56 protein-coding genes and 2 pseudogenes (2 of these 58 running past the window's edge) are annotated in these 55,676 nt (G+C 62.5%); 29 read left to right on the forward strand and 29 right to left on the reverse strand.

All coding sequences use genetic code 11. The features are described 5' to 3' along the window. The 4 genes from AAFG16_RS15210 to AAFG16_RS15225 all read left to right on the forward strand — a co-directional run. Window positions 1-788, forward strand: the 3' portion of a protein-coding gene (locus AAFG16_RS15210) for a 3-hydroxybutyryl-CoA dehydrogenase (protein ID WP_342739646.1). Its footprint begins 64 nt before the window's first position; only the last 788 of its 852 coding nucleotides appear in the window; the start codon falls outside the window, past its left edge; it ends in the stop codon at window positions 786-788. 269 nt (window positions 789-1,057) lie between these two features. Next, entirely contained in the window at window positions 1,058-1,522 is a 465-nt protein-coding gene (locus AAFG16_RS15215) for a group III truncated hemoglobin (protein ID WP_342739647.1), read from the forward strand. Window positions 1,523-1,767: 245 nt separating this feature from the next. Next, entirely contained in the window at window positions 1,768-2,421 is a 654-nt protein-coding gene (locus AAFG16_RS15220; RefSeq protein WP_283085288.1) for a Rieske (2Fe-2S) protein, read from the forward strand. A gap of 129 nt (window positions 2,422-2,550) precedes the next feature. Beyond that, a complete protein-coding gene (locus AAFG16_RS15225) occupies window positions 2,551-4,278 on the forward strand; it encodes a methanol/ethanol family PQQ-dependent dehydrogenase (RefSeq protein WP_283086891.1) in 1,728 nt (575 codons plus the stop codon). A 254-nt stretch (window positions 4,279-4,532) separates the two neighbouring features. Here the strand turns inward: AAFG16_RS15225 and AAFG16_RS15230 are convergent, their stop codons facing one another. From AAFG16_RS15230 to xoxF5, 7 genes are all read right to left on the reverse strand, one after another. Then, window positions 4,533-4,793, reverse strand: a complete 261-nt coding sequence (locus tag AAFG16_RS15230; protein WP_342739648.1) for a hypothetical protein — start codon at window positions 4,791-4,793, stop codon at window positions 4,533-4,535. A 180-nt stretch (window positions 4,794-4,973) separates the two neighbouring features. Further along, window positions 4,974-7,286 carry a molybdopterin cofactor-binding domain-containing protein gene (locus AAFG16_RS15235; protein WP_342739649.1) on the reverse strand — a complete coding sequence of 771 codons (2,313 nt, stop codon included), beginning with the start codon at window positions 7,284-7,286 and terminating at the stop codon, window positions 4,974-4,976. Between the two features lies 1 nt (window position 7,287). Further along, window positions 7,288-7,740, reverse strand: a complete 453-nt coding sequence (locus AAFG16_RS15240; RefSeq protein ID WP_129274700.1) for a (2Fe-2S)-binding protein — start codon at window positions 7,738-7,740, stop codon at window positions 7,288-7,290. Window positions 7,741-8,357: 617 nt separating this feature from the next. Then, the gene (gfa, locus tag AAFG16_RS15245; RefSeq protein WP_283085291.1) at window positions 8,358-8,921 is read right to left on the reverse strand and encodes an S-(hydroxymethyl)glutathione synthase; all 564 of its coding nucleotides are present in this window, start codon (window positions 8,919-8,921) and stop codon (window positions 8,358-8,360) included. Between the two features lie 33 nt (window positions 8,922-8,954). After that, window positions 8,955-10,064, reverse strand: coding sequence for an S-(hydroxymethyl)glutathione dehydrogenase/class III alcohol dehydrogenase (locus AAFG16_RS15250; protein WP_342739651.1), 1,110 nt, complete (start codon window positions 10,062-10,064; stop codon window positions 8,955-8,957). 60 nt (window positions 10,065-10,124) lie between these two features. Continuing rightward, on the reverse strand, window positions 10,125-10,616 hold the full coding sequence (locus tag AAFG16_RS15255; RefSeq protein WP_342740907.1) for a c-type cytochrome, methanol metabolism-related: 492 nt from the start codon (window positions 10,614-10,616) through the stop codon (window positions 10,125-10,127). Between the two features lie 110 nt (window positions 10,617-10,726). Further along, window positions 10,727-12,532 carry a lanthanide-dependent methanol dehydrogenase XoxF5 gene (gene xoxF5 / locus AAFG16_RS15260; protein ID WP_283085293.1) on the reverse strand — a complete coding sequence of 602 codons (1,806 nt, stop codon included), beginning with the start codon at window positions 12,530-12,532 and terminating at the stop codon, window positions 10,727-10,729. A gap of 514 nt (window positions 12,533-13,046) precedes the next feature. Between xoxF5 and AAFG16_RS15265 the strand changes: the two genes are divergently transcribed. Continuing rightward, the gene (locus tag AAFG16_RS15265; protein WP_283085294.1) at window positions 13,047-14,015 is read left to right on the forward strand and encodes a helix-turn-helix domain-containing protein; all 969 of its coding nucleotides are present in this window, start codon (window positions 13,047-13,049) and stop codon (window positions 14,013-14,015) included. A gap of 40 nt (window positions 14,016-14,055) precedes the next feature. On the opposite strand, the gene AAFG16_RS15270 is transcribed toward AAFG16_RS15265, so the two are convergent. From AAFG16_RS15270 to AAFG16_RS15295, 6 genes are all read right to left on the reverse strand, one after another. Then, window positions 14,056-14,481 carry a hypothetical protein gene (locus tag AAFG16_RS15270; protein WP_283085295.1) on the reverse strand — a complete coding sequence of 142 codons (426 nt, stop codon included), beginning with the start codon at window positions 14,479-14,481 and terminating at the stop codon, window positions 14,056-14,058. A gap of 135 nt (window positions 14,482-14,616) precedes the next feature. After that, window positions 14,617-15,618: a tripartite tricarboxylate transporter substrate binding protein gene (locus tag AAFG16_RS15275; RefSeq protein ID WP_342739652.1), complete on the reverse strand. Its 1,002-nt coding sequence runs from the start codon at window positions 15,616-15,618 to the stop codon at window positions 14,617-14,619. A gap of 121 nt (window positions 15,619-15,739) precedes the next feature. Next, complete coding sequence (locus AAFG16_RS15280) at window positions 15,740-16,735, reverse strand: FUSC family protein (RefSeq protein ID WP_342739653.1); 996 nt, start codon at window positions 16,733-16,735, stop codon at window positions 15,740-15,742. A 290-nt stretch (window positions 16,736-17,025) separates the two neighbouring features. Continuing rightward, window positions 17,026-17,949 (reverse strand): transporter substrate-binding domain-containing protein, encoded by a 924-nt coding sequence (locus AAFG16_RS15285; protein WP_342739654.1) that lies wholly within the window; start codon window positions 17,947-17,949, stop codon window positions 17,026-17,028. Beyond that, window positions 17,946-18,302 carry a cytochrome c gene (locus AAFG16_RS15290; RefSeq protein WP_342739655.1) on the reverse strand — a complete coding sequence of 119 codons (357 nt, stop codon included), beginning with the start codon at window positions 18,300-18,302 and terminating at the stop codon, window positions 17,946-17,948. The genes AAFG16_RS15285 and AAFG16_RS15290 overlap by 4 nt, the downstream gene beginning before the upstream one ends. A 10-nt stretch (window positions 18,303-18,312) precedes the next feature. Beyond that, window positions 18,313-19,977 carry a methanol/ethanol family PQQ-dependent dehydrogenase gene (locus tag AAFG16_RS15295; RefSeq protein WP_342739656.1) on the reverse strand — a complete coding sequence of 555 codons (1,665 nt, stop codon included), beginning with the start codon at window positions 19,975-19,977 and terminating at the stop codon, window positions 18,313-18,315. A 313-nt stretch (window positions 19,978-20,290) separates the two neighbouring features. Here AAFG16_RS15295 and AAFG16_RS15300 point away from each other — a divergent pair, with 313 nt between their 5' ends. The 5 genes from AAFG16_RS15300 to AAFG16_RS15320 all read left to right on the forward strand — a co-directional run bounded on the left by AAFG16_RS15300 (window position 20,291) and on the right by AAFG16_RS15320 (window position 23,073). Continuing rightward, window positions 20,291-20,683, forward strand: coding sequence for a calcium-binding protein (locus tag AAFG16_RS15300; RefSeq protein ID WP_027562366.1), 393 nt, complete (start codon window positions 20,291-20,293; stop codon window positions 20,681-20,683). Window positions 20,684-20,827: 144 nt separating this feature from the next. Further along, the gene (locus tag AAFG16_RS15305; protein ID WP_342739657.1) at window positions 20,828-21,157 is read left to right on the forward strand and encodes a hypothetical protein; all 330 of its coding nucleotides are present in this window, start codon (window positions 20,828-20,830) and stop codon (window positions 21,155-21,157) included. A gap of 228 nt (window positions 21,158-21,385) precedes the next feature. After that, window positions 21,386-21,466, forward strand: coding sequence for a pyrroloquinoline quinone precursor peptide PqqA (gene pqqA / locus AAFG16_RS15310; RefSeq protein WP_012029362.1), 81 nt, complete (start codon window positions 21,386-21,388; stop codon window positions 21,464-21,466). Between the two features lie 243 nt (window positions 21,467-21,709). Next, window positions 21,710-22,579 (forward strand): hypothetical protein, encoded by an 870-nt coding sequence (locus AAFG16_RS15315; RefSeq protein ID WP_342739658.1) that lies wholly within the window; start codon window positions 21,710-21,712, stop codon window positions 22,577-22,579. 284 nt (window positions 22,580-22,863) lie between these two features. Next, a complete protein-coding gene (locus AAFG16_RS15320; protein WP_342739659.1) occupies window positions 22,864-23,073 on the forward strand; it encodes a hypothetical protein in 210 nt (69 codons plus the stop codon). 120 nt (window positions 23,074-23,193) lie between these two features. Here the strand turns inward: AAFG16_RS15320 and AAFG16_RS15325 are convergent, their stop codons facing one another. From AAFG16_RS15325 to AAFG16_RS15345, 5 genes are read right to left on the reverse strand one after another with little or no spacing between them, the layout of a single operon-like run. Beyond that, complete coding sequence (locus AAFG16_RS15325) at window positions 23,194-23,541, reverse strand: hypothetical protein (RefSeq protein WP_342740908.1); 348 nt, start codon at window positions 23,539-23,541, stop codon at window positions 23,194-23,196. 27 nt (window positions 23,542-23,568) lie between these two features. Further along, window positions 23,569-24,363 carry a pentapeptide repeat-containing protein gene (locus tag AAFG16_RS15330; RefSeq protein ID WP_342739660.1) on the reverse strand — a complete coding sequence of 265 codons (795 nt, stop codon included), beginning with the start codon at window positions 24,361-24,363 and terminating at the stop codon, window positions 23,569-23,571. 48 nt (window positions 24,364-24,411) lie between these two features. Next, on the reverse strand, window positions 24,412-25,140 hold the full coding sequence (locus AAFG16_RS15335; protein WP_342739661.1) for an ABC transporter ATP-binding protein: 729 nt from the start codon (window positions 25,138-25,140) through the stop codon (window positions 24,412-24,414). Further along, on the reverse strand, window positions 25,130-25,867 hold the full coding sequence (locus tag AAFG16_RS15340; protein WP_342739662.1) for an ABC transporter permease subunit: 738 nt from the start codon (window positions 25,865-25,867) through the stop codon (window positions 25,130-25,132). The genes AAFG16_RS15335 and AAFG16_RS15340 overlap by 11 nt, the downstream gene beginning before the upstream one ends. A gap of 1 nt (window position 25,868) precedes the next feature. After that, a complete protein-coding gene (locus AAFG16_RS15345; RefSeq protein ID WP_342739663.1) occupies window positions 25,869-26,849 on the reverse strand; it encodes an ABC transporter substrate-binding protein in 981 nt (326 codons plus the stop codon). A gap of 87 nt (window positions 26,850-26,936) precedes the next feature. Between AAFG16_RS15345 and AAFG16_RS15350 the strand changes: the two genes are divergently transcribed. Next, window positions 26,937-27,296 (forward strand): hypothetical protein, encoded by a 360-nt coding sequence (locus AAFG16_RS15350; protein ID WP_283085330.1) that lies wholly within the window; start codon window positions 26,937-26,939, stop codon window positions 27,294-27,296. Window positions 27,297-27,483: 187 nt separating this feature from the next. Here AAFG16_RS15350 and AAFG16_RS15355 read toward each other — a convergent pair whose 3' ends face one another. Further along, entirely contained in the window at window positions 27,484-28,302 is an 819-nt protein-coding gene (locus tag AAFG16_RS15355) for a quinoprotein dehydrogenase-associated SoxYZ-like carrier (protein ID WP_342739664.1), read from the reverse strand. A 74-nt stretch (window positions 28,303-28,376) separates the two neighbouring features. Continuing rightward, window positions 28,377-29,303 carry a quinoprotein relay system zinc metallohydrolase 2 gene (locus AAFG16_RS15360; RefSeq protein WP_342739665.1) on the reverse strand — a complete coding sequence of 309 codons (927 nt, stop codon included), beginning with the start codon at window positions 29,301-29,303 and terminating at the stop codon, window positions 28,377-28,379. Window positions 29,304-29,430: 127 nt separating this feature from the next. On the opposite strand from AAFG16_RS15360, the gene AAFG16_RS15365 reads away from it, so the two are divergent. Further along, window positions 29,431-30,315, forward strand: a complete 885-nt coding sequence (locus AAFG16_RS15365; RefSeq protein WP_342739666.1) for a substrate-binding domain-containing protein — start codon at window positions 29,431-29,433, stop codon at window positions 30,313-30,315. Next, entirely contained in the window at window positions 30,312-30,869 is a 558-nt protein-coding gene (locus tag AAFG16_RS15370) for a PQQ-dependent catabolism-associated CXXCW motif protein (protein WP_342739667.1), read from the forward strand. The genes AAFG16_RS15365 and AAFG16_RS15370 overlap by 4 nt, the downstream gene beginning before the upstream one ends. Window positions 30,870-30,997: 128 nt before the next feature. Here the strand turns inward: AAFG16_RS15370 and AAFG16_RS15375 are convergent, their stop codons facing one another. The 6 genes from AAFG16_RS15375 to AAFG16_RS15400 form a co-directional block, all read right to left on the reverse strand. Beyond that, the gene (locus tag AAFG16_RS15375; RefSeq protein WP_283085367.1) at window positions 30,998-31,297 is read right to left on the reverse strand and encodes a copper-binding protein; all 300 of its coding nucleotides are present in this window, start codon (window positions 31,295-31,297) and stop codon (window positions 30,998-31,000) included. A 137-nt stretch (window positions 31,298-31,434) separates the two neighbouring features. After that, a complete protein-coding gene (locus AAFG16_RS15380) occupies window positions 31,435-32,049 on the reverse strand; it encodes a hypothetical protein (RefSeq protein ID WP_283085368.1) in 615 nt (204 codons plus the stop codon). After that, a complete protein-coding gene (locus AAFG16_RS15385; protein WP_342739668.1) occupies window positions 32,046-32,894 on the reverse strand; it encodes an ABC transporter permease in 849 nt (282 codons plus the stop codon). The genes AAFG16_RS15380 and AAFG16_RS15385 overlap by 4 nt, the downstream gene beginning before the upstream one ends. Continuing rightward, window positions 32,891-33,697, reverse strand: coding sequence for an ABC transporter ATP-binding protein (locus AAFG16_RS15390; protein WP_342739669.1), 807 nt, complete (start codon window positions 33,695-33,697; stop codon window positions 32,891-32,893). The genes AAFG16_RS15385 and AAFG16_RS15390 overlap by 4 nt, the downstream gene beginning before the upstream one ends. Continuing rightward, window positions 33,694-34,641, reverse strand: coding sequence for a YVTN family beta-propeller repeat protein (locus tag AAFG16_RS15395; RefSeq protein WP_283085371.1), 948 nt, complete (start codon window positions 34,639-34,641; stop codon window positions 33,694-33,696). Before AAFG16_RS15395 ends, AAFG16_RS15390 begins: the two co-directional genes overlap by 4 nt. Window positions 34,642-34,849: 208 nt before the next feature. Beyond that, window positions 34,850-36,031: an ABC transporter substrate-binding protein gene (locus tag AAFG16_RS15400; RefSeq protein WP_342739670.1), complete on the reverse strand. Its 1,182-nt coding sequence runs from the start codon at window positions 36,029-36,031 to the stop codon at window positions 34,850-34,852. 59 nt (window positions 36,032-36,090) lie between these two features. On the opposite strand from AAFG16_RS15400, the gene AAFG16_RS15405 reads away from it, so the two are divergent. The 9 genes from AAFG16_RS15405 (at window position 36,091) to AAFG16_RS15445 (ending at window position 42,160) form a co-directional block, all read left to right on the forward strand. Next, on the forward strand, window positions 36,091-36,663 hold the full coding sequence (locus AAFG16_RS15405) for a DUF3280 domain-containing protein (RefSeq protein ID WP_342739671.1): 573 nt from the start codon (window positions 36,091-36,093) through the stop codon (window positions 36,661-36,663). Window positions 36,664-36,985: 322 nt separating this feature from the next. Further along, entirely contained in the window at window positions 36,986-37,762 is a 777-nt protein-coding gene (locus AAFG16_RS15410) for an Arm DNA-binding domain-containing protein (protein WP_342739672.1), read from the forward strand. A gap of 11 nt (window positions 37,763-37,773) precedes the next feature. Continuing rightward, entirely contained in the window at window positions 37,774-38,343 is a 570-nt protein-coding gene (locus AAFG16_RS15415) for a site-specific integrase (protein WP_342740909.1), read from the forward strand. A 314-nt stretch (window positions 38,344-38,657) separates the two neighbouring features. Next, on the forward strand, window positions 38,658-39,131 hold the full coding sequence (locus tag AAFG16_RS15420; protein ID WP_342739673.1) for a MarR family transcriptional regulator: 474 nt from the start codon (window positions 38,658-38,660) through the stop codon (window positions 39,129-39,131). 506 nt (window positions 39,132-39,637) lie between these two features. Beyond that, entirely contained in the window at window positions 39,638-39,931 is a 294-nt protein-coding gene (locus AAFG16_RS15425; protein WP_342739674.1) for a hypothetical protein, read from the forward strand. A gap of 103 nt (window positions 39,932-40,034) precedes the next feature. Next, window positions 40,035-40,538 (forward strand): hypothetical protein, encoded by a 504-nt coding sequence (locus tag AAFG16_RS15430; protein ID WP_342739675.1) that lies wholly within the window; start codon window positions 40,035-40,037, stop codon window positions 40,536-40,538. A 119-nt stretch (window positions 40,539-40,657) separates the two neighbouring features. Beyond that, entirely contained in the window at window positions 40,658-40,876 is a 219-nt protein-coding gene (locus tag AAFG16_RS15435) for a hypothetical protein (protein WP_283085360.1), read from the forward strand. A gap of 73 nt (window positions 40,877-40,949) precedes the next feature. Beyond that, entirely contained in the window at window positions 40,950-41,156 is a 207-nt protein-coding gene (locus AAFG16_RS15440) for an ABC transporter substrate binding protein (protein WP_342739676.1), read from the forward strand. A gap of 278 nt (window positions 41,157-41,434) precedes the next feature. Next, window positions 41,435-42,160 carry a Crp/Fnr family transcriptional regulator gene (locus AAFG16_RS15445; protein WP_342739677.1) on the forward strand — a complete coding sequence of 242 codons (726 nt, stop codon included), beginning with the start codon at window positions 41,435-41,437 and terminating at the stop codon, window positions 42,158-42,160. A 428-nt stretch (window positions 42,161-42,588) separates the two neighbouring features. Here AAFG16_RS15445 and AAFG16_RS15450 read toward each other — a convergent pair whose 3' ends face one another. Continuing rightward, window positions 42,589-43,848 carry a serine hydrolase domain-containing protein gene (locus tag AAFG16_RS15450; RefSeq protein WP_283085357.1) on the reverse strand — a complete coding sequence of 420 codons (1,260 nt, stop codon included), beginning with the start codon at window positions 43,846-43,848 and terminating at the stop codon, window positions 42,589-42,591. 483 nt (window positions 43,849-44,331) lie between these two features. Between AAFG16_RS15450 and AAFG16_RS15455 the strand changes: the two genes are divergently transcribed. The 4 genes from AAFG16_RS15455 to AAFG16_RS15470 all read left to right on the forward strand — a co-directional run bounded on the left by AAFG16_RS15455 (window position 44,332) and on the right by AAFG16_RS15470 (window position 49,504). After that, entirely contained in the window at window positions 44,332-45,837 is a 1,506-nt protein-coding gene (locus AAFG16_RS15455) for a tetratricopeptide repeat protein (RefSeq protein ID WP_342739678.1), read from the forward strand. 217 nt (window positions 45,838-46,054) lie between these two features. Then, window positions 46,055-47,500, forward strand: a complete 1,446-nt coding sequence (locus AAFG16_RS15460; RefSeq protein WP_342739679.1) for an IS1182 family transposase — start codon at window positions 46,055-46,057, stop codon at window positions 47,498-47,500. 415 nt (window positions 47,501-47,915) lie between these two features. Next, window positions 47,916-48,905, forward strand: a complete 990-nt coding sequence (locus AAFG16_RS15465) for an MASE4 domain-containing protein (RefSeq protein ID WP_342739680.1) — start codon at window positions 47,916-47,918, stop codon at window positions 48,903-48,905. Then, window positions 48,878-49,504: an ATP-binding protein gene (locus AAFG16_RS15470; RefSeq protein WP_342740910.1), complete on the forward strand. Its 627-nt coding sequence runs from the start codon at window positions 48,878-48,880 to the stop codon at window positions 49,502-49,504. Before AAFG16_RS15465 ends, AAFG16_RS15470 begins: the two co-directional genes overlap by 28 nt. Window positions 49,505-49,802: 298 nt before the next feature. On the opposite strand, the gene AAFG16_RS15475 is transcribed toward AAFG16_RS15470, so the two are convergent. Next, complete coding sequence (locus AAFG16_RS15475; protein ID WP_342739682.1) at window positions 49,803-50,885, reverse strand: beta-propeller fold lactonase family protein; 1,083 nt, start codon at window positions 50,883-50,885, stop codon at window positions 49,803-49,805. A 629-nt stretch (window positions 50,886-51,514) separates the two neighbouring features. Here AAFG16_RS15475 and AAFG16_RS15480 point away from each other — a divergent pair. Continuing rightward, window positions 51,515-53,225 (forward strand): annotated as a pseudogene (locus tag AAFG16_RS15480) (arylsulfatase). Window positions 53,226-53,408: 183 nt separating this feature from the next. On the opposite strand, the gene AAFG16_RS15485 reads toward AAFG16_RS15480, so the two are convergent. Then, on the reverse strand, window positions 53,409-54,767 hold the full coding sequence (locus tag AAFG16_RS15485; RefSeq protein ID WP_342740911.1) for an IS1182 family transposase: 1,359 nt from the start codon (window positions 54,765-54,767) through the stop codon (window positions 53,409-53,411). 205 nt (window positions 54,768-54,972) lie between these two features. Between AAFG16_RS15485 and AAFG16_RS15490 the strand changes: the two are divergent. Then, window positions 54,973-55,140 (forward strand): annotated as a pseudogene (locus tag AAFG16_RS15490) (integrase); the annotation flags it as partial. A gap of 200 nt (window positions 55,141-55,340) precedes the next feature. Further along, window positions 55,341-55,676 carry the 5' portion of a hypothetical protein gene (locus AAFG16_RS15495; protein ID WP_283085325.1) on the forward strand. Its footprint extends 147 nt past the window's final position, so only the first 336 of its 483 coding nucleotides appear in the window; the start codon lies at window positions 55,341-55,343; the stop codon falls past the right edge of the window.

The following is a 55,676-nucleotide window of genomic DNA, read 5'->3' on the forward strand; positions in this document are numbered from 1 at the left end:
CCGCGGCCGGGCTTTCGGTCGTGATGGTCGACATTTCCGATGCGGCGGTGAACCGCGGAATTTCGACCGTCGGCGGCAGCCTCGAGCGCCTGGTCAAGAAGGAGAAGATGTCGGCGGCCGATCGCGAGGCGACGCTCAAGCGCATCACCGGCACCACCGACCGCGCCAAACTCTCCGATTGCGACCTCGTCATCGAAGCCGCGACCGAGAACGAGGAGCTCAAGGTCAAGATCCTGAAGGATCTCTGCGCCACGCTGTCGCCGCGCACACTGGTTGCGACCAACACCTCCTCGATCTCGATCACCAAGCTCGCCGCCGCGACCGACCGTCCCGATCGTTTCATCGGCATGCACTTCTTCAACCCGGTGCCGGTGATGGCATTGCTGGAACTCATCCGCGGCTTGCAGACCTCCGACGACACCCACGCCAAGGCGCTCGATTTCGCCCAGCGCGTCGGCAAGGTGGCGATCACGGCCAAGAACAGCCCGGGCTTTGCCGTCAACCGCATCCTGTGCCCGATGATCAACGAGGCGATCTTCGCGCTGCAGGAAGGGATCGCGACGGCGGAAGAGATCGACGCCGGCATGAAGCTCGGCTGCAACCATCCGATCGGACCGCTGGCGCTGGCCGATCTCGTCGGCCTCGACACCATGCTCTCGGTGATGGAGGTCTTTTATAAGGGCTTCAACGATCCTAAATACCGTCCGGCTCCCTTGCTCAAGGAAATGGTCGATGCCGGCCATCTCGGCCGCAAGACGGGGCAGGGTTTTTACACTTACGGCACCTGATCATGGTGCAAGCGGCGGGCCTTTCGCGTCCGCCGTCCGATCCCCGCAATTTGCGCCGCGACAAAGACGCCGCGCGCAATTTCATCGAGCTTCCTTCCTTCTCCCCTTGTGGGAGAAGGTGGCGCGAAGCGCCGGATGAGGGGTTAGTTCCGCAGACTCAAACGCTTGAGAGCATGCAGAGAGATACCCCTCACCCGTCTCGCCGCTCCGCGGCGAGCCACCCTCTCCCACAAGGGGAGAGGGAAAGACGAAAACGGACGAAGAGAAACATGTCGGATCGACTGAAGGCCGAGCGCGAGGCGGCGGCCGCGCGGCGGAGCCTGTTGACCCAGGATGCGATCGAGCGGACCGGGATCACCGAGGAGATGATCGGGGAACTCGTCGCTCGCTTCTACGGACGCGTGCGCGAGGACGCGCTGCTCGGGCCGGTGTTCGCGATCGTGCAGAATTGGGACGAGCACCTCGCCAAGCTTAGGGATTTCTGGTCGTCGGTCGTGCTGATGAGCGGCCGCTATCATGGCTCGCCGATGCGGGCGCATGTGCCGCTGAGTCTGGTTGGCGATCATTTCGACCGTTGGCTCGATCTGTTCGAGCAGACGGCGCACGAAGTCTGTCCGCCGCCGGCGGCTGCGCTGTTCATCGACAAGGCGCGGCGCATCGCCGACAGCTTTGAAATGGCTTCGGCCACCATCGCAGGTCGCATCGCTTCGCCGCGTCACCTCCTGAGGTCCTGAAATACAGAATGCCTGCACGAGACACGCGCAGGCTCGTATCGCGATGGCGCGTCGCACCAATTCCAGCATCATCGGTCTGATCTGCAAAATCATCATGCCGTTCGCGCGATGCGACGTAGAAGTCGCAAAAACGCGCGCGAACGCATGTGTTCTCGCTCAATCAAAACGAGCAAAGACATATTGATGCACTGCGGCGCCAATCCTTCGCCTTGTTTTCGGCAGAGTTCCAGCGCCTGCTAGCGGGCATGGCCAGCGCACCGTTCAACACCCCTTTCTCATACTCCGAGACGATTGCGGAACCCGAAGCTGACGCGGGTACGGAGCAGACGCGACGAGCGATCCTGCTCGGCGCACTCGCCAGCACCGCGTGTCTCGGCTGTTCCACACGGGCGCGCGCGGGTGAGGATCCGCCCGGCTCCGACGAGCGTCCGCAAAACGGCGACGTGCTCGTCTTCTCCGAAGGAGACCAGGAGGGAAAGCTCATCACCGCCGCCGATCTGCCGGCGGGCGGACCGCCGGTGCATGCCTGGCCGAAGGACCCCAAGACATCGGTCGTGCGCAGCGCCTCGCGCCTCAACGAGCTCCTGATCATTCGGCTCGATCCCGCCGAGCTCGACGAGAAGACCCGCGCGCGTGCGGTCGACGGCATCCTCGCCTATTCGGCGATCTGCTCGCATGCCGGCTGTCCCGTCACCGCCTGGGTCAAGAGCGATGTCGGCGACAAGGATGTGTTCAAGTGCATGTGCCACAATTCCGAATACGATCCTCGCGAGGGCGCGCAGGTCGTGTTCGGGCCGGCGCCGCGACGGCTCGCCGCGCTGCCGCTGGCGCTCGCTGACGGCTCGCTCAGCGTCGCCGGCAATTTCATCGGAAAGGTAGGTGGCGCGCAGCCAGGATGATGGACGGTGCGGGTTGTGCCCGCGTCACGAGAGGCCGCATCCGCCGAGGGGCGGACGACGGGACGAACGACAAGAATAGAGAACAAGAATTCAAGCGGATGAAAAAGGGGAACGTCCATGAAAACGTCCATGACCAGGAAGCAATGGTACCTGTCCGGCTTCGTCGCCTTCACGTGTCTTGTCTCGACCGCTGCAATTGCCGGCCCGATCGAGAGCTACGCGCCAGTCACCCAGCAGCGCCTGGAAAATCCGGAAGCCGGCAACTGGATGCTCTACCGCCGTACCTATGACGGCCAGGGCTACAGCCCGCTCGACCAGATCAACACCTCGAACGTCAAGAATCTCACGCCGGTCTGGACCTTTGCCACCGGTGTCGTCGAAGGCCACGAGGCGCCGCCGATCGTCAACAACGGCGTGATGTTCGTGGCAACCCCGATGGGACAGGTGATCGCGCTCAACGCGAAGACCGGCGACGAATATTGGCGCTACAAGCGGCAGCTTCCCGACGATCTGTTCCAGCTGCACCCAACCAGCCGCGGCGTCGGCCTCTGGGAGGACAAGCTTTATCTTGCCACCACCGACGACCATGTCGTCGCGCTCGACGCCAAGACCGGCAAGGTGGTGTGGGACACCAAGGTGCAGGACTACAAGAAGGGCCAGTACATGACCCTGATGCCGCTGATCGTCGACGGCAAGGTCATCGTCGGCGGCTCCGGCGGCGAGTTCGGCGTGCGCGGCTATGTCGCCGCCTATGACGCCAAGGACGGCAAGGAGCTGTGGCGCACCTTCACCATTCCAGGCGAGGGCGAACCCGGCCACGACACCTGGAAGGGCGACGACTGGAAGAACGGCGGCGGCTCGGCCTGGATGACCGGCAATTACGACAAGGACACCAAGACGATCTATTGGGGCGTCGGCAATGCCGCGCCGTGGCCCGGCGAGATGCATCCCGGCGACAATCTCTACACTTCGTCGGTGCTCGCGCTCGATCCGAGCAACGGCAAGATCAAGACCTATCATCAGTACCACCAGAACGATTCCTGGGACTGGGACGAGGTCGAGGCGCCGATGCTGATCGACCTGCAACGTGACGGCCGCAGCATCAAGAGCCTGGTCCATCCGGGACGCGATGCGATCTTCTGGGTGCTCGAGCGCGCGCCGACCAAGATCAACTACGTCGCTGGCTGGCCGTTCGTGGCAACCGACGTCTGGAAGGGCATCGATGCGGAGACCGGCAAGCCGATCGTCGATCCCGACCACAAGCCGGTCATCGGCAAGCGCGTCGAGTTCTGTCCGTCGCTGTGGGGTGGCAAGGACTGGCCGTCGGCGGCTTACAGCCAGAAGACGGGTCTCGTCTATGTCCCCGCTAACGAGAATTTCTGCGGCGGCTTCACCGGCGAGAAGCTTCCGCTCAAGCCGGGTGAGCTCTGGCTCGGCACCAAGCCGGAGGACATCGGCCTAAAGGCGAAGCCCGGCGCCGATCATTTTGGCGAGCTCCAGGCCTGGGATCCCACCACGGGCAAGAAAGTCTGGCAGCATAACTTCCCGAAATCGCAGCTGTTCGGCTCGGTGACGGCAACCGCGGGTGATCTCGTCTTCGCCGGGGGCACCAACGACCGCAACTTCCGCGCCTTCAACGCCAAGACCGGCGAGCTCTTGTGGGAGCAGAAGACCAACTCCGGCATCATGGGCATGCCGGTATCCTATGAGGTCGACGGCACCCAATACGTCGCGATCCAGTCCGGCTGGGGCGTCGACGCGCAGCGCATCCAGGATGCGCTCGCGACCAACAATATCGGCATCGAGTCCAACGTGCCGCAAGGCGGCGTGATCTGGGTGTTCGCGCTGAAGAAATAGCTCCGCGGCGGATCGACGAAAGCGGAGCAGCAGGGGGGTGGAGAATGCGGCGGACGGCAACGTCCGCCGCATTTTGCTTCTTTCTTCTCCCCTTGCGGGAGAAGGTGGCGCGAAGCGCCGGATGAGGGGTTCTCTCCACGCGCAAGACCATTCGTGAGGATGGAGACCCCTCACCCAAGCAAGGTTGTATCTCCCAGCGTCGCGGCCCTCTCCCGCAAGGGGAGAGGGCACATCCATGCGCAGCCGTCAGATAACTACTTCCCCTGCCTGTCCACCTTGTCCTTCTCCTTCTGGTTCATCTCCCGAACCTTCGGATCCGGGTTGTGCTGCCCGGTGGTCTGGGTGGTTGAAGGAGGCGGGGCGTTGGCGTTGGGAAGCGAGTTCTGGTCGGGCGCGGTGGGGCGGGTCGCCGTGGTCGGCGGCGTCGTGTTGCTCTGGGCGAACGCGCCCATCGTGGTCATGAAAAAGGCGCCCGACAGAAACGAGACTGCGAGCGCCTTTGGAATGTTGGTCATCGATCTGCTCCTGTCAGATCGATGGAAACGGCGCGAGGCCGCCTTGTGTTCCCCGCCTAAAGCGCGATGAGATCAGAATCATCATCGCGCTTTAGCTTGTTGTTTGCGCATCATCTCCGCGCAAACGCGTTCCGCGTTTGTCGCGAGGGAAAACCGCTGCGCACTTTTCCGGATCATGCTTCAGGTTTCGAGTTGCTTGCCGAGCGGAAGGTTGCGGATGCGCTTTCCGGTCGCGGCGAAGATCGCGTTCATCATCGCCGGTGCGAACGGAGGAACGCCGGGCTCGCCGACGCCGCTCGGCGGCGTGTCGGGTCCGGGCGGAACGATGTAGACGTTGGTGACGATAGGAGATTCATCCATCCGGATGACCTGGAAGTCATCAAAGTTCTTCTGCTCCACCTTGCCGTCCTTGAAGGTGACCTCGCCGTATTTGGCAAGACTCAACCCCATGATCGCAGCGCCCTCGATCTGCGAGGCGATGCGCTCGGGATTGACATAGGTGCCGCAATCGATCGCGGTGTCGACCCGCGGCACCGTCAGCTTGCCCTTGTCGTCGACGGCCACCTCGACGATGCTCGCGATGTAGCTGACAAAGCTGCGGTGGACCGCGATGCCGAGGCCATGGCCCTTGGGCACCTTGCGGCCCCATTCACCCTTCTCTGCAACCAGCTCGACCACCTTGCGCAGGCGCGCGGTGTCGATCGGATAGCTGTCGAAGGGCTCGCCATAGTTCCACAGGTCCTTCACCGCCGGCTTGACGATGCGCGGGCTGCCGATCAGCGCGAGCAGCGTCTCCTTCTGGTCGCGGCCGGTCGCAGCTGCGATCTCGCCGACCATCGACTGCACCGCGAAGGCACGCGGAATGTTCGAGACCGAGCGGAACCAGCCAATACGGGTGAACGCCGCAGCTTCCGGGTTCTCGCAGGTGATGTTGGCGATCTCGAACGGCATGTCGACGAGGCCCATGCCGAGTTCGAAGGGAGCCGCGTGGTTGGCGCCGGCGGCGAAGGTCGAGGCGATCGTCGGTGCCACGCTGCGATGGCGCCATGCGATCACCTTGCCGCTCTTGTCGAGCCCCGCCTCGATGCGTTCCACCGAGACCGTGTGCAGGAAGTCGTGGTGAAGATCGTCCTCACGCGTCCATTGCACCTTCACGGGTGCGCCCAGTTCTTTCGAGAGGAGGGCAGCCTCGAGCGCAAAATCGCATTTCGACTTGCGGCCGAAACCGCCGCCGAGCAGCGTCACGTTGACGGTGACGTTGCCCTCGGGGATGCCGAGCGTCTTGGCGACATCTTCGCGGGTGCCGCCGGGGCTCTGCACCGGCGCCCAGATCTCCGCCTTGTCGCCCTTGACGTCGGCGACCGCGACTGGCGGCTCCATGCTGACGTGCGCGAGGTGCGGCAGATAATATTCGCCGACGATGACCTTGTCCGCGCTCTTCAGCGCGGTGTCGGCATCACCCTCCTGGCGCACGACAAGGCCCGGCTTGCGGGCGGCCTCCTCGAGCTCCTTGCGATAGGCGACCGAGTCGTACTTGCCGTTGGCGCCGTCGTCCCAGGTCAGCTTCAGTGCGTCACGGCCCTTGATCGCCGCACCGGTGTTGCGCGCGATCACCGCGACGCCGCCAAGCGGCTGGAATTTCGACGGCCATGGCCAGCCCTGCACCTGCATCACCTTCTCGACGCCGGGGATCTTCAGCGCGCCGTCCGGCTCGAACTTGACCAGCTTGCCGCCCGTCACCGGCGGACGCGCGATCACGGCATATTTCATGCCGGGCAGGCGTACATCGGCGCCATATTGCGCTTTGCCGGTGGTGATGTCGTGGAGGTCGACGATGCCGATCTGGCCCTTGCCGAGATAGCGAAAGTCCTTGGGGTCCTTCAGCTTGAGGCCTTCGATGCTCGGCACCGATTCCTTGGCGCCGTCGGCCGCGAGCTCGCCGAAGCCGAGCTTGCGACCACTGGCGCTATGGACGACCTCGTGGTTGACGGCCTTGACCTCGGTCGCCGGCACGTTCCAGCGCTTGGCCGCGGCCTGCTCCAGCATGGTGCGAGCGGAGGCGCCGATCTGGCGCATCGGAATCAGGTAGTGCCGCGTGCTGCGCGAGCCGTCGGTGTCCTGGTTGCCGAACTTGACCTCGTCGCCATGGGCCTGCTGCACCTTCACCTTGGACCAGTCGGCTTCCATCTCCTCCGCCACGATCAGCGGCAGGCTGGTGCGAACACCGGTGCCCATCTCGGAGCGGTGAGCGAGGATAGTGACGATGCCGTCGGGTGCGACCGCGACGAAGACGCGCGGATCGACCACGACGCCATGCGGCATCTTGCCGGCGCCGGTCTCGTAGGCGAAGGCCTGGCGCGACATCACGGGTGCGGCGAGCACGAACCCGCCGGTGATGCCGAGCCCCTTCAGGATGCTGCGGCGCGAGACCTTCTCGACTTTGATGTGCTTTTCGAAGCCACGGAGCTTGCCGGGATTGTCGATGAAATTCATGTCACACTCCCGTCGATGCGAGGTGGACGGCGTTCTCGATGCGCTGGTAACAGCCGCAGCGGCAGATGTTGCCGGCCATCGCCTCGCGGATCTGGTCGTGCGACGGCTTGGGGTTGTCCATCAACAGCGCCGCGGCCTGCATGATCTGGCCGGCCTGGCAGAAGCCGCATTGGGGCACGTTGACCTGGCGCCAGGCCTTCTGCACCGGGTGGTCGCCGTTCGGATGCAGTCCCTCGATCGTGGTGACTTCGCGTCCGGCGACGTCGTTGATCGACGTGATGCAGGAGCGCACGGCTTCCTTGTCGACGATGACAGTGCAGGCGCCGCAAAGGGCTTGGCCGCAGCCGTACTTGGTGCCGGTGAGCCCGGCCTCGTCGCGCAGGAACCAGAGTAGCGGGAGATCCGGGTCGCCGTCCCAGCTCTGTTCCTGGCCGTTGATCTTCACCTTGATCATGATCGTCCCTCGCTCTTCATAAGCATGTCGAATTCAAATGCGCCGATTTGGATCGGCAGTGGCTCGTGCGTCGTATCGCCAAATATCTGCCGTCGTCCCGCGCGGGCAAATCCCGGAGGGAGGCAGGAACGCCAATGGCGATGTCTGGATGTGCTCGATACCTCCCGTCTTGTTCTTAATTGATTGAACTTCGCGCGGCATCGTGACGGCTCGACCGTAGCAGAGATCGCGCCGACCCGGCGTTCACAGCCGAGTGTTCTCACCGGGAAAAGATTGCATCGATGGTTTGTCAAAAGCAGGGCGCGACATCGCGCCGCGCGCCTTCCAAGCGGACGCACAAAAAAGGCTTCGTCCGCGAGAAAAGACTGCACGGACGAAGCAGGATGCCTCAGTCGAGGGAGGGAGAAACGCAGGCACCGCGGACTTCAATCAGGAAGCAGGCGGCACTGCGCAGTCATTCAGAGACCAGGACTGAGGAGCCAATGGCCCTCACGCATACGCGCCGTACGGAGGCGGCGGGGCACGCCGCGATCGTTCCGAGGCCGGACCCGTCCGGCTCACCGGCGTTGGTCGACGCCGGTGAGCGGACGGGCAGGGCTGTGTTCAGGCGGCCTCGCTCAGGCCGCTTTGGCCTTGGCCACGTGGGTCGCGATCGCGTCCATCAGTGCCGGCGACAGGCAGTCATAGGGCTCGAGCCCGATTTCCTTCAGCCGCGCGCGGATGCCCGCCATCTGCTCCGGCTTCACGCCCGATTCGATCACGGAGGAGACGAAGGCGGCGAATTGCGGCGCCTGCGAGCCCTGCTCCTGGAACAGCTCGGGATGGATGAAGTCGAGGCCGTAGAACGGGTGGTTCTTGTTCTCGATGCGGCCGTACATGTGCGTGCCGCAGGCCTTGCAGGCATGGCGCTGGATCACCGCGGACTCATCGACGATCTGGAGCTTGTCGCCGTTTTCGAGCACGCTGACGTTCTGGCGCGGCACCACGGCGACGACCGAGAAGGTTGCGCCCTGGGGCTTCCAGCACTTGGTGCAGCCGCAGGCGTGGTTGTGGGCGACGTCGCCCTTCACCGCGACCTTGACCGGGTGGTCCTTGCATTTGCAGACCAGCGTGCCGCCGGCAAAGCTGCCGCTGCCCTGTTTGACGCCGTTATCGATCGAGGGATGGAGTGCAACAGTCATGGGTCGATCCTCCTTGGGTGCGATGCCTGTGGGCTAGTACACGACGACGGAACGGATGGATTTGCCCTCGTGCATGAGGTCAAAGCCCTTGTTGATCTCTTCGAGCTTGAGTACGTGGGTGATCATCGGATCGATCTGGATCTTTCCGTTCATGTACCAGTCGACGATCTTCGGCACGTCGGTGCGGCCGCGCGCGCCGCCGAAGGCGGTGCCGCGCCAGTTGCGCCCGGTGACGAGCTGGAACGGGCGGGTGGCGATCTCCTTGCCGGCTTCGGCGACGCCGATGATGATCGAGGTGCCCCAGCCGCGATGGCAGGCTTCCAGCGCCTGGCGCATCACGGTGGTGTTGCCGGTGCAGTCGAAGGTGTAGTCGGCGCCGCCGTCGGTGAGGCCGACGAGATGTTGGACGATGTCGCCCGTGACCTTCTTCGGGTTGACGAAGTGGGTCATGCCGAACCGCTTGCCCCAATCTTCCTTGGAATCGTTGACGTCGACGCCGATGATCTTGTCGGCGCCGGCCATCTTGGCGCCCTGGATCACGTTGAGGCCGATGCCGCCGAGACCGAACACGACGACGTTGGAGCCCGGCTCGACCTTGGCGGTGTTGACGACGGCGCCGACGCCGGTGGTGACGCCGCAGCCGATGTAGCAGCTCTTGTCGAAGGGCGCGTCCTCGCGGATTTTGGCGACCGCGATCTCCGGCAGCACGGTGAAGTTCGAGAAGGTCGAGCAGCCCATGTAGTGATAGATCGGCTTGCCCTTGTAGGAGAAGCGGCTGGTGCCGTCGGGCATCACGCCCTTGCCTTGCGTCGCGCGGATCGCGGTGCAGAGATTGGTCTTCTGGCTCAGGCAGCTTTTGCACTGCCGGCATTCCGGCGTGTAGAGCGGAATGACATGGTCGCCCGGCTTCACCGAGCTCACGCCGGGGCCGATCTCGCGGATGATGCCGGCGCCTTCATGCCCCAGGATCGATGGGAAGATTCCCTCGCTGTCGAAGCCGTCGAGCGTGTAGGCGTCGGTGTGGCAGATGCCCGTCGCCTTGATCTCGACCAGGACCTCGCCGGCCTTGGGTCCTTCCAGATCGACTTCGACGATCTCGAGCGGCTTCTTGGCTTCGAAAGCGACGGCGGCACGTGTCTTCATCGGTAGCTCCTCAAATTCTCAGCAGACGCCAGGACGTAGTCTTGGCAGTCTCCGTAACGTTCATTTCTTGCCCATGCAGGCGTCTTCAGCCTTGGTGTAGGCCTCGTTCTTCTCTTCCTTCTTGGAAGGACGCTGCCGGCCCCAGGCTTCGGCCGAGCGGGCGCGGAGATAGACGTAGAGATCGTCCATGTAGCAGGCGACATTCGGGTTGTCCCCGAACGCCGGCATGACGTTCTCCTGCGCGGTCGAGATGTTCTTGCGGCCGGAGGCGACCACGCCGAGGAAGTCGCCGTAGCTCATGGTCTTGACGGAATCCTTCAGCGCCGGTGCGTAAGTGGATCCCATGCCGTCGGGGCCATGGCAGACGTGGCAATCGGAGTGATAACGGCGGTAGCCGGAATAGGTGAACCAGTCCACGGTGCCGTCGGCCGAAATCTTGTAGGTCGGATTGCCTTCCTTATCGAGCCACTTGCCGTCGTCTTCCTTCTTCACGGCGGTCGGGTCGCCCGGACCGTCCGCGATCGCAATTCCTCCCGACCCAACGAAGATCATCGCAGCAATGACAAAGCAGATTTTACGCAAGAGATTGTTCCTCGGAAGGCGTTCGGTGGAGACGAACCGGCGCGTGGAGCGATCCACGCGCCGGAGCGATGCTGAGGGGCCTAGTTGGGCAGCGAGAACACGGTCAGCGTGCCGCCGAGAGCCGTGTAGTTGCTGAGCGCCGCGTAGCCGCCGACTGCGCCGAGACCTGCGGTCGGATCGGTCAGACCGGCTGCCAGACCGATGCCGGCCCAGCCGCCGACGCCCGAGAGCACTGCGACATACTGCTTGCCGCCGTTCTCATAGGTGGTGACGTTGCCGATGATGCCCGACGGAGTCTTGAACTTGTAGAGCTCCTTGCCGGACTTGGCGTCGACCGCCTTCAGGTAGCCTTCGAGCGTGCCGTAGAACACCACGCCGCCGGCGGTTGCGAGCGCACCCGACCAGACCGAGAACTGCTCCTTGTTCGACCAGACGATCTTGCCGGTCTTGCCGTCCCAGGCGATGAAGTTGCCCATGTGGCTTTCACCCTGCGGCGGATACATCGAGAGCGTCGCACCCACATAGGGCTGGCCCGCGGTGTAGCTCACCTTGAACGGCTCGTAGTCCATGCAGACGTGGTTGGTCGGGACGTAGAACAGCTGCGTGTCCGGCGAGTAGGCTGCCGGCTGCTCGTCCTTGGTGCCGAGCGCGGCCGGGCAGATGCCCTTCACGTTGTGGTCCTCGCCCGCCTTGTCGGTCGAAGCTGCGTCGAGCACCTTCGGACGGCCATAGGTCGCCGAGTTCTTGTCCATGTCGACGCCGGAGGTCCAGTTCACCTTCGGATCGTACTTTTCGGCGACCAACAGTTCGCCGCTCTCACGATCCATGGTGTAGGCGAGACCGTTGCGGTCGAAATGGGTCAAGAGCTTGCGCGCCTGGCCGTTGATCTGCTGATCCGAGAGGATCATCTCGTTGACGCCGTCATAGTCCCACTCGTCGTGGGGCGTCATCTGATAGACCCACTTGGCCATGCCGGTGTCGGCGTCGCGCGCGAAGATGGTCATCGACCACTTGTTGTCGCCCGGACGCTGCTTCGGATTCCAGGTCGAGGGATTGCCCGACCCGTAATAGACGAGGTTCAAAGCGGGATCGTAGGACATCCAGCCCCAGGTGCAGCCGCCGCCGATCTTCCACTGATCGCCTTGCCAGGTCTTCAGCGAGGAGTCGGCTCCGACCGGCTTGCCGAGCGACGTCGTCTTGGCCGGATCGACCTTGATCTGGTCATCCGGGCCTTCGGAGAAGGCACGCCAGACCTGCTTGCCGCTCTTGAGATCGTAAGCGGTGACGTGGCACTGCACGCCGAATTCGCCGCCGGAGATGCCGACCAGGACCTTGTCCTTGACGACTAGCGCCGCCGACGTGCCGGTCTCGCCCTTCGCCGGATTGCCGTTCGTCGCCGACCAGGCCACCTGGCCGGTCTTGGCGTCGAGCGCGACGAGGTTGGTGTCGGCCTGATGCAGGATGATCTTGCCGTCGCCGTAGGACAGGCCGCGGTTAACCGTGTCGCAGCACATCACCGGGATGACGTTCGGATCCTGCTTCGGCTCGTACTTCCAGATGATCTTGTTCTCGTTGGAAAGGTCAATGGCGTAGACCTTGTTCGGGAACGGTGTGTGGACGTACATGACGTTGCCGACGATCAGCGGGCCACCTTCATGGCCGCGCAGCACGCCGGTGGAGAAGGTCCAGGCGACCTGGAGCTTGCCCACGTTTTGTGCGTTGATCTGGTTCAGCTTAGAATAGCGGGTATTGGCGTAGTCGCCCGCCGGCATCACCCAGTCTTTCGGGTTCTGCGACATCTTGATCAGCTCATCATTGGCTGAGGCGCTGCCGACGGCGAGAGCCGCCGCGGAGCCAAGATAGGTCGCCAGTAGCACCTTGCGCATAGTTATTCCTCCGTTGGTCTCGTTTATTGTTTCCGAAGCATTGATCAATCACCGGGCTTCTCGTCCGGCGTCTGCTCGTGCAGGGCGGTCACGATTGGGACCAGAAACGATGCTGTGCTGTTTCCTCCTCCTGGATGAGAGCCACGGGTCCACGTGCAGGAGCGGCCCGTTCTTGTTGTTCCTGACGCAATCCCTAACGGCTTCATCATAGGGAAACTTGCCCAAGAGAGAAGGCGGTTTGCTTGACAGCGCACGGAGGCGAAGATTTTGATTTTGCAGTAGCGAATTCAGCGGCTTCCGCGCGGCTTCTGGAGCGCCGTCAGCACTCAGGTTCCCCTTGACGGCGGTGCAACTAAGGCGGAGGATTAACCCTCAAGGGTGGCAATGGAGCGATGGCGCTCGCTGCAAAAGACCGCTCAAATTCGAGGTAAACGTCACGCAATCACGGCTGAGGGCTCCGGCACGCCGGTCGCGATTCGCGTCGAATCTCCGGATCAAACCAGTGGCTGGATTAATGTCCGACACAATTCACACGCTCTCGACGACCGGAATGACGCCGAAGCGCCAGATCCAAAGCTGGATCGACGGGCTCACGAGCCTGTGTGGGCATTTCGACGTCGATCCGCTGGAGGCGTCCTCGCTCGAAGGCCGCATCGACTACACCTCCGTCTCGCGCCTGAAGCTGTGCCAGATCGAGGTGAGTCAGCATCGCATCGCGCATACGATGGCACGCGCCAAGGCCAATGAGCACCCGTACATCAAGATCCACTTCCAGACCTACGGCGTGTCCTATTTCGAGCAGGAAGGCCGCCATATCGAACTCAATCCCGGCGACATCATCGCTTATGACGTCTCCTGTCCGCATTCGATCATCAGCCCCGCCTTCACCCGTCACGACGTCGTGATCGTGCCCAAGTCGTTGCTGCGCGATCGCGGCTTCCCGTCGCAGCGGATGCCGGCCTGCAAATTGTCGGCGAAGACCGGCACGGGTCGGATCGCGCACGACTTCGTCCATGCGACCTTCGACGAGGCGGCCAAGCTGTCGGCGAACAGCGCGGTCGGCGTCGCCGATTCGCTGATCGACCTGTTGCTGCTGCCGCTGCGCGAAGCCGACACGATGTTCGATCGCGTCGGGCCCGAGGCGATGTATGTGCGCGCGCAGTTCTTCATCCGCGAGCACCTGCGCGATCCGGATCTGTGCATCGACCAGATCTCGGCCGAGCTCGGCTGCTCCAAGCGCTATCTGCACATGCTGTTCTCCGAGCGCGGCACGACTGTGAGCGACTACATCTGGCAGGCACGCTTGCAGAACTGCCGCCAGGAGCTCGAGGCCCACGCCGGCAAGACCATCACCGATGTCGCGTTCTCCTGGGGCTTCTCAAGCTCATCGCATTTCAGCCGCGTCTTCCGGAAATATTTCGGCGTGGTGCCATCCTCGATCCACAAGGCGCAGCAGGCCAGCGCCGTCGCAGACGAGCATTAGGCCGGCATTGCCGGGACAGCTCCGGCGATAACGGTGCCGCTCAGGCCGTCGTTGCCATGTAGGGAATGCTGGCGAGGAGCGCGACGAGCAAAGCCGCGTTGCCGAGCATTCCGCTCCAGTGCAGCCGGCGTAGCCGACGCGGGGCCTCGGCATCGCCGGCATCCCTCGCGCTGAGCTCGTCGTCCATCCGTCGCATGAACCAGGGGCGTCCCCAGATGGCCAGGGCTGCGAGCATGCCGACGCCCAGCGCGGCGAGCAGGCGACCATCGAGGAGCAGAGCCACCGCTCCGATGAGGCCGGCAACGCGCATCACCAGGAAATGCGCATTGAACATTCCGCGCAGCAATTGAGCGACGGGCTGGATATCGAGCTTCACCAGCAGGAAGGCGGGCGAGGCCAGCGTGAAATAGCCCATCGGAAAGAGCAGGATGATCATAACGGCGACGGCGACGGCATCGGGTGTCATGCGATCGGCCCTTCTTGTGCGCGCCGGCGAGGGTTTCCGGCGCACAATCATAGCGGGAAAGTACGTTTTCCGACACTAGGCTTTTGGTCGGACCCGGGCCGGAAGAGCGACCGGCGCCGCGTCGCGGTTCGTGCTTCAGGCCGGCTCGAGGCCGAGCGACTTTGCGCTCTCGATCCAGATCGGCAGCTCGCGCTGATACAGGTCATTGGTCGCCTTGAAGCCGATGGCCGGCTCGAGCACGAAGGTCGCGAGAACCTCCTTCACCTTCGGATCGCTGTTGGCGGCAACGCAGAGCTCGGCGAGGCGGTCGACGACCGGTTGCGGCGTCGCCTTCGGCACCGCCCACCCCGAAAAGCCGCTCACCGTGAAGAACTTTGACGTCGCACCCTGCTCGGGGAGCGTCTTGACGGCCGGAAGCGCGTCGACCTTCTTCGAATGCACCGCGAAGACGGTGCCGCGATCGCTTTGCAGGACCGATTGCGCCGCCGTGTAGCTCCCCATGGCGGCATCGAGCGTGCCTTCCAGCATGCCCGTCCACATCGGCGCTTCCCCGCGATAATGGACCGGCTCGATGTTGAGACCGTACTGCTTGTTGAGCTCGTTGATCGTCATGTGCGGCGCCGAGCCGGCGCTGTAGGTGCCGAAATTTACCTTGCCGCTCTTGCGCGCGAAGGCGACGAAATCCTCCAGCGTCTTGACGCCGGTCTTGGGGTTCGCGATCAGCAGCAGGCCAGCGCCCGGGATGACGCTGACCAGCGTCAGATCCTTGTCCATGTCATAGCCGGGATTCTTCATCACCACCCGATTCATGATGTAGGTGGTCGAGATCGAGCACAGCATGGTGTGGCCGTCGGGCTCGGCGCGGGCGACTTCCGCCGTGCCGATCGCGCCGGAAGCACCCGGCTTGTTCTCGACGACGACGGTCTTGCCGACCTGCTTGGAGATGAATTCGCCATAGGCACGGGCGAGCAAATCGGTCTGCCCGCCGGCCGGGTAGCTGCAGATCATGCGGATCTGCCGCGAGGGCCAAGTACCCTGCGATGTACCCTGTGCCGAGACGCCGCGCGGGACAAAAGGCATCGCGAGTGCAACGCTGCCGCCGGCGATGAAGTGGCGGCGATCGAATTTTGCGGACATGATTCCCTCCCGATTTTTGTCGAGCCTACTGCATCGGGCCGGCGCCATCATGGGCGGCAGGCGAGACAGATTGGCGCATTCGAAAAGGCGAGGAGGGCCCTTTCTCCCGTCTGCCGAACAATCAGGCCTTCCGCATCATCCGCAGCCAGACGATCTCGGTCACGGCCACCGCAATCAGGCCGAAGGTGCCGCCGATCAGCACGTTGATGATACGCTCCTCGGCAATGCCGCTGGCGCCGCCGGCAAAGGAGGCCGCCAGCGCAATGAAGAAGCAGCGCAGGCCGAAGCCGACGATATAGCGGGAGAACGAGATCAGCGTGAGGGTGGCCGCGAGCACCGCGGTCGCATAGCCGACGCGGCTTTGCGGCAGGGCAAGGCCAGCGAGAAAGCCGAGCGGCACGCCGACGAAGGCCCCGATCGCCCGCTGCTTCAGCTTGCCGGTGGATGCCGTGAGATCGCCGACCACGACGCTCGCGGCCGACCACATCACCCATTGCCCCTGCGCAAGGTTGAGGATCTCGACCAGCGCCGCTGCGGCAAAGACCGCCATCGCGGTCGCGAGCGCGGGCAGAAACCATTCGGCCGCTGGCGGTCCGAACGAGGTCGCGGCAGTGCCGCGCCGGCGCTGGTCGTAAATCTGGATGGCACAGACCAGCGCCAGCGCGATCGGCGAGGAGACGATGATCACGCCGGCATGGCGAAGCGCTTCCGAGGCGCTGACGCCCTCGCGCACCTCGCAGGCGAGATAGACGGCGGGGATGAACACCCAATTGCCGAGCGTGCGGAAATGTTCGCCATAGCGCGTTCCCGCGACAGCCAGGAAGCCGGCGAGCGCCGTCAGCACCACGAAGAGCGGCTTGACCGGAGCTGCAAAGAACAGCGCGGCGAAGGTGACGAGGATGGCGAGATAGTGCCAGGCGACCACTTTCGGCGGGAAGTGCTGCCGGAGCGCGGGAATGAGCAGCGACACCGCGACGAGGCCGAGGTTGAGCAGCGCGGTCTCGCGCGCGATGAAATAGGCTGCGACCATCGGCCCGACCACGATCAGCGCGCGCACGAGCTCAGCGGTCTTGATCTCGCGGGCGAGGACGTCGCGGAGGCCCGCGGCAGGCGGCATGGTGGGTGAATTCACGGAGCACCGGAGGGGCGAATGAAATGCGGACATTATATGAGTTCATGCCGCCGCCAGGCCAGTCGATGTCGTCCGGCGGCGCAAGGGATATGCTGCCGATGTTGCGTACTCCGTCATTGCGAGCGCAGCGAAGAAATCCAGAATCTTTCTACGGAGGGACTCTGGATTGCTTCGCTGCGCTCGCAATGACGACGTAGGTACACCTGTATGCGAAGATTTTGGTCTCGTGTCCCGGACGTCGCGCCGGGAGCACCGCGTCCGGGACGGGAGAACCTCTACCGCTGAATGATCTTCATCCAGACGTCGCCCAGGATTGCGGGCTCGCGCGGCGGCAGATAGGTGAGGCCGGCCCGCTTGCCGAGCTCCGCGATCCTGCCGTCCGCTGCAAGCTCCGTCAGCGCCTTGTTGACGGCATCCATCAGCGCGCCATTGCTGGCAAGCCCGACATAACCGCGATTGGCGCCGATCGGGTAATAATGGCCGGAGGCGGTGACGGCCGTATCGGGATGCGCGGCGCGATAGGCGTCGAACCGGGCAAGATCGATCAGGGTCGCGTCATAGTCGCCGCGCTGGAGCGCGCCGAGCAGGTCGTCGCGCCCGGGGACGAGATGGGTGATATTGTCGATCAGGCGTCCCCTGTCGAACGTCATCAGGATGGCATCGCCGAGCGAGCCGCTCTCGATCGCGAGGCGAAGGCCCGCGAGATCGCCGACGTCGCCGATCTTGCGGTTCTGCGCCGTCGGCCCCAGCACCACCGTCATCGGCGAATAGAGATAAGGCTGGCTCGGCGCAAGCACGCCGAGCGCGACACGGCGGCGCCTGTCATCGCGCGTCGCGCCGGAAAAGTCCGGCAGGCGCGCCGTCTTCATGCCGGGCTTGACGAGGGAATCCGCCGTCAGCGCGTAGCCGCCGACCAGCGCGCAGCGTCCGTCGGAGAGCAGCGCGTTGGCTTCGAGTTGCGGGCTGGAATCCTCATCCAGCTTGCTCTCGAACCACTGGATCGTCAGCGGTCGCCCCATACGCTGCGCGACCGCCTGGGCCAGCAGCACGTCGAAGCCGGCATCCGGCTTGCCCCTGTGATGCGCCGAGAGCGGCGGCCGGTCCTCGTCGAGGCAGATCTTGAGTGGATCGTCGGCCGCATGCGCGGTGGTCGCCGCGAGAATCGCGCCGACGCTCCATGCTGCAAGCCAGGTCCTCACGGCTTTCTCCGGCTCGAAACGAAGGCCCAGAGATTCCCGATCTCGTCGTCGCTGAGGATGTCGCCCCAAGGCGGCATCTTGTTGTTCTTGCCGTTCTTCACGGTGGTGACGAAGCGCGTCTTGTCGTCGGGAAAGGCGCGCAGATCCGGCGTGATGGTGCCGGAATTCATCATATTGGGGCCGTGGCAGTGCGAGCATTTCGAGGCGTAGGTTGACTTGCCATGGTCGATCTGCGCCTGCACGGGATCGCCGGTCGTCTCATCCGCGGCACGGACGGTCGCCGCAAGCGCGACCGTCAGCACCAGGGCGGTGGCGAGGACCGCCACCGTCTTGTGAGAGATGTGTTTCAGCATCGTGCCGCGGTTATTGCTTGACCGCAAAGACCCACAGCGAGCCGCCGGCCGGCACGCCCGCAAGCCGTTCGTCCCCCGAGAAGATCGAGTAGACGCCGCCATAGCCGCTGGTCACGGCGACATATTGCACGCCGTCCTGCTGCCATGTGATCGGTTGTCCCTCGATCCCCGAGCCGGTCTGGAACTGCCAGAGCTTCTTGCCGCTGTCGGCGTCGAATGCTTCAAACTCTCCGGTCAACGCGCCCGTGAATACGACGCCGCCCGCGGTCGACAACACGCCGGAGAAGCGGGGGATGTCGCTCGGCGCCTCCCACTTCGCCTTGCCGGTCATCGGATCGATCGCCTTGAGGTGACCACGCGGCCCGTCGGGCCAGTCCCAGAGGTCCGTCAGATCCATGCCGAGGTACCATTCGCCGGCCTTATAGGTCACTGGCTCGGTCTTGTAGTGACCGCCGAATGCGAGCGTGTTGGCATAGGCGAGTCCGGTCTGCGGATTGAACGACATCGGCTCCCAGTTCTTGCCACCGAGCAGTGATGGGTAGACGACGACCTTCTTGCCTTCGCGTGCGTCCTTCGAAACGTCCGTCTCGATTGGCCGGCCCGTCTTCATGTCGATGCCGGTCGCCCAGTTCACCTTCACATAAGGATTGGCCGCGAGCAGCTTCCCGTTGGTGCGGTCGAGCACGTAGAAGAAGCCGTTGCGGTTGGCGTCCATCAGCACCTTGGTCGGCTTGCCCTCGACGTTCATGTCGGCGAGCACCATCTCGGCCACGCTGTCATAGTCGAACGGGTTGTTCGGCGAGAACTGGTAGTGCCACTTGATCTTGCCGGTCTTGGGATCCATCGCCAGCACGGAGCAGGTGTAGAGATTGTCGCCGGGGCGTACTGCCGAATTGAACGGTCCGGGATTGCCGATGCCCCAATAGACCGTGTTCAGCTCGGGATCGTAGGAGCCGGTGATCCAGGTCGAGCCGCCGCCGAGCTTCCAGGTGTCGCCCTTCCAGGTATCGCCGCCGGGCTCGTCCGGCGAGGGGATCGAATGGGTGCGCCAGAGATGCTTGCCCGTTGCCGGATCCCAGCCGTCGATGAAGCCGCGGGTGCCAAACTCGGCGCCGGAGATGCCGGTGATGACGACGCCGTCGGCCACCAGCGGGGCCACGGTCATCGAATAGCCTTCCTTGATGTCGGCCGCCTTCTGCCGCCACAGCTCCTTGCCATCCTTGGCATCGAGCGCGATCACGTTGGCGTCGAGCGTGGTGCGAAACACTTTTCCGTCGTAGAGCGCGGCGCCGCGGTTGATGATGCCGCAGCAGACGACGCGCGGCGTCTCGGCGGGATATTCGATCTTGGATTTCCAGATCTGCTTGCCGGTCTTGGCGTCGACCGCCATGGTCGCGTTGTGGGAGGTCACGTAGATCACGCCCTGGTACACCAGGGGCTGGGATTCCTCGCTACGATCATCGTTGAAGGAGTAGTTCCAGACCGGGACGAGGTTCTTGATCGTGTCCTTGTTGATCTGGTTCAGCGTCGAGAAACGCTGGAGATTGTAGCCCATCCCGTAGTTGAGAACGTTCGATGTATCGGTCGCGCCCTTGACCAGTTGCTCGGTGGTCTGAGCGCTTGCACATGTCGATGCAAGCATGACGAGGCTCGCGGCCATCGCAAAGCGTTTCATCCGTTCCTCCCAATATGCGCGCCTTTTGACGCTGCGACGTAACACTCCGCCCGAATGCAAAACCCGTCAATACGAAAGTCGAAAGTGCGCCGCCGATATGCGGATGTGCCTTACGGAAACCTGACAATCGACTCGCGCTTGTGTGCAGGCGCTGCAAAAAATTCCGTGGCATGAAGCAGTGCCGAGCGCGGACCGCCGGTTTCGACAGGCGGGTTCCACGGGTTGTGCAGTGCGCAGGTTGCATTCCGGGCTTGAATCGGGGCAGGCTTGTGGACGCCCCGGGAGATCAGGGGCTCATGGCCAGGAGGTTTCGATGATGTCACGTCGCTCGATTGCGCTTGCGCTCACCATTGCAGTGCTGTCCGGTCCGGCCTGGTCGGCTTCCGGCAGCGCGGTAAAGATGTTCGACACCGACAATGACGGCACGCTCGATCTCGCCGAGGTGAAGAAGGCTGCGAGCGCCTTGTTCGCCAAGCTCGATCCCGACCACGACGGCACCCTCGATGCGCGCGAGTTGCGCGGGCGGTTATCGGCGAAAGAGCTCGCTGCCGCCGATCCTGATCACGACGGGACTCTCACGCTCGACGAATACCTGGCGGTGGTCGAGCAGCGCTTCAACGCAGCCAATCCCGATAAGGACGGGACGCTGGATGCGAAGGAGTTGAACTCGCGCGCCGGCCGCGCGCTGCTGCGCTTGCTGCGCTGAGCGCCTCAACCGGAACAAGCCGACGACGGCGGATTGCGATCAATTCCGCCCCGACATCAGGAACATCGGGCTGCCCGGCCTGTTCTCTCCGCAACTCCTGCCGGCGCCCGGGGCTGCGCGACGGGAGGAGAGGAGATGATGCAGATGAACACGAAACGATCCGTCCTTGCTGCATGCGCGATCCTGACGTTGAGCGCCGGTGTCGCCGTCGCGGGCCCCTGCAACACCGGCAGCGCAGCCAATGACAAGGATGCCGGCTCCGGTCCCGTCACGGTGGGCTCGGCGCAGTCCCATTCGTCGAGTTCAGCGGGCGACACCAGCCAGCATCCGCCGACCAGCACGATGAATCGCGCGAGCGGTGAAACACCGGCGTCGTCCGAGGATGCGCAGCGGCAGATGCAGAGCGAGCCGACAGCGGCACAGCGGGCCGAAGGTGCCAAGCCGAACGCAGCGACGGCCGACAAAGGTTGCTGACGGCGAGGCCCAGGGTCGTGTCGATTCGACGCCCGGTGCGCCGCACAAGCTGGCTCTCAGTGGGTCGTGTTTGACCAAGAGGGAACTGGTTTTGCCCGAGAGAGAAATGCAGTCGCGAAGAATCGACACAGACCCGCACGACACTCGAATCGAAGCTTGAACTATGGAGGAGGCAGCCCTAGGTTTTGCCCCGCGCGATGTCGCGCTCAATTCCTTGGGGAGACCCGAATGGCCTGGAAAGCTCCGAAGATCGTGGAAGTGCCGGTCGGCATGGAAATCAACATGTACGCCTGCGCTGCGCGCAAGTAAGTCTGACGACCTGCCGCGGCTTCGATGGCGAATGCCGTCGAGGCCGCGGCAGTGTTGCTGCCGCTCATGGCCGCGTCCCGCAGGTTGTCCTCGATGCTTTGCCGTTGATGCAAAGCCACACTTGTCCGGACGTCGGCACTTCTCCTCCAAAATCCCGATCGTGCTCTAGCCGCAGTGTGTTACGCTGATCCCTCAGTCAGCGCTGTTGCCGCATCAAATCGGCGCGCGCATGCGGAAGACGGGATGCGGATCGGAGCTCTCAGATTTTGGACGGCGGTGGTGTGCGGCCTCGCGGTTGCACCGACATGCGTCAGCGCCGAGGACGGCTTCGATACCGAGCACATCTTCGGCTTCATGATCGGCACCGATGTCGGCAATCCCGGTGAGCGTGAATTCCAGACCCAGACCACGGGGCGCTTCGGCAAGGGCGGCGGCACCTATCGCGCCCTCGCGCAGGAGGTCGAGATCGAGGTGGTGCCGCTGCCGAACTTCCGCATCGAGCTCGGCGGCACCGCCAGCTGGCACGACATCACCGGCGTCCCTGACATCGACGACCGCCGCCAGTTCAACTTCCAAGGCGCCTCGCTCGACCTGCGCTATCGTCTGCTCGACCGCGAGCGTGCGCCGTTCGGCCTGACCATCGCCGCTGAGCTCCACGGCGACCGCATCGACGAGATCAGCGGCGCCAAGGGGCGAATGTACGGGACCGACTTCAGGCTCGCCTTCGACCGCGAGCTCGTCCCGAACTTCGTCATCGGCGCGCTCAATTTGATCTATCAGCCGGAATGGGCGCGCTTCGAGCTGGCGGGCGTCTCGGAAAGGAGCTCGACCATCGGTGCCGCCTTCGGCGGCCTGGTGCGCGTGCGCCCCAACGTGCTGCTCGGCGGCGAGATGCGCTACTTCCGGCAATATGAAGGCATCGGCCTCGGCGAGCTCTCGGGGCAGGCCCTGTTCGTCGGACCCACCGCCTATTTCCAGCTTTCGGAGCAATCGCGGCTCACTCTCAGCTGGAGCATGCAGGCCTGGGGCCGGCCGGCAGGGACGGGCGGTAATCTCGATCTCGTCAATTTCGAGCGGCACCAGGCGCGGCTCGTGTTCGGGGTGAACTTCTAAAAATGAGCTTGTCGCCGCAAGGGCAGTACACCCTCTCCCCTTGCGGGAGAGGGTGGCTTCGCAGCAGCGAAGCCGGGTGAGGGGTCTCTCTCCGCACGGACACCTGTCTCGTGGAGAAATACCCCTCATCCGGCGCTTCGCGCCACCTTCTCCCACAAGGGGAGAAGGGAAGAGGAGTGTGGATCGCCAGTTCCGCATCCCTCACGCCGGTTTGAAACTTCCCCCTCCGTGGAACGTAGCCTTTCATGCTAATCTTTGATTGCCCCCGCGCGAGAGGACCCGGCATGAATCCGATCGACCTTGTGGTGACTGTGTGTGCGCTGCTCTCGCCTGCGACCTGCGAGGAGCAGCATCTGGTGTTCAACTATGCGGGCTCGCCGCGGCAATGCGCGATGGCTGCGCCGCCCTATATCGCGCAATGGATCGGCGATCACCCGAAATGGCAGGCGGTGCGATGGCGCTGCGAATATCCGCATCCGAACGACAAGGCGTAAGCTGCCCGCACAGCCTTAGTCCCTCATGGTGAGGCGCAGCGTAGCGGCGTCTCGAACCATGCAGGCCCTTCATCCTTCGAGACGCCTGCCCCGCAGGCTCCTCAGGATGAGGGAGAGCCACTACTTCGTGCAGTCCTTTAGATCCTTGTCGGCGATCGAGAACACGGCATCGGCCTTGATCTCGATGTCGCGGACGATGCACTGCCGGGCATTGGGATAGCTGACCTTGGCATCGTAGCGGCCGGGCTCGACGCCGGTGATGCGCAGCCGCTCGTCGTGGTCGACCTCCTTGTCCTTGTCGTTCAGGCACTGGTTCGGGCCCCAGTCGGTCTTGCCGGTCGGCGAGAGCTGGAAACCGGAGATCGTCTCGGTCGTCAGATTCCAGAGCCGAATGCCCTTGCCCTTCGTTTGGGCGGCGGCTTCACCGGCACACACCAACGCCGCGATCAAGACGAGACACCAACGCATCATTTCGCACTCCCCAAAGCGGCGCCGCTATTGTCTGATCAGGCGCTCCCGGTTCTTTGCCTTGTCGAAATTCTTGGCGCGGTCAAGGCCGATCGGCGCGATCAGCCTGGTCGAGACGAGATCGGCGCCCTCGAAATCGGTGCCGATGACGGTTGCTCCGCTGAGGTCGGCGCCACCGAGCTGGGCGCCCTTGAGCGAGGTGGCGGTGAGATCGGCGCCTTTGAGGGAAGCAAATTCGAGATCGGCGCGCGAGAGATCGGCGTCGCGCGCGTTCAAGCCGGTCAGATTGGCCGAGCGCAGGACGGCGCGCATCAGCCCCATCGACTGGTTGCGCATGTCGGCGCCAAGACGCGCCTCCGCGATCGAGGCACCGACGAGGCTTGCGCCGGTGAGATCAGCGGCGATGCGAGCGCCGGTCAGATCGGCGCCGTCGAGGCGCGCGCGTACCATTTGCGCAGCGAACAGGTTCGCGCCCCTGAGGCTCGCGCCGGTGAGATCGGCCTCCAGCAGCCAGGCCTGATCGAGGATCGCGCGATCCAGTTGGGCGCCTGCGAGCCTGGTCTTGTTCAGCCGTGCCGCGCGAAGAATGGCCCCGGACATGTTCAGGCCCGACAGGTCGAGGCCCGAGAGTCGCTTGCCGGTGAAGTCCGCGGGTGCGGCCGCACTTGCTCCCGCGAGCATGGTTTCGACCTCCGCCCGGCTCATCTCGGCCGACATCATCGCTGGCGAGGTGAGGTCAACGTCGCGCATCATGTCCTGCGCGTTTGCCGCAGGTGCGGCGAGCACGACACCGAGCGCTATCAGTGCAACCGTTGCCTTCATTATCAGGCTCCGCTTCACGTCTGTCTAGCACGCGGGCGGCGCTTGTGCCTATGAGATATCCCGCCCGGCGTGCTCGCTTTGCGTCCACCGCACCAGGCTGGCCTTGATTGCGGCGATCTCGGCCTCGCCCCGCGCGGCGCGCGGGGTCGTGATCGGCACTTCGGCCAGAATCCGCGCTGGCCGCGGCGACAGGAAGAACAGGCGGTCGCCGAGGCGGATCGCATCGTCGAGGCTATGGGTGACGAGCAGCGTCATCACCGGGCGGCTCGCGACCAGTGTGGCGATCTCGTCCCGCAAGCGGCCGGCGAGCGCATCATCGAGCGAGGCGAGGGGCTCGTCGAGCACGAGCAGGTCGGGCTCGACCGCAAAGGCGCGGGCCAGCGCGACGCGGCGGGCGAGCCCCAGCGACAATTCGCCGGGAAAGTGGCTTCGATGCGCCTCCAGCTCGAGGATCCTGAACAGCTCCGACAGTTTTGCGTCGGTGACATCAGGCGTCGCAAGCCGCACATTCTGCTCGACCGAGCGCCACGGCAGCAGCCGCGGCTCCTGGAACACCATGCCGATCCGCGCCTCCGGCGGACGCGCGATGCGCCCCTGAAAGTCGTGATCGAGCCCGAGGATGATGCGCAGCATCGTGCTCTTGCCGCAACCGGACGGTCCAATCAGCACGCCGACCTCGCCGGATTCAATCGCGAACTTGACCGGCGCCAGCACCTCGTGCGTTCCGCCCGCGGCACTCCTGAAGGTCTTGCCTGTGATGCCGACCTCAAGCCGCACGGGGGCGCCACCGGGTTGCGCGGGCTTCGAACGGCTGCACCAGCAAGGTCTCGATCACGAGCACGACCGCGGCGAAGGTCAGCGAATAGGCCAGCAGCCGTGGCGTGTCGAACAGCTGGAAGGCGACGCCGATCTCGAAGCCGACGCCGTTGGGCCGGCCCAGGAGTTCAGCGACCAGCACGATCTTCCACACCAGCGACAGTCCGGAACGGGCCGAGGCGGCGATATAGGGCGCAAGCTGCGGCAGCACGACATGGCGGAAAGCGCGCCAGCGCGGCATCGCGAACACGCTCGCCATCTCGTCGAGCGAACGGTCGAGCGCGCGCGTGCCCTCGCGCAGGGTGACGATCGCGGTCGGCAGCTTGTTGATGGCGATTGCCGCGATCGCGGCGGCCTCGGTCAGGCCCGCCCAGATATAGGCCAGTACGATCACGACCAGCGCCGGCAGATTGAGCAGCAGGATCAGCCAGGGATCGCCGAGCCGGTCGGCGAGCCTGACCCGTCCCATCAGATAACCGATGGCGCTGCCAACCGACATTGCGAGCGTGAAGGCGAGCGCGACTCGCGCCAGCGTCGCGCCGAGATGCAGGAACAGCGCGCCGCTCGAGGCCTCCGTGATCATCACCTGGAGCACGGCCGGCGGGGAGGGCAGCTTTGCACCGCCGACGAACAGCGCGGCAGTCCACCAGATCGCGAGAAACAGGGCGAACGAGAGAAGACGCAGCACCTCAATCTCCGGGGACCGCGTGATAGAAGGTACCGGGATCGAGCTCCGCCGCGGGGCCGACGAGGTCCCGCCCGCCGATCTCGGCCAGCACGCGGTAGAGCACGCGTGCGTCCTTTTCCTCGTCGTCGATGCTCCGGCGCGGAATGCCGTCGCGATAGCGCTCGCGGTAGGCCTTGAGCATGGTGGCATCGCTGGTGCCGGTGAGCGGCGCGATCTTGTCCCAGGCTTGGTCGGAGCTGGTCAGCAACTGCTTGGCCTTGCGGGTCATGGCGATGAAGCGCGCCACGGCGTCCTTATGACTGGCCGCCCAATTCTCGTCGAAGACATAGCCGACCGCAGACACCGCGCCCTCCGCACCCAGCTTCGGCAAAATGTCTTCGATCCCGGCAAGGCGGCGAAAACCCTTGGCTTCGAGCTGGGCGCAGAAATTCCAGAAATTGAGGCTCGCATCCATCTCGCCGTCGAGCGCCTTGGCGGCGATCAGCGGTGGGGCGCCATAGACGATGGTCGCCGCCGACTTGAGGTCGATGCCATCCTGCTTCATCCGCGCCTGCAGCAGCAGCCAGCTCTTGTCGATCGCACCGCCGCCAACGCCAAGCTTGCGGCCCTTCAAATCGGCCAGCGTCTTGAGCGGCGATGCCGCCGGCACCATTATCGCGCCCAGCGCGCTGGAATAGGGGTAGAAGGTCAGCTTGGCGCCGAGCGCACGCTCGCGCGACACCCACAGCCAGTCCGACAGGATGATGTCGGCATTGCCGGCGCGCAGCGCGATCTTGCCGGCTTCGGGGCTCGCAAGCTCGGTGACCTCGAGCGACAGGTCGGCCTCCTTGTCGAGCCCGGCGCCGCGGATCGCGGCCAGCTCCCAGGAGAATGTTCCGGTCTTCTGCACCGCAAGGCGGATCGTGTCGGCGGCGCGGCCGGGCGCAACCAGCGTCAGCGCCAGCGTAACCGCAAGCGCCAATGTTCGACCAAATGCTCTCATCACCTTGTGAGCCGTTTCCTCTGACAGAGTGCTTTTCAGGACAATACGCATAGCATAGCTTTGGTCGCAACCAGCGGGAGGACGCGCATGAAAATGGCCGGGCAGCTACGACCGATTGTCGCCGCATTGGCGGTATTGGCGGCGACCGCATGCGTGGCCCAGGCCGAGGAGGCCAATGATTATCCGACGTCGGCGCGCGCGGAATATGTCTATGGCTGCATGAAGGCCAATGGCGAGAGCCGGCAGTCCATTGAGCAATGTTCCTGCTCGATCGACGTGGTCGCCTCGATCGTGCCCTATGCGCGCTACGTCACCGCCGAGACCGCGCTCAGCATGTCGCAGGTCCGCGGCAATCTCGGCGTCCAGTTTCGCACCTCGGAGCAGGCGAACACGGCCGTGAATGATTTGCGCCGCGCACAGGCCGAGGCAGAGGTGAGGTGTTTTTGAATTAGTGCCGCGCAGACGGTGCTCTGTTCCTTCTCCCCTTGTGGGAGAAGGTGGCGCGAAGCGCCGGATGAGGGGTCTATCCGCGAATTCTAGTGAGAGCGGCGTGCGCGGAGGGATACCCCTCACCCGTCTCGCCGCTCCGCGGCGATCCACCCGCTCCCACAGGGGGAGAGGGTAAGATAGCGACTTAGGTCCCCGGCTTCTCCACATCCCAATCATTGCGGAACACGTGTCCTTCCGTGTCCTTTGCTTCGGCGCGCAAACGCTTGGCGCCGTTGGAGACGTAGATGAAGCGCAGGTTGGGATCTTCCGAGATCGAGATGCCGCCTTCCATCGACAGCACGGGGCTGTCGTCCTGCGTCAGCTTGAGCTGGTTGATGAAGAAGGCGGGAATATAGAGCTGCGTGACCTGGTCCATCTGCAGGCCGGAATTGTTGGGATGGCCGATCATGATCTGCGCCTCGCGGACTCGGCTAGCGGGCGCGTCCTCGCGCGCGAACTGCCGGTAGCGCATCTGGCCGAGACGGTTCTTGGCTTCCTCGATGTTCTTTCCGGCCGGCGCGGAGCAGCCGCCGGACGCCTTCACATAGACCTTCGAGACGTAAAGCTGGCCGTCGCTGAGCTCGGCCACTGCATGCACGTCGGTGTAATTGTTGACGCGCACGCGCGTGGAGATTTCGGTGACGTTGGCATCCGCGCCGATCTCGAACTTCGCCGCCATCGGTGCGGGGTTGCGGTCGATCACCAGCGTGATCGAGCGAATGCGGCGGCTGTCAGCCGGCGACAGCTTGCTGCGCAGGGTCACGGGCACGATGGCCGCGTCCTCGGCGCGATAGGGCATCTCGATGCCGATGACGTCGTTGCCGTCATTCATCGGACGGCTGTTGAAGATGTCCTGCACCAGGCCCGGCCAGGGATCGTAGGCCTCCTCAGCCTGCGCGGGCCCGGCGAAGGCGAGGCCGAGCAGTGCGGCGATCAGGGGCAGGCGGCGTGTGCATCCCGTCATGGTCGTGGTCCCGTGCGGACGAAACTGTCCGGGTCAGCCTAGCTGATCCCGTGTGGACCAGCGTAGCGCGCCCGCTACTCCCATTCAATTTCCGAAAATGCTGCGGTTGCGTTGCGGGCGTTGTAGTCCTCGAACAATTGCCAGTTCGGCCGCTCCTCAGCGGCGGCCTTGTCCGCGGCGGCCCGGATCGGCTCGCCCTTCTTGTTCGACGCCCGGACATCCGCCAGCAATGTCGTGAGGTAACGCCGTTCGTCAGCCAATGCCGCAGGCCAGTCGCTCACAGGCCCGTGACCGGGGACGACGCGAACCGCTGGAATTGCTTCGAGTTTCCCGAGAATGACGAGCCAGCCGCGGATGCTGCCGTCCATCACCGGAATATGGCGGAGGAAGACGAGGTCGCCCGCGAACAGCGTCTTGCTCGTCTCGTCGAACACGGTCAGATCGTTGTCGCTGTGTCCGGCCGGCCAGGCTCGCAGCGTCAGGCGGCGCGCGCCGAGATCGAGCGTCAGCGTGTCTGATACGAGCATCGTCGGCGCGACGATCTTCACGGGGTCGATCAGCTCGCTGCCCATGATCCGTCTAAAATTGTCGAGATAATACGGCCCGCGGCTCGCCAGCGCCTGCGGCAGCTTGCTGTGGCCGACGAAGCTGGTCCCGGCCGCAACGAAGGCCGCGTTGCCGAAGATATGGTCGGGATGGCCGTGGGTGTTGATGACATAGCGGATCGGCTTGGCTGTGCGGGCTCGCACTGCCGCCAGCAGCGCCTCGCCCTCGCGCAGGCTGCCGCCGGTGTCGATCACGGCCACCGCATCCTCGCCGACGATGAAGCCGACATTGGCGATGTCACCCTCGTTCTCGCGGGACATCAGGGCGATGGTCCCGGAGTGTAGGAAGATTCCCGGTGCGACTTCGCTTACAGGCAATTCGGCCGCTCCGGAGCGTGCTACCGTCGGTATCCCCAGCAGGGACAAGGCTGCGATCACGAGAGCGATGCGAGACACTTTTCCGCCTCAGTTCAAAGGGTTTGCCGCATTGCACTGCAACAAAGTCAAGCCAACCAAAGTTTGGCAAACATGGCGCGTCATGCGTTGCATGAATAACATTCAAACAAAACGAGGAGGAAGCACGATGACGGAGGCCGGACGACATCGTCGCTGGTTGTATTCGCTGGTGTTGATGGCTGCATCTTGCGTGATGAATGGCATCGCCATGGCGCAGACGAACGAGACGGGCGATCTTTCGTTCGAGCTGGTTGATCCCAAGGTGCTGCGCGTCTGTGCCGACCCGCGCAATCTGCCGTTCTCCAACGAGAAGGGCGAGGGTTTCGAGAACAAGCTCGCCGAATTTTTTGCGGACAAGCTGCAGAAGAAGCTCGATTACGTCTTCTTCCCGCAGGCCACCGGCTTCGTGCGCATGACGCTGGGCGCGCATCGCTGCGACGTCATCATGGGCTTTCCACAGGGCGACGACCTCGTGCAGGGCACCAATCCCTATTACCGCACGACTTACGCGCTGGTTGCCAAGACCGGCAGCGGCCTCGAGGACGTCGACACGCTCGAGGATCCGAAGTTGAAGGGCAAGCATGTGGGTATCGTCGCCGGCACGCCGCCAGCGACAAACATGGCGCTGGCCGGGCTGATGGGCGATGCAAAGCCCTATCCGCTGATGATCGACACGCGCTTCGACAATTCGGCGCAGGCGATGATCGACGACCTCGCCGCCGGCAAGATCGACGCCGGGGTGCTGTGGGGACCGATGGCCGGATATTACGCGAAAAAGGCTGGCTCTTCGTTCCATGTCACACCGCTGGTGAAGGAAACGACTGGACCAAAACTGGTCTATCGCATCGGCATGGGCGTGCGTCCCGTCGACCAGAATTGGAAGCGTCAGCTCAACAAGCTGATCCAGGAGAACCAGGGCGAGATCAACAAGATCCTGCTCGCCTTCGGCGTACCGCTGCTCGACGAGGGCGACAAGCCGCTCGGTGCGGAGACGGCCAAGAAGACGCCATGAGGCGGCAGCTTGCCGCTGCGCTGGTCACCGCCGTGCTGGTCGCGCCGGTGTGCGCGCAGCAGCAGGAGCCGTTCGAGCCCGAGGGTTATCGCACCGACAATTACCGCGCGCCGGTGCCGGCGACGCTAGAGGGCGCGCGCGTGCTGACCACAGGGGAGGCTGAAGCGATCTGGCGCGCGAAGAACGGCGCCTTCATCGACGTGGTGCCGCGCGCCCCGAAGCCGAAGAATTTGCCCGCAGGCACGGTGTGGCGCGATGCCCCGCGGAAGAACATTCCCGGCAGTGTCTGGCTGCCGGACACCGGCTACGGCGCGCTGCCGCCGGCGATGAACGATTATTTCAAGCGCGGCCTCGCGAGCGCATCGCGTGACGACAAGGCCGCGCTGCTGGTGATCTATTGCCTCGCCGACTGCTGGATGTCGTGGAACGCCGCCAAGCGCGCGCTGGCGTACGGCTATTCCAATGTCGCCTGGTACCCCGACGGCACCGACGGTTGGGAGCGCGCGAAGCTTCCAACGGAAGAGGCACAGCCGGAAGCGCGGCCCGAGCAGTAGAAGATAGGACGTCATGCCCGGGCTTGTCCCGGGCATCCACGTTCTTCGTTCCGCGCGGCTCGACGTGGATGGCGGGACAAGCCCGGCCATGACGCCGCGTCACAAGCGGGGGAGAGGTGAAGACAGCCCTACTGCTTCTGTAGCTTGGTCAGCGTCCCCGTGCCGTTGGTGTCGGTCGCGGAGTAGCTCACCCTGTCGCCCGCATGAACTGCATCCAGCATCGCGGCGTCCTTGGCCTTGTACTCCTGCAGCGCGCCGGCGCCGCCTGCGCTGCCGCCGACGGTGCCCTTCTGCATCTGCTGGATCGAGATCGTGTTGTTGAGCCGATCGATCCGCGTGACCATTCCGGTCATGTCATCAGCAAGAGCGCTGGTTGCGAGCATGCCGAGGGCCGCAGCGCCCGCGAAGATGAATTTTGCAGTTCCCATCGTGGCCTCCCGACGTCTTGGAGTTCACTTCGACAAGACATCTTAAATGGGTTTGGTTCCGGCAGATAGCGGGGCAAAAGCGTAACGATCCCGAGGCGATCGCGGGAACTTTTCATGAGCCGTCAGCGGGGCTGACGCTATTCGATCTCCTGCTGGATCACGCGTCCCAGCGCGAACAGGCGCTGGTCGATCGTGGTGGGAACCTCGCAGACGAATCGCACAACCTTGTGACGGTCCTCGAAAATGCGGGTCTTCCAGATCAACTCGTTGCTGAGCGCCTCGACCTTGGCGTCGTCACGCGGCGTCGCCCCTTGCAGAGCCTGAAGCTGAAGCGTCTCGTCGCGGATCTTGTCGGCGGCGTCGCGCTGCTTGCGGCTGACGCGTTCGAGCCCGCTCATGACCTGGGAACGCTGCGCGTTGAGCGTGTCGAACAGGCCGGCGAACAGCAATTTTGCGTTCGCGGTCTTGTCGGCAGCGGAGCCTGCAAGAAACTCCTTCACCGACTTCTCGGCCTCGTCCAGCGGCGTCTTGCGCGCCGACAACTTTGCGACCAGCGCACTGACCTTGGCGTCGTCCTTCCACTTGTTCTGGACATCGTCGAGCGGCGGACCGGCCCATACCGCGGCCAGCGAGATCTCCGGCACCTTGGCCTGCGTGCAGGGCCAGTCCGGGTAGCGCGGATCGGCCGCGCGTGCGGCCGTGCCCGACAGCGCGAGTGCCAGAACAGCCGTCGCCAGAACCCGAACCTTCATCCTTCGCCTCCCGCAGGGCCTCGCCGCGCCAGCCCACGCGAGGGATCATAGGCCAAAATCGCGCCGATCATGAAGACGATCGTGCAGGCGGCGACCACCGCCAGCGAGACCCAGTTGATCTGACCGTACAACGCGAAGCGGATCAGCTCGACCGCATGGGTGAACGGATTGACCTGGCAGAGATAGTAGAGATAGGGGCTGCCCTCCTGCACCCGCCAGAGCGGGTAGAGCGCGGAGGAGGCGAAGAACATCGGGAAGATCACGAAGTTCATGACTCCGGCGAAGTTTTCCAGCTGCTTGATGCCGGAGGAGATCAGCATGCCGAGCGAGCCCAGCATCAATCCGGACAGCACCAGCGCCGGCAGCACGGTGAGATAGCCCGACGGCGGCGGGGTGATGTCCCAGAACCAGGCGATCAGCAGGAACGCATAGACCTGGAGCAGCGACACCGCGGTGCCCGCGAGCAGCTTGCAGAACAACAGGAAGCCGCGCGGCAAGGGGCTCACCAGCAGCGTGCGCATGTTGCCCATCTCGCGGTCGTACACCATCGACAGCGAGGACTGCATGCCGTTGAAGAGCTGGATCATCGCCATCAGCCCCGGCGCGATATAGACCTCGTAGAGGATATAGGTCTCGTAGGGCGGGATGATGGAGATGCCGAGCACCTGGCGGAAGCCCGCGGCGAAGATGAACAGCCACACCAGCGGCCGCACCAGCGCCGAGACGAAGCGCTCGCGCTGATGCAGGAAGCGCAGTCCCTCGCGCCAGACGATGCCGGTGAGGCAGGTCATGTACTCGCCGGCCGAGAAACCGCGCGGCGCGCCGTGCGTCGTGATGCTGCTCATGCCCCGCCTCCCGGCATCGTCTGCGCGCCAGTCAGGCGCATGAAGGCGGTGTTGACGTCCTGTGCGCCGGCCTCCGCGACGACGCGGCTCATCGGCCCCTGCGCCAGCACCTTGCCCTGGTGCAGAACCACGAGATCGTCACCGGGCATGATCTCGTCGAACAAGTGCGTCGCCCAGAGCACGCCGATGCCTTGCTCGGTCACGAGCTGGCGGACATGGCTGATGATGTCGGCGCGCGCCTTGACGTCGAGGCCGACGGTCGGCTCGTCCAGCAGAAGCAGGCGCGGCCGGTGCAGCAGCGCGCGGGCGATCTCCAGCCGCCGCATCTGTCCGCCCGAGAGATCGCGCACCTTGCTTGCCGAACGGTCCGCAAGCCCGATCCGGCCGAGCAGCTCGGCGCTGCGCGCGGCGGCCTCGCGGCGGCTGATGCCGTGGAGTGCGGCGTGATAGAGCAGGTTCTGCGTCAGCGACAGGTCGAGGTCGAGCGTGCGCGGCTGGAACACGACGCCAAGCAGCCGCAGCGCCTCGCCCGGGCTCTTGCTGATGTCATGGCCGAAGATGGAGACGCGGCCGGTCTGGATGCCGAACAGGCGCGTGATGAGCGAGAACAGCGTGCTCTTGCCAGCGCCGTTGAGGCCGAGCAACGCGGTAAAGCTCGCAGGCTGCACATTGAAGGACACGTTCACCAGCGCGCGACGCGGGCCGTAAGCATGGCTGACCCCGTCGATCGCCAGCGCCGGCACCGCGGCCGGATCTGGCTTCGGCGTCCCGCGCGGATCGGCGATGGGGGCAGGGCTGGTCATGGCGCGATCGTGATGCCCCAGGGCAGCTCGCCCACCTGAATGGTCTTGATCACTTTTTGTGCGGCGACGTCGATGACGGAGACGTCGTTGGAGACGCCGTTGGTGGTGAGCAAGTATTTTTCGTCGGGCGTGAACGCCATGTGCCAGACGCGTTGGCCGACCAGCAGATATTTCGTCACCTTGCGCGAGGGGACGTCGACGACGGCAATGCGGTTGGCGGGCCCGAGCGCGATGAAGGCGGTCTTGTCGTCTTTGGTCATGCCGATGCCGACCGGCTGGATCGCCTCCTTCCTCAGCCCCGGAATCTCGAACGTGACCTTGCCGATCACCTCGTGCTTTTTCGGATCGATCACCGACACGGTGCCGCCGATCTCCGAGGACACCCAAACTTCCGAGCTGTCGTGCTTGAATTCGGCAAAGCGCGGCCGTGCGTCGACCAGCACGTTGGCGACGATCTGACGAGAAGCTGTGTCTATAAAATGCGCCATGTTGGTCGTCTCGGACGTGTTGATCAACGTCTTGCCGTCGGGGCTGATGGTCATGCCCTCGGGCTCGACGCCGACCTGGATGTCGCCGAGCCGCGCGCGCTTCTCGAGGTCGATCACGGTCACCGTATTGTCGTTCTCGTTGGCGACATAGAGAATTTTTCCCGCCGCATCCTGGGCGAACAGCTCGGGGTCGGGTCCGGAGGGCAGGCTGTCCACCACGGCTTGCGTCTTGGCGTCGATGACCTGGATGGTGTCGTCGTCGCCGACCGCGACCATCACGAACTTGCCGTCGCGGGTGAACTCGATGCCGCGCGGGCGCTGGCCGACCTTGATCGTCTTGGTCACGGTCCAGCCGTCGGTGTCGATCACCGAGACCGTGTTGCTCTTCTCGTTCGAGACATAGGCGATGAAGGCATGCGCGGGCGCTGCGGTGAGCGCTACGAGCACCGTCGCCATCAGCAGACGTAACGTCTGTCCGCGGGCGGTCCTTACCTCCCCCGCTTGCGGGGGAGGTCGTATCGCATCGCTAGATGCGATACGGGAGAGGGCTCTCTGCTCTTGGGGGTTATCGCTTGTGGAGACACCCTCTCCCCAACCCTCCCCCGCAAGCGGGGGAGGGGGCGCAGTGTCGTCGCGGTGGCAGCTCGAACTCATTTCAGAATGCTCACTTCAGCTTGCATTTGCTCTCCGGGCGATCGTAGCCGAGCGTGTCGAGCTCGGAGACCTGGTGCAGGAAACCTTCCTGCGGCGACACCGACACCACCATGCGGCCGTCCACCAGCAGGATCGGCTGGCGCAGTTGCAGGTTCCAGTCGCGCAAGGTCAGCTTTGTGCCCTTGAAGGCGGCGACGGAGAAATCCGGTCCCTTGATGAAATCGGTGACCTTCTTGACGTCGCCGGAGTTGGTGCGCGAGGTGGCTTCACCGATCATGCGCACCGCGGTCCAGGCCTGCATGTCGAGCGGGGTCATGCGCCGCGAGTTCAGCTTCACGAACCGATTCTGCATCTGAATCGCGCCCCATTGGTCCTGCGAAGCGTCCCAACTGCGCGGCACGAGGCCGGCCGAGCCGGCGACGGGGCGCGGGTCCCAGGTGCGATAGGGCAGGTACGCGCCGAACACCTCGCTCTCGTCGGCAGCGACCAGCACGTCATAGGCGGGCGCCTGTTGCGTGAACACCGGCATCTGCCGCTGGATCAACGTCACGCCGCTGTCGGTGCGCCGCGCGCCGCCATTGTCCTCGAAGATGCGCTCCTGCACGATCTTGGCGCCGAACCGCGCCGCAGTGCGCCGCAGTGCATCGGCGAACAGCTTGTCCTCGTCATGCGAGCCGACCACCAGCAGCCAGCGCGACCACTTTTTCCACACCAGATATTGCCCCAGCGCATCCGCCAGCATCGCGCGCGTCGGCGCGGTGTGGATGACATTGGCGCGGCAATCGGCCTCGCGCAACCGCTCGTCGATCGCGCCGGCGTTGAACAGCAGCGTGCCGCGATCACGCAGGGCGTCGGAGGCCTTCAGCAGCGCGTCCGCCGGAAGATCGGCGATGATGAAGCCGTTGCGCGCGGCAAGGTCGGTCGCAGCCTGCACCGCATCCTCGCCCTCCTTGATGCGGCGCTCCTCCAGCGTGAAGCGCTGGCCCGTGAATTTTCCCGTGGTGTTGTTGTCCTCGATGGCGAGGCGCGCGCCGGCGACGCCGTCATTCTCGGCGGGCTGCTCGACCAGCGACAGCGTCGATCTGGTACCGGCGACACCGAGATAGCCGACGCCGATCGTGACAGGGTCGGCCGCGAGCGCACTCGTCGCGGCAAGACCTAAGCCGATCAGGCCGACCAACCATCGGATCATGTTTCCTCCAAACGTTCTCCCCGGCTTGACCGCCGGTGGAGAATTGTCTCTGCTGAAGCATGACCGATTTGTCAGGGCATGCAACCCCGCATTTCGTCGTCGCGAGCTGTGGAGGCGGAATCACGATCATGCGAGCGCTGATATGTTTCGCGGCTTTGCTGTTGACCAGCTCGGTCGCGTTCGCCGATCCGCCGAAGCTCGCGGTGTTCGATTTCGAGCTGATCGACACCAGCCTGCCCGGCGAGTTCTATGGCTCCAAGCCGGAAGAGGCACGGCTGCTGCGCATCAGCGAGCAGCTGCGCAAGGAACTGGCAGAGTCAGGCAAGTTCCAGGTGCTTGACATCGCGCCGGTCAGGGACGCTGCCCGTCACGCCAATCTGCAAGCGTGCGGCGGCTGCGACCTCAAGCTTGCCGGGCAGCTCGGCGCCGAGCTCGAGATCACCGGCATGGTGCAGAAGGTTTCGAACCTGATCATCAATCTGAATGTCTATCTGCGCGACGTGAAGACCGGCCAGATGATCACGGCGGCCAGCGCCGACATGCGCGGCAACACGGATGAATCCTGGTCGCGCACGATGAGCTATCTCATCCGCAACCGCCTGCTGGCGCCGAATTACGGGAAGCCGGAGTAGGGCTCTTTTTCCCTCTCCCCTTGTGGGAGAAGGTGGCGCGAAGCGCCGGATGAGGGGTCTGTCTCCGCGAATTCAATGGCTACGGGACTCGCGGAGAGATACCCCTCACCCGGCTTCGCTTCGCGAAGCCACCCTCTCCCACAAGGGGAGACAGAGGCGTGTTTTTTGTTGTCAGCGCCTGTAGCCGGCCGTCTTTCCACGTCTGTAACATCTTGAATAAGCAGAGCTTTTCCCTATTTTCCCTTCAGGGTCTGTCAGCGGCTGTCGGCCCGCATCCAGCCGATTCACAGTACGCATTTACAGTACGAGGGAAAGACTCACCATGGCACACCGGTCCATTGAGACCGATCTGCAACTGAAGAACAAGAAACCCGAGGCGAAGGAATATCGCGTCACCATTGGCGGCGGCCTGTACGTTGTCGTCGGTACGAACGGCTCGAAGATCTTCCGCTGGGACTACGTGCTCGGCACCAACCCGAAGACGGGCAAGCCCTGGCGCAAGACCTTCACCATCGGCACCTATCCTGAGGTCAAGCTTTCCGAGGCGAGGCAGAAGCGAGACGACGCGCGCGACCTCGTCAAGTCAGGCATCGATCCAGTGCAGCACCGGCAGCTCGGTGAGACTGCATCCGAGGAGAACGGCTATCCGCCCTTTCGCAACGTCGCCAAGGGCTGGCTGACCACGCTGGCGGGCAAGAGCAAAAAGACCAGCCTGCGCGCGGAGCTGATGGTCCACTATCTCTGCGACGGCGTCGAGCTGGACGGGATCAAGGTCCCCGGCTTCGGTGACATCCCGACCGATCAGGTCAAGGGCAAGCACATGTCGCCGATCCTCGTCGCCTTCGAAGACCACTATGAGACCCGCCGCCGCCTGCTTCCGGCCGCGCGCGACATCATGGACTACGGGATGCCGCGCGGCATGGTCCCTGAGGACTATGCGCCGTCGACCGGCTCAGCGCGTCGAAGGGATTCGCCGATCACGTCACCACGAGCCGCCCGGCGATCATCCTGCCAAAGCCGTTCGGCCAGCTGCTGCGCAAGATCGAGACCTACAAGCTCGGCGGGACGCGGCGTCATCTGCACGACCGGATCGCGCTGAAGCTGCTGGCGCTGACCTTCGTCCGCCCCGCCAACGTCCGGATGGCGGAATGGGACGAATTCGATTTCGAGGCGAAGGCGTGGACGATCCCGTTCAAGAAACTGAAGATGGCGAGCCAGCGGAAAGAAAAGCGTGAGGTCGAGCGCGACCTCGTCGTCCCGCTGTCGCGACAGGCCATCGCGCTGCTGATGGAATTGCGGAAGCTGACCGGCAATAGCTGCTACTTGTTCCCGGGCTTCAGCAAGGCCGACCCCGAGGTCGAGATCGGACTGACCGAGGGTCGGCTCAACGATGCGCTCGTCTCGCTCGGCTATCAGGGCATCCACTGTGCCCACGGCTTCCGCTCGTCCGCCTCGACCATGCTCAACGCCGAGCGGATCGTGATCAACGGGCACCAGACTGTGCGCTGGCCCGATCAGAAGGCGCTGGTCGAGGTCCAGCTCGACCACGAAGACGCCTCGACGCAGGCCATCTATGATCGCGGCGGCCGTCTGACCGAGCGCGCCGACATGATGCAGTTCTGGGCCGACAAGCTCGACGCGATGCGCGACGGCGCGGTCGTGCTGCCGTTCGCCGCCTGACAATCACTCGCAAGAGAGACAGACAAGCCGCCCGAGGGCGGCTTTTCTTTTGCTCGGGGCGCAGAGACAAATTGTCTCACATGCTGCGCGATTGCATGGGCGCGCTGATACAAATGCACGCACTGATGCCGCTCTACCCGCGCCGCGCTCTACCTGACGACGAACACCTGTCACATCCGTAACCTGCGCCGCTGCAATTCCTATGACTTTCCTATGCGCGCCGGATCGCGATGTCTCCGTTACCAAACCTTCAGTTTTGAACGCCGCCGCGCGGCCCTACCTAACGAGTTGAAAAACGAAGACGAGACAGCCTCATGAACACGACCGCGCCACCGCCGCTCGCGATCCCCGCAGAACGCGCCGCGCTGATGCGCATCCTCATCGATATGAGCCGCGCAGCATACGAGGGCATCCTGCACGAAGTGCCGAGCGAGGATGGCGGTGTTGACGCCAATCTCGTGGTGGCCCTCGCAGCGGTGATCCTCGGCCATGCCGAAGGCAACGCGATGACCCAGACCGAGATCGCGGATCGCATCGGTGCGCCACGTCCATCCGTCATACGCCGGCTCGACAGGTTGGAAGATCACGGCCTGATCCAACGCATCGATAATAAATATTATCTCGAGCCAGGGCGCGCGGCGAAGGAGCCAGACTCGCGGATGCTAAACCGCTTTATGGAAATCCTTCTGCGCGCCTTCTGCGTGCTCGGTCCTTTCCTCGCGGCCAGAATAAACGCGCTGGTGTCCAGAATGAACGCACTCGCGTCCAGACTGAACACGACGGACTGATGGGCAGAAACTGCAACCATGCGCGGAGCACATTCCGGTTTGAGATTCCCGCGCGATGATGTTTAAGGACCGCTTCCGATGGAGTTGGTTGTAAAAAGGCCCGCTCCGTCTTGATGGCCGAAGCCAAAAAACAGAGCGGGCCAGTATGGGTGAGACGACTCACGAGATCATCGTGAGGCTAGCTAAGCGAATGTGTCTCACCGGTTGAAAACTCGAACGCGGTTGTGACGATACGCCATACAGACGTATGTCTGTCAATCGTTACGCGTTCGCGACAATCCAACTCGCCTGAAAACACAACCGCGCTAGCGTTTTCGTTCTGTAGTAGCAAAACGCAGCAATAACAGCATAAGGCGATCTTTCGCCACAGTTGCCGACTTATCCTGAGTTTAGAAAGAGTCGAATTGCGTCATACTAACCGCAGCGGGGAAAACCTCGCGCGGACAACAAAAGACTAGCTAAGCGTTGCGCCCGATGACCCGTCGCGAGTGCGGACACTGTTCGCTGTGCTGCAGGCCGTTGCCGATTCCGCCATTGGCGACACCGGCAGCCATGTCATGCGCGCACCTTCCGCGCATCGTCGCCGCGAAGACGGCATCACCGCGATCATCCGCTTCAACAACAGAGACGCGATCACGCTGTTCGCGCCGCCCTGCGACGTCGAGGGTACGTGGCGCGAGTTCAATGGGGCATCGGACATCCGCACGCATTCACGCGCGCGGATCATTCAAGCGCTCGGCAGTCGAGCGTCATCACCCAGGGGGGAAAGACATTGCGCGGATTGCGAGTCCGTCGATTGACGGCCAGCCGCCGGCAGGCTGGAGTGCCGAGGTCCCGCCAGCGTGAGGTTTAGTGATGCGTTCCGCGCCCTCGATTGTCCCCGGGTCCGACCGGGATAACTACATGATCCTCGACGACTACGGCCAGCGCCTTGGCCGCGCCTCGCCCGAGATGGACGCGGAGGACACCGACCGGGACGCCGCCAGCATTCCGGCGGTCGAAGACGGCCGCATCCACATCGAGAAGATTAACGCGCCGTTCCTCTTCACGCTCAAGGCCAGTGGCCCGGAGTTCGGTGCGGGCATCAAGTACGCCATCGAGAAGGGACGAAATCCACGAGAGCGGAACTTATGTTCGCTTGCTGGCGGAAAGCAAAGACTTGCTGATGACCTAGCTTGCTTCGTCAGCCATCATTCTTTCAAACCCTGCCAGATCAGTTCGCCGCACTGGCACTGGAAAACGCGGACCGTCTTACCGGTGCGGGGATCTACCATCGCCTCCAGCAGACGAGGCGTGGCTGAGCAGATCGCGCAGCACGGCCGCGAACGCGGAGCATTTTTGACAGCTGCGCGGCTACCTTCCATGCTGTCACTATGTACCAAAGTGCACATAACGTCCTTCACCTAGGATAAGGAACGAAATCGGGAACACGCAGTGCATGCGGCAGCGTAGACGGGAACGTTTGAAGTGTCGGCGCGATTGATCAGACAGAGCACAACGGCTCCCCTTGAGGGAGGGGCCCGACGATGGACCACACCAGCTCGATCTTCGATGAGCTGAGACAAGTCGAACGCGACGTAGTCGAGGGAGAGCGCCGCCTCGCAGAACAGGAACGGCTGATCATTGAGCTGAAGCGTGACGGCCAAAGCACTGAGCGCGCCGAACAGGAGCTGGAAACCCTGCGCAAGGATCAGCGCCTTCGCGAACACGATCGGCAACGGCTTCTATCGAGGCTTCAGCCCTGAACCGTTGGACGTACAGACGAAGAGAAATCGCAGGCCGAGATTAATTTTCGCGTTCGTCGAGGCCGGGGGCTTAATGGCCTACTCCTTTGATCTAGCCGAATTGTATAAGCGCGTTGCCAGCAACATCGACGCAATTTTGCGCGGAGCGAAGGCTGGCGATATTCCGTCGTTCTACCAAGTGACCAAATTTGATCTGTCCATCAACTTGAAGACGGCCCGGCAGCTGGGCCTTTCCGTCCCTCCTGCACTCTTGGCCAGTGCCGACAAGATAGTCGAGTGAACAGGTCCGGTTATGGCCCGTCGCCGACCTGCGCTCGAAGTGCCGAAACGTCTGCTTGCGGGAGATGAGCCGACCAAGGTGAAGCAGCCTGCCAAGGGCAGCTTTTGACCCGTTTCGCCCGTTCTGGAGTTGGAAGGCCACTTAGTCCAGGGTGCCTGCGTTTCTTCCAATGTTTCGGCCAGTTTTGGGTGAACTTTGTCTCACGCGGCTGCTTGTGCTACCTTGCTTCAGTGGTGGCAGACGGTAATTTCCTGAATAACTTCAGGTGGGACTACAAGATGTCACTCGAAAGGCTGATCGGCCGCTTGGAGGCTGTTAGTGGCTTGTCCCCGGTTGAGCGCGATCAACTGTTGGGTCTACCCGTTAAGTTAAAGCAGTTCGCTGATGGCGATTACATATTACGCGAGGGAGATACGGCCACTAACTGCGGCGCGGTCGTAAGCGGGTATGTCTCGCGCCAAAAGATAGTTGGCAGCCGATCGCAAATTCTCGCACTGTACGTTCCAGGCGATATTCCCGATTTGCACACCTTGCACCTCCCGCGCATGGATCATGATCTTTGCAGCGTGGGTCCCTCGACAGTGGCTTTTATTCCGCACTCGGATCTGCAAAACTTGCTGACATCATCCGCGGCGCTTACTCATGTTTTTTGGCGCGAAACTTTGACGGATGGCGCTGTCTTCCGGGAGTGGGTTGCAGCGCTTGGAGCGCGTTCAGCCTTGCCGAGGATCGGGCACCTTCTGTGTGAGCTTGCAGCCCGCCTAGAAGTAGTCGGGCTCATGCGCAACAACAGTTATGAGTTCCCATTCACACAGCAGAACGTGGCGGACGCATGCGGCCTATCGGTTGTGCATGTCAACCGCATGATCCAAGAGCTTCGATCCCGTGGCTTGATCGAGTGGGAAAAGGGCGAGGTAATGCTGCTGAATCGTGGAGAACTAGAAGTCCTTGCAGAGTTCAATGCTGATTATTTGCACATTGATGATGGCAAACGCAGAATTTAGTCCGGCTCTGGCACGTACCGACTAGGCCCAGCCGTGGCAACTTTGCACAACGCGATAGCAACTCTATTACCGGCCAAGGCGGGCAAGGGGTGCCGGTGGGCTGAGAAGCGACGCGGCGCAAGGCCGACTCAGCTACCGACCTCTTTGACGAGGCAGGAATGTCGCATTCTGGCCCTAAGCGTCCTCCGGCTTGGCGCACGTGAATGTCCGTTGCTGGCCCCATCTGCGAAGTTGCGCCTCGTCTGCCCAAGCTAATTGCGCCCGGGCGGGCCAAATTTGTTCAATCTGAGTTCTTCGCGCTTTGACCCGGAACGGACATTTCGCAATTGTCCTCGTCCCACCGACCTAGCCGAGCCTGTGATCGATGGCTGGGTCGAGTTCTCCTGTAGCAACGGCGGTCGGCTTGGCGCGCCGACCACCCTCGAGACTTAGGCGACCTTGTAGAGGCGGCTTTCGAACTCGGCGAACGTCTGCAACGCCTGCGGATCGGCAAACGGCAGGAATTGCATGAGGATGACGCCTGTGATGTTCTTGCTCGGGTCGATCCAGAAATAGGTATTGGCGAGCCCGGCCCAGGCGAGACTGCCGGCGCTTCGCCCGGTCGGCGCAGTCTCGGTGTTGATCATGAAGCCGAGCCCCCATTTTTTGACTATCCCGGGGAAGAATTCAGCATCGCGCGAGCTCCCGGGAATGACGCTCTTCAGCGCGGTGACGTTGGTGTTGCCGATCTGATTCTGTTCCATGGTCGCTACGGTCTCGGGCTGCAATAAGGTCTTGCCGTCGAGGCTGCCGCGGTTAAGGAACATGCGCACGAACTTCAGGTAATCGGGCCCGGTCGAGTAGAGGCCGCCGCCGCCCATGAAAAATTCCGGCTCTTGCGGCATTTCAAATTCGATCGGCTTCAACGCGCCGTCGTCGCCACGCGAGTGCATCCCCACGAGCCGCTCGCGTTGCGACGGACTGAGCCTGAAGCTTGTATCGGCCATGCCGAGAGGCCCGAAAATGTGCTCATGGAAATAACTTTCCAGCCGTTCGCCGCTCACCTTTTCGACCATCTTGCCCGCAAAATCGATATTGATGCCGTATTCCCAGCGGTCTCCGGGGTCGAAAGCCAAGGGCGTCTTGAGCGCATCGTCCTTGCAGGTGATGAGTTTCGGCAGGTTGGCCTGTTTCTCGTAGCGGCCGGTATTCTCGTTCCAGATGTCGTAGGTGTATCCTGCGGTGTGCGTGAGCAGTTGCCGCAGCGTGATCGGCCGCTTGACGGGGCGGAGCTGAGGAGTGCCAACCGCGTCAAACCCCTCCAGCACCTGCGCCGACGCCAAATCCGGCAGGATCTCGCTGGCGGGCTGATCGAGCTTCAGCTTTCCCTGCTCCACCATCTGCATCGCCGCGGCCGTCGTCACGGCTTTGGTCATGGAGGCGATCCAGAACACTGAATCAAGCGTCATTGCCTGCGGCTGCGCGAGGTTACGCACGCCGAACGCGCCCGAATAGATCGTAGCTTTGTCGTTGGCCGCCAGCGCTACAACCCCAGGCGCTTTCCCGGACTTGACCGCCTCGGTCAGCACCTGATCAATGCCGGCCGATCCAGCTGCGGTGTCACCGAAGACCGGGCGTCCAAGACCTGCTGCGAATGCTGCCGCCGCTCCCATCGTTCCGATTGCTTGACGTCTGGTGAGCCCTGTCATTGTTCGCTCCCTCGCCCGGCAGAACGACCAAGGACGGAGCAGCCGGATTGCCCGGTCCCCTGGCGCAGCGCGCCGTCAATTATGCTTCAGCTGGTACTTCCCGGATGGCGGGGTTGTGTGCAAATCTTCTGCCATTTGGGCTAGGTTAGCAACGAAAACCGCGTTCGACGCCTCATGGAATGCGCTGCACCCGACGTCATTGTCGTCCGGATTATCGCGATCAAGAGAATCTCAACAGGTCGATCGAGACGTGGCAACTGGTCGGACTTCCCAAATAATTGCCGTTGCGCAGCATGATCGAAAGACGGACCACTTCCGGTTTTGGCCCCAACCGAACATCTATTCGCACGAGGTAGAACCCACGATTTTCGAAGGAACGCCTTTCAGAGAAACCTGAACTTAGTCAGCGACCTTGACCAACCCGGAGCCGCGGAAATCTGCTAATTTTAATCTGGGCCTTTGGCCCCTGCGGGGGAGGCGACGGTGACCAACTCGGAAGTCTCCAACGACCTACCAGACAAGCCGGCATCCGATAAAGACCCACTGAACAAAACGGCTTCTGATAAAGAACCGGCCAAACCAGCGTCGAGCCTCAACTTTAAGGGTCGCCTCCGTGCGCGATTGCAGGTGATCGGCGGAGCACTCGCTTCGATTGCCGCTATCGGCGCGATCGCGGGCGGCCTCGTCGGCTACTGGACGGTGTGGAAGACGCTCCGCACCGACGTGTTTCCGGACAAGCAACAGACGCAGAGGGAGGCGACGGCCCGGCCCGACATTGCTCCCCGTTTGTCGCTAGTCGTCCTGCCGTTCGCAAACCTCAACAACGATCCGGAGCAGGACTATTTCGCCGACGGCATTACGACCGATCTGACAACCGACCTCGCGCAAATGCCCGGCGCATTCGTTATCGGACGCGGAACGGCCTTTACATACAAGAACAAGCAGATCGATTTCAGGACGCTCGGCAAGGACCTTGGCATCCGCTGGGCGGTCCAGGGCGCGGTGCGGCGCAACGCGGATCAGGTCCGAGTCAACGTATCACTTACGGATATCGCGAGCGGTCGGGACGTCTGGTCCGATCGTTTCGACGGCGATCGTGCGAAGCTCGCCATCTTGCAGGACCAGATCACAGCGCGGCTCGCCCGCTCGCTCAACATTGAACTGATCCAAGCCGAAAGCCGTCGCAGCGAAATGGATCGGTCGAGGAATCCAGATGCCATGGACTTCACGATGCGCGGTTGGGCAAAGTTCTACGAGGCGCAGTCGAAAAGCCAAAATGCTCAGGCAAGGGACTTATTCGATAGTGCGCTGGGCCTCGATCCGGACAACGTTGAGGCCATGATTGGGAAAGCGCGGTGTTTGGCCGCTGCTGTCAACAATCGATGGTCTGCTTCCGTTGTTGAAGACAGAAAACAAGCGATCGACCTCATCGACAGAGTTCTGTCAAAAAACCCGGCAAGCGCGAGTGCTCATACGACCAAGGGGCTCGTTCTTCTATTTGGACACCCTGAGGAGGCATTGGCTGAATACGATGCCGCGCTCGAAATTGATCCAAATAATCCAGCTGTCTACGGTGCTAAAGCTATTGTATTTGTCGTCACCGGGCGGGCGCGCGAAGCCTTCTCGCCTGCCCAGTTGGCTCTCCGTCTCAGTCCCAGAGATCCTTTTGCTCACCTTTGGCGCTACTGGCTCTGCCATGCACACTTGCACCTGCACCAATACAAGGAAGCGATCGAGGAATGCAGGCGCTCGGTCAATCTGAACAACTTGTACTTCTACACCTATGTAGATCTGACATCGGCTTACGGAGCCACGGGGCAATCGGAACAGGCACAGCAGAGTTTGACCGAATTGAACAAGCTTCGACCAGACTTTACGGTCCAGTGGTACCGTGATCTTGGCTACTCAATCTCAAGCAACCCGCAGTTTCGTCGGGAGTTCGATGACATTGTCGATGGGCTAAGGAAGGGAGGCGTCCGGGAGCAATAAAATGCAAGTCTATTCGCTTGCTGACGTGGACGGCCTCTTTCATCTCGAATGTCACCTATTGGCGCATCGGCGAAGTTGCGCCTCGCGGGTCGTAAGTCCGCTCGTTGAGCCAGAGCGGACCAGATTTGCTCAACCTGAGTTCTTCGCGTTTTGACCCTGGCTGTGTGAAAAGTCACGAGTCGGCTAGGATTCTTCCGTTTCCTGATGGGGGATACGGATGGGACGCTTCGTTGAAGGCGCGGACAGATCCCAGCTGACGCTCTTGCCGGAATGTCTGGAGGATTGGGTAGGCGAGGACAACGCGGTCCACGTGATCGATGTGTTCGTCGAGGCGCTCGACCTGCATGGAATGGGGTTTGAGCGTGTGATCGCCAAGGAGACGGGCCGGCCCTCCTATCATCCGGCAGTCCTTCTGAAGCTTTACATCTACGGTTATCTCAATCGGCTGCAATCCAGTCGCCGCCTGGAACGTGAGACGTGCCGCAATGTCGAGGTAATGTGGCTGATTGGGCGCCTGGCTCCCGATCACAAGACGATCGCCGATTTCCGGAAGGATAACGGCGCGGCGATCCGGAAGGTTTGCGCGAAGTTCGTTGCACTATGCCGGCAAATGGGCCTGTTGCAGACCGCAAGCGTCGCAATCGACGGCAGCAAGTTCAAGGCGGTGAACAACCGCGACCGCAACTTCACGCATGCCAAGATGGCAAGGCGGATGGCGCAGATCGAGGAAAGCGTCGGTCGATATCTGCGTCAACTCGATAGCGCCGATCGGCAGGAGCCATCGGAAGCGATCAGCATCAAGACGACGAGGATCAAGGAAAAGATCGCTCGGCTGAAGCAGGAGATGAGCCGCCTGGAAGTGCTTGATGCGCAGATGCGCAACACGCCGGATCAACAGATATCGCTGACCGATCCGGATGCCCGTTCGATGGCCACCAGCGGACGCGGATCGGGTGTCGTCGGCTACAACGTCCAGGTCGCGGTGGACACCGAACACCATCTGATTGTGACGCACGAGGTCATAAACGTCGGCAACGACCGTGGGCAGCTTGCTCGGATGTCGAAGCAGGCCAAAGAAGTGCTCGCAGTGGACAAACTCGATGCGGTCGCCGATCGTGGCTACTTCGACGGAGAGGAGATATTGGCCTGCGAAGAGGCTGGCGTTGCAGTCACCTTGCCCAAGCCCATGACGTCGAACGCCAGGGCGGAGGGCCGGTTCGGCAAACAGGACTTCGCCTACCTGCCTGATGAGGATGTCTACCGCTGCCCATCGGGCCAGCTGCTGCCCTATCACTTCACCAACATCGAGCATGGAATGACGCTGCGCCGTTACTGGTCGACGGCGGCATGCCAAGGCTGCGCGATCAAGAGCCAATGTACGCCGTCCAAGGAGCGCCGGATCACGCGCTGGGAGCATGGGCATGTGGTCGAGGAGGTCCAGCGACGGCTCGATTCCAATCCTGACGCCATGCGGACGCGACGTGAGACAGTCGAGCATCCCTTCGGCACGATCAAAGCCCGTATGGGTGCGACCCACTTCCTGATGAAGCGCCTACGGAATGTCGCCGCTGAGATGGCGCTGCATGTTCTCGCCTATAACCTCACACGGGTGATGAACATCGTCGGCAAACCGCGCCTGATTGCAGCCATCCGCGCCGCCTGAAGGCCGGAAAGCGCGTCCAAAACCGCAATACCCCGTCGCGATACCCACTTTGGCCGGTCATTGGACGATCCGATGCGTCAGCACCGGCCGCCTGCAATGATTGGCGACCACGCCGCGTCCGACCTATCCGTTTGCACACAACCAAGACCCAAACCTGACGTCGATCTACGCGGTCAAACGAGATAGGCTGATGCCCTGGGGTCTAATCGTGAACCGGGACGACCGAGAATTCGTCATTGGCGCACCACCACAGGAAACCTCGCCGGCCCAGCTTTTCGGAGGCGGCGACATTTCCTCAATCGTCGTCCGCCGTCCCATGTGCAGAGATACGGTGAACTTTGCAGCGTGTGACGGGAATGGCGAAGCTGCTTGGGTTTCGTGCTGCGTGTTCTAGCCGCTGCGAGGAGCCGCTGCGATGATGAAGCCGGACATCATGCCAGAGGATCAGCCTTTCACCCTTTCGACCTTACCGCCCGGGCGCGCGCAGAAACGGCTTGCCCTTGCGGTTATGCTCGCCTTCCTTGGCGTCCTTTTAATCTTGGCAGGGGGCCTCTCGAATATCCAGCTGAGGCGGATCGACTCCTTCGTCCCGGCCTACGGCATGGCGATGTTCGTGAATGACATGATCACCGCGGTCCTGCTGTTCAACCAGTTCGCCATCCTGCGCTCGTGTGCCATCCTCGCAATCTCAACCGGGTATCTCTTCACAGCGCTCATGCTTGTCCCCTGGATGCTGGTCTTTCCGGGAGCGTTCGCGCCAGCTGGCCTGCTTGGCACGGGGTTACAGAGCACGGATTGGCTCAACGCTGTGAGGTACGCCGGTTTTCCTACGTTCGTCATCGCGTATACCCTCTTGAAGGGTGTCAATTCGCCTAAGCGATTGTGGGAGGGCTCAGTGGGCGCGACGATTCTTTCGAGTGTTGCGATGACGTCAGCCGTTGTGTGTTCGGTGACAGTCCTTGCCATAGTGGGTGATGCATACTTACCCCGCATCATGCTCGACCCGGTCCATTTTTCTACCTTCGCGCTTTATCTGGCCGGTTGTCTAATCCTGTGGAACGCAATTGCGCTCACTTTGCTCTGGATACGCCAGCGCTCGGTGCTCGATCTGTGGCTGATGGCGGTTGTTTGTGCCTATGCAATTGAGATCTATCTGGTCTCGTATCCCGGTCTGGCCCGGTTCAGCGCCGGCTGGTATGCCGGCCGCGTCTTCGGGTTCGTATCCAGCATTCTTGTGCTCATTGTGCTGTTGCATGAGATAACGACGCTTTACGCGCAGCTGCACCGCGCGGTCCTGGCGCAGCGTCGCGAACGTGAGGCTCCGGCGATGCCGTTTCGGCATCAATTGCCCACGAAATCAAACAGCCACTCACAACGATCAAAGCCAGTGCAAACGCAGGATTGAATTGGCTTGATCGCGGCGAGCCTGAGCTCGATCGTGCCAGGGATGCTTTGCGGCGCGTTGTGACTGCAGGAGACCGTGCGGACGCCTTGGTCGAAAATATCCGGACGCATTTCAGGATGGGCGTACGGCCCCGCACTTACCTTGATATCAACGATGTCATCCGGGGAGCCCTGACGGTCGTTGGCGACAAGCTGCGAACAAATCGGATCGCCGTTCGAGCCGACCTTAACGAACGACTGCCGAGGATAAGAGGCGAACAGATTCAGCTCCAGCAAGTGCTGGTGAATTTGATTGGGAATGCAATCGACTCCATGGCCACCGGGGATGGGGAGCGCTTGCTTTCCATAAAGTCCGAAGTCCATCAGTCCAGATATGTGATGGTGTCGGTGCAAGACACGGGGAAAGGACTCGAGCCGGGCACCGATGATCGAATATTCAACCCGATGTTCACGACCAAGGAGGACGGCATGGGCATGGTGCTGGCGATCTGCCGATCGATCATCGGGGCGCATAAAGGAGAAATATCGGTAATCCCCGATAAGGGCCCCGGCGCCATTTTTCACTTCGCTGTGCCTTTCGATCCGGGCAGCGCATCCTAATTGGGGCCGGCCCCATCCGTATCACGGTCGGCCGCGAGTGCTTGAGCGATCTTCTGAGCCGCCTGAGTCCGACTATGGCTCATCGGCGAAGTTGCGCCGCGCCTGACGGAGGTCCGTTCGTTGGGGCAGAGCGGACCAGACTTGCTCAACCTGAGTTCTTCGCGTTTTGACCCGAAGCGGTCATGGAGGCATCGATGTACATGATGCGCTGGGCGGGCCGATCGCAAACGTTACCAACGAAATAACGAAGGCCCGCGAGGAAGGCGGGCCTTCGACGGATATTCGAATGGCGAAAGCTTTAAGGCCCCATCCTGGCCGAGGCGGGATGTCCGGGCACCTGGAAGCGCTTGCCGGTGTCCATGATGTTGCTGCCATCGACCTTCAGGATCGAGAAGTCCTGCGTAAGGTAGTTGCCAACAAGGAGGTAATTGCCGTCGGGCGTGAACACTGCCGCTTCGGGTAAGCCGCCCACCTCGATGTCTCCAGTCTTGCTCACTTTCTTCCCGTCGATCTTGAGCACCGAAATGCTGCCGTTCTTTTCGTAGAAGTATGCGTTCTTCATATTTGAACCGCGCAGAATCACGGCAACCGCGACGTCGCCCTTTGGGCTGATTGCGAGTCCCTCGGGGCCGTCGCCCACCACCACGCGATCGATGATGCGCGGCGGATTGGCCTCCAAATCAATGACGCTCGTGGTATCCACACTTCCATCGGAAGCACCCGCATTACCATTGTCAGAGGTTAGGGCGATTTTCCCGGCCGGTGCGACCGCAACATTGTACGGCCATTGACCGGTGGGCAGATCCATCTTGTTGTACGTCACCTTTTCGCCCGCAACGTCCAGCATGGAGATCTTATGAGCAGGGAAGCGGGCGACCAAGGCTCGCTTGCCATCCGGGGTGAACGTCACGTGCGACGGACTGTCCGGCATCGCAACGGTGTCCGTGATCTTCACGTCCGTGCCGTTCACGGAGAGGACGCTGATCGAATTGTCTCCTCGATTGGCGACCAGTGCCATCTTGCCATCTGGGCTGAAGCTGAGCCCTGAAGGCTGCTTCCCACCCGTGAGCGTTGCCGCCAGCTTAGGCGGATTGGCCTGCAGGTCGACGACGTAGATCCTATTATCGAGCATCTGTTTCAGCGCGTCGCCGTCCTTGACGACATCGACGGAGTCGGCGACCAGCGCCACCGCGCCGCTGGGATCGATCGCAACGTTCACGGGCGGTCCGACGACCGAGTTCTTGAGCGGCAGGGCAGCGATGATCTTGGGGGTCTCAGGAGATGCGAGGTCGACGATCAGAACTTGATCCTTGCCGGGTGCGGACAGAATGGGCTTGCCGCTTTCGTCCCACAGAAGTTTCTCATCGAGGCCGACAATCATGAAGGGCTTCGCGTGCCCATTGCTAAAGCTCGTAGTTAGCAGCATGACGGCCGCGAATGATAGTCCTATGGAACGGTTACGCGACATCTTGGCGTCCTCCGAAAATAACGCCCGCCTCTGGCGGGCGGTTCTCGGCAGCTTACGCCGTGAATCATTCCTTTGCTAGTAGCGCTTCGTCTGCTCGTGGCCCGAGCTGCCTAACTCAATGCTTGCCCAAGCGTCGGCAGTCGAGGAAGACCGGAAGCTCGCAGCGGCCTCCACCGCCGGCTTTGGCCCATCAGCGAAGTTGCGCTTCGTTCAGCGAAGGCCCGCTTCCTGCGGCTGACCGGACTGCATTTGCTCGCTCTGAGTTCTTCGCCTTTGACCCTTAGCGGATCTGCTCTCCCTCTCGCGTAGCCAGAACCCACCTCGGATATTCTTTGATCTATATCAACCGGCGCGGGAATCGCTTGGCTTTGATCGCCTGGCTAAAGATCCGATCCAAATAAGCGCCAGGTGCTTAAGGCGGCAGACATCCTTGCGCTCGCGACTCTTGCCGCCGTCATCGATCGGCGCGGATAGCTCGAGCTGATCGACGCCGCCGCAAGCCATTCCGGCTTCAGGCGCATCGCCAGGAAGAGGATCATGTAATGAGTAACGATAGGATTCCGGCCGAGCCAAACAAGGAGACCGGACCCGGCAGCGCAGGATTGAAACGCCGCGATCTCTTGTTGAGTGGTAGTTCTCTCGTCGCTGCTTCGGCGCTCTCGGCGGTCGGATTGACGAGTCCGGTACAAGCGCAGCAACCGGCACCAGCGCCCGCAGCGGCCGGCCAGCGGCCGAACATCGTCGTCATCATGGGAGACGACATCGGCATCTGGAATATCGGCGCGTACCACCGCGGGATGATGGCCGGGCGGACGCCAAACCTCGACAAGATCGCCGCCGAAGGCATGCTGTTCACCGATTACTACGCCGAGGCGAGTTGCACGGCGGGGCGCGCCAACTTCATCACCGGTGAGTTGCCGATCCGGACCGGCATGACCACAGTCGGCCAGGCCGGCGCTCCCACCGGCTTGCCGGCGGAGGCCGTGACCATCGCCACCGCGCTAAAGGGCATGGGCTATGCCACCGGCCAATTCGGCAAGAATCACCTTGGCGACAAGAACGAGTTTTTGCCGACGGTGCATGGCTTCGACGAATTCTTCGGCTACCTGTATCACCTCGATGCGATGGAAGATCCGGCCCACCCCGGGCTATCCGCAGGACCTGTTGAACGTCGTCGGTCCGCGCAACATGCTCCATACGTGGGCGACCGATGTCGACGATGCCACCGTGGACCCGCGCTGGGGCAAGGTGGGCAAGCAAAGGATCGAGGACGCCGGCACGCTCTATCCCAAGCGGATGGAAACCGTGGACGACGAAATCCGGGACCTTGCTTTGAAGTTCATTGAGAAGGCCAAGGCCGACAACAAGCCGTTCTTCCTGTGGCTCAATCCAACCCGCATGCACATCGTCACGCACTTGTCGCCAAGATACCAGGCGATGCGCAATTCCAAGAACGGCTGGACGATTCATGAAGCCGGTATGGCGCAGCTCGACGACGATGTCGGCATCGTTATGCAAAAGCTCAAGGACATGGGCGTGGATGACAACACCATCGTAATCTTCACTACCGACAACGGCACAGAGGTCTTCACCTGGCCGGATGGCGGACAGACGCCATTCGCGCAAAGCAAAGGCACCGTCATGGAAGGCGGTTTCCGTGTGCCGGCAATGATCCGCTGGCCTGGCAAGGTGCCGGCCGGCAAGGTCGAGAACGGCATCATCTCCGGGCTGGACTGGTTCCCGACCTTACTAGCCGCAGCCGGCAACCCGAACATTGTCGAGGAGTTGAAGAAGGGCAAACACATCGGGGACCGCACCTACAAGTGCCATCTGGACGGTTACAATCAGATGGACATGATCACCGGCAAAGGGCCGTCGAGGCGGCACGAAATCTGGTACTTCGGCGAGAGCGAGCTGGGAGCCGTGCGCATCGACGACTTCAAGTATCGTTTCATCGACCAGCCTGGAGGCTGGCTGGGCGAAAAAAGCAAGGTTGACGTGCCCTATTTGACCAACCTTCGCCTCGATCCGTTCGAGCGGACTGGCTGGCCCGATAGCGGGACCAAATTTGGCGCGCAGCAATACTTCGACTGGTTCAAATATGAATTCTGGCGCTTCGTGTTCGTTCAGCAGGAGGTCGAGAAACTGGCCATGACGGCGATCGAGTTTCCGCCGATGCAGAGGGGGGCAAGCTTCAATCTAGATGCGGTGAAGGCCAAGATCGAGGCCGCCAGGACGGCGATGGCGAAATAAAAATTCATATCGTCAAGGTGGGGCGGCCGGCCTCTCGGCCGCCCCACGCTGCACCAAAAAATGTCTCCTTCTGGCCGATTTTGTTGCAAAAGGCGGCTGTAACCGACGGATGTCTTTCGGCCATTCGGTAAGGCGGACCGGCTTTGATCCGCCGTCCCTGACGCTCTCAATGCAACTCCTACGCTACGCAATGCACAGGGCATGAGCGGGTGGTGGTCGCGCAACGAACAACGCGAGGCGCCTCAGATTTTGAGCGATGGCGGCCAGAACAAACTCGTCCTGGGCGCCCCGTGGGCCACGAAGCCGAAGTCGACCGAGCCTCAGGATGCGCTTCAAGTGTGCAAACTGCATCTCGACCTTCTTGCGCTGACGTCGCGACGTCTCGAAGCCCTCGGTGCCAGCGAACGACCGGGCGACGTCCCGGGCGTGCTCATGTATGTCGCGCGGGATCTTGCGCGATGGTTCTTTTGGACAGCACTGCGGTTTAAGCGGGCATGCGTCGCAGTCGAGCTTGCTCGCACGATACAGAAACGTTTTACCCTCGTGCACGGTGCCGCTCGTCCCGAGCCGCTTTCCGCCCGGACAGTGGTAGACGTCGCTGGTCGGATCATATCGAAAGTCACTGCGTGAGAAGGTGCCGTCATCTCGCTTCGACTTGTCGAACACGGGGATATGTGGCGCGATGCCCTTCTCCTCGACTAGCCAGTTCAGCATCGGAGCAGCCCCGTAAGCGGTATCCCCGACAAGCCGCTCCGGCTTGAGACCAAAGCGCTCCTCGGTTCGTTCGATCATGGTCTTTGCTGCACCGACTTCGGCCTGGCGAATGGCGCGGGACGCCTCGACATCAACGATGACGCCGAACTTCACGTCGATGAGATAATTGTCGGAGTAAGCGAAGAATGCTGGTCCCTTGTGAGCTCCGGTCCACTGGGCCGCGGGATCGGACAGCGAGATGAACTTCGGGACAACGTCGCTGGCCGCGCCCCACGCCGTATCGTCGAGGGTTGCCAGATACTCCTTCACCGCGCGGCTTGACCTCGCCGGATCGCGATCCTTGCGCCAATCCTGACCCGCAATCGAGCGCTGCTTGTTGGCGTCGGCAGCAATCAGGCTCGCATCGACGGCAAAGCCTTCGCCACCAACCAGACCCGCCAAAATGCACGCCTCGACGACGCGTTCAAACACGCGACGGAAAACATCCCCCTCGCGGAAACGCTCGTTGCGGGCCCGCGAGAAGGCCGAATGGTCTGGGATGGCATCTTCAATGCCGAGTTTGCAGAACCAACGATAGGCGAGGTTCACCTGTACTTCACGACAGATCAGCCGCTCCGAGCGGAGCGCAAAGACATACCCCAGGACCAGCATCCGGATCATCAGCTCCGGATCGATCGACGGACGACCCATGGACGAATAATGAGGAGCAAGTTCGCTGCGAAGCCAAGACAGATCGAGAGCAGTGTCGATCTTCCGCACCAGATGATCTTCGGGAACCGCGTCGCTGAGATGAAACTCGTAGAACAGTTGACCTTGGTCACTCTTCAGAGGCCCATCATGGATCGACCTCGTCGCGATTCGCGTCAACACAACGGAATCACGCTTGCCGGCTCGTCTCAACTGACTTTTGCAACAAAATCGGCCAGCAGCGGAAGTCAACGTGGGCTGAATGAAAGAGGACGCCAGCTGGAGCGGCCCTACTTCATTTTCTTTGATGTGCTGGTGCTCCACAAATGCCGATGCAGCGTCGGTAGGGACGCATTCCCTTCGCCGGACCAAGGCGACCTTGATCTATCGCCGAACCGGCAACCTGCGAGCCGTACAGCTCCTTCTGTGGCATACTAAGATTGAGAGCACCGTTCGATATCTCGGCATCGAGGTCGACGACGTCCTCGCGATAGCAGAACAAGTCGACGTCTGACTTCGGGGCAGAGCAGACGCGCTCTGCGCTGCCCTCAAAGACGGCTCCGAGGCGTGGCAGCTCTCAGATCTCACAAACCCTTTGATTCAGATTACACGTCAGGGTTACATTGACGGCTGGCAGCGCTTAGCTGCCACTACTCGTCATTTTTCAACGGAAACGCATCAGAGGTCGTTGATGATACTATAGGGAGGAACAGCATGAACCGACGAACTGTCCTGGCTTTGGGGCTGCTATCTGCTGCATTCGCCTGTGCAGGACCCCAGATGGGGCTCGCACAGAGCGATCTCTTGATAGGGACCTGGAGGCTCAACGTCGAAAAATCAAAATTTAGTCCTGGCCCACCACCCAAGAGCCAAACGCTAAATTTTCAGAGGGTCGGGCAAGATCTCCAGAATACTGCCGAGACGATCGATGCTCAGGGTCACGCCTCAAAGATCGTGTTCATGCACATCTACGATGGGAAGCCTCACCCCACCACGGGCAATCCCTTGTTTGATGCGACGACCTACACATCAGTCGATGATCACCACGTG

It is taken from the genome of Bradyrhizobium sp. B117 (genome assembly GCF_038969555.1).
Lineage (GTDB): Bacteria > Pseudomonadota > Alphaproteobacteria > Rhizobiales > Xanthobacteraceae > Bradyrhizobium.

Excerpts from the sequence above, each read along its gene's own strand:
- AAFG16_RS15375 (WP_283085367.1), bottom strand. The coding sequence starts at position 31,297 with ATGGGAACTGCAAAATTCATCTTCGCGGGCGCTGCGGCCCTCGGCATG.
- AAFG16_RS15465 (WP_342739680.1), top strand. The coding sequence starts at position 47,916 with ATGATGAAGCCGGACATCATGCCAGAGGATCAGCCTTTCACCCTTTCG.
- AAFG16_RS15300 (WP_027562366.1), top strand. The coding sequence starts at position 20,291 with ATGATGTCACGTCGCTCGATTGCGCTTGCGCTCACCATTGCAGTGCTG.
- AAFG16_RS15275 (WP_342739652.1), bottom strand. The coding sequence starts at position 15,618 with ATGTCCGCAAAATTCGATCGCCGCCACTTCATCGCCGGCGGCAGCGTT.
- AAFG16_RS15320 (WP_342739659.1), top strand. The coding sequence starts at position 22,864 with ATGAATCCGATCGACCTTGTGGTGACTGTGTGTGCGCTGCTCTCGCCT.
- AAFG16_RS15305 (WP_342739657.1), top strand. The coding sequence starts at position 20,828 with ATGAACACGAAACGATCCGTCCTTGCTGCATGCGCGATCCTGACGTTG.
- AAFG16_RS15430 (WP_342739675.1), top strand. The coding sequence starts at position 40,035 with ATGATCCTCGACGACTACGGCCAGCGCCTTGGCCGCGCCTCGCCCGAG.
- AAFG16_RS15235 (WP_342739649.1), bottom strand. The coding sequence starts at position 7,286 with ATGAATTTCATCGACAATCCCGGCAAGCTCCGTGGCTTCGAAAAGCAC.
- AAFG16_RS15445 (WP_342739677.1), top strand. The coding sequence starts at position 41,435 with ATGTCACTCGAAAGGCTGATCGGCCGCTTGGAGGCTGTTAGTGGCTTG.
- AAFG16_RS15410 (WP_342739672.1), top strand. The coding sequence starts at position 36,986 with ATGGCACACCGGTCCATTGAGACCGATCTGCAACTGAAGAACAAGAAA.
- AAFG16_RS15345 (WP_342739663.1), bottom strand. The coding sequence starts at position 26,849 with ATGAGAGCATTTGGTCGAACATTGGCGCTTGCGGTTACGCTGGCGCTG.
- AAFG16_RS15460 (WP_342739679.1), top strand. The coding sequence starts at position 46,055 with ATGGGACGCTTCGTTGAAGGCGCGGACAGATCCCAGCTGACGCTCTTG.
- AAFG16_RS15250 (WP_342739651.1), bottom strand. The coding sequence starts at position 10,064 with ATGAAGACACGTGCCGCCGTCGCTTTCGAAGCCAAGAAGCCGCTCGAG.
- AAFG16_RS15225 (WP_283086891.1), top strand. The coding sequence starts at position 2,551 with ATGACCAGGAAGCAATGGTACCTGTCCGGCTTCGTCGCCTTCACGTGT.
- AAFG16_RS15435 (WP_283085360.1), top strand. The coding sequence starts at position 40,658 with ATGGACCACACCAGCTCGATCTTCGATGAGCTGAGACAAGTCGAACGC.
- AAFG16_RS15290 (WP_342739655.1), bottom strand. The coding sequence starts at position 18,302 with ATGCTGAAACACATCTCTCACAAGACGGTGGCGGTCCTCGCCACCGCC.
- gfa (WP_283085291.1), bottom strand. The coding sequence starts at position 8,921 with ATGACTGTTGCACTCCATCCCTCGATCGATAACGGCGTCAAACAGGGC.
- AAFG16_RS15295 (WP_342739656.1), bottom strand. The coding sequence starts at position 19,977 with ATGAAACGCTTTGCGATGGCCGCGAGCCTCGTCATGCTTGCATCGACA.
- AAFG16_RS15390 (WP_342739669.1), bottom strand. The coding sequence starts at position 33,697 with ATGACCAGCCCTGCCCCCATCGCCGATCCGCGCGGGACGCCGAAGCCA.
- AAFG16_RS15350 (WP_283085330.1), top strand. The coding sequence starts at position 26,937 with ATGAAAATGGCCGGGCAGCTACGACCGATTGTCGCCGCATTGGCGGTA.
- AAFG16_RS15395 (WP_283085371.1), bottom strand. The coding sequence starts at position 34,641 with ATGGCGACGGTGCTCGTAGCGCTCACCGCAGCGCCCGCGCATGCCTTC.
- AAFG16_RS15255 (WP_342740907.1), bottom strand. The coding sequence starts at position 10,616 with ATGATCTTCGTTGGGTCGGGAGGAATTGCGATCGCGGACGGTCCGGGC.
- AAFG16_RS15475 (WP_342739682.1), bottom strand. The coding sequence starts at position 50,885 with ATGATTGTCGGCCTCGATGAGAAACTTCTGTGGGACGAAAGCGGCAAG.
- AAFG16_RS15240 (WP_129274700.1), bottom strand. The coding sequence starts at position 7,740 with ATGATCAAGGTGAAGATCAACGGCCAGGAACAGAGCTGGGACGGCGAC.
- AAFG16_RS15365 (WP_342739666.1), top strand. The coding sequence starts at position 29,431 with ATGACGGAGGCCGGACGACATCGTCGCTGGTTGTATTCGCTGGTGTTG.
- AAFG16_RS15370 (WP_342739667.1), top strand. The coding sequence starts at position 30,312 with ATGAGGCGGCAGCTTGCCGCTGCGCTGGTCACCGCCGTGCTGGTCGCG.
- AAFG16_RS15230 (WP_342739648.1), bottom strand. The coding sequence starts at position 4,793 with ATGACCAACATTCCAAAGGCGCTCGCAGTCTCGTTTCTGTCGGGCGCC.
- AAFG16_RS15315 (WP_342739658.1), top strand. The coding sequence starts at position 21,710 with ATGCGGATCGGAGCTCTCAGATTTTGGACGGCGGTGGTGTGCGGCCTC.
- AAFG16_RS15420 (WP_342739673.1), top strand. The coding sequence starts at position 38,658 with ATGAACACGACCGCGCCACCGCCGCTCGCGATCCCCGCAGAACGCGCC.
- pqqA (WP_012029362.1), top strand. The coding sequence starts at position 21,386 with ATGGCCTGGAAAGCTCCGAAGATCGTGGAAGTGCCGGTCGGCATGGAA.
- AAFG16_RS15330 (WP_342739660.1), bottom strand. The coding sequence starts at position 24,363 with ATGAAGGCAACGGTTGCACTGATAGCGCTCGGTGTCGTGCTCGCCGCA.
- AAFG16_RS15355 (WP_342739664.1), bottom strand. The coding sequence starts at position 28,302 with ATGACGGGATGCACACGCCGCCTGCCCCTGATCGCCGCACTGCTCGGC.
- xoxF5 (WP_283085293.1), bottom strand. The coding sequence starts at position 12,532 with ATGCGCAAGGTGCTACTGGCGACCTATCTTGGCTCCGCGGCGGCTCTC.
- AAFG16_RS15220 (WP_283085288.1), top strand. The coding sequence starts at position 1,768 with ATGGCCAGCGCACCGTTCAACACCCCTTTCTCATACTCCGAGACGATT.
- AAFG16_RS15405 (WP_342739671.1), top strand. The coding sequence starts at position 36,091 with ATGACCGATTTGTCAGGGCATGCAACCCCGCATTTCGTCGTCGCGAGC.
- AAFG16_RS15385 (WP_342739668.1), bottom strand. The coding sequence starts at position 32,894 with ATGAGCAGCATCACGACGCACGGCGCGCCGCGCGGTTTCTCGGCCGGC.
- AAFG16_RS15265 (WP_283085294.1), top strand. The coding sequence starts at position 13,047 with ATGTCCGACACAATTCACACGCTCTCGACGACCGGAATGACGCCGAAG.
- AAFG16_RS15400 (WP_342739670.1), bottom strand. The coding sequence starts at position 36,031 with ATGATCCGATGGTTGGTCGGCCTGATCGGCTTAGGTCTTGCCGCGACG.
- AAFG16_RS15325 (WP_342740908.1), bottom strand. The coding sequence starts at position 23,541 with ATGCGTTGGTGTCTCGTCTTGATCGCGGCGTTGGTGTGTGCCGGTGAA.
- AAFG16_RS15215 (WP_342739647.1), top strand. The coding sequence starts at position 1,058 with ATGTCGGATCGACTGAAGGCCGAGCGCGAGGCGGCGGCCGCGCGGCGG.
- AAFG16_RS15270 (WP_283085295.1), bottom strand. The coding sequence starts at position 14,481 with ATGACACCCGATGCCGTCGCCGTCGCCGTTATGATCATCCTGCTCTTT.
- AAFG16_RS15380 (WP_283085368.1), bottom strand. The coding sequence starts at position 32,049 with ATGAAGGTTCGGGTTCTGGCGACGGCTGTTCTGGCACTCGCGCTGTCG.
- AAFG16_RS15440 (WP_342739676.1), top strand. The coding sequence starts at position 40,950 with ATGGCCTACTCCTTTGATCTAGCCGAATTGTATAAGCGCGTTGCCAGC.
- AAFG16_RS15280 (WP_342739653.1), bottom strand. The coding sequence starts at position 16,735 with ATGCCGCCTGCCGCGGGCCTCCGCGACGTCCTCGCCCGCGAGATCAAG.
- AAFG16_RS15450 (WP_283085357.1), bottom strand. The coding sequence starts at position 43,848 with ATGACAGGGCTCACCAGACGTCAAGCAATCGGAACGATGGGAGCGGCG.